General features: G+C 68.7%; 40 protein-coding genes (2 of these 40 running past the window's edge). 25 read left to right on the top strand and 15 right to left on the bottom strand.

Annotation, left to right across the window (positions count from 1 at the left end; genetic code table 11):
- Both C1O66_RS03905 and C1O66_RS03900 read left to right on the top strand, forming a co-directional pair.
- Nucleotides 1-300: the end of an alpha/beta hydrolase gene (locus C1O66_RS03905; RefSeq protein WP_102766694.1), read on the top strand. Its footprint begins 618 nt before the window's first position; 300 of the gene's 918 nt are visible here — the last part of the coding sequence; its start codon lies beyond the left edge, outside the window; its stop codon occupies nt 298-300.
- Between the two features lie 72 nt (nt 301-372).
- Complete coding sequence (locus C1O66_RS03900) at nt 373-1,230, top strand: YbgC/FadM family acyl-CoA thioesterase (protein WP_102766693.1); 858 nt, start codon at nt 373-375, stop codon at nt 1,228-1,230.
- Here the strand turns inward: C1O66_RS03900 and C1O66_RS03895 are convergent.
- Together C1O66_RS03895 and ygfZ are read right to left on the bottom strand one after the other, a co-directional pair.
- Complete coding sequence (locus C1O66_RS03895) at nt 1,217-1,507, bottom strand: DUF4936 family protein (protein WP_165794464.1); 291 nt, start codon at nt 1,505-1,507, stop codon at nt 1,217-1,219. The genes C1O66_RS03900 and C1O66_RS03895 overlap by 14 nt on opposite strands.
- A gap of 8 nt (nt 1,508-1,515) precedes the next feature.
- Nucleotides 1,516-2,451, bottom strand: a complete 936-nt coding sequence (gene ygfZ, locus C1O66_RS03890) for a CAF17-like 4Fe-4S cluster assembly/insertion protein YgfZ (protein ID WP_243392698.1) — start codon at nt 2,449-2,451, stop codon at nt 1,516-1,518.
- Nucleotides 2,452-2,589: 138 nt separating this feature from the next.
- Between ygfZ and mltG the strand changes: the two genes are divergently transcribed.
- The 7 genes from mltG to C1O66_RS03855 all read left to right on the top strand — a co-directional run bounded on the left by mltG (nt 2,590) and on the right by C1O66_RS03855 (nt 7,800).
- Entirely contained in the window at nt 2,590-3,582 is a 993-nt protein-coding gene (gene mltG / locus C1O66_RS03885) for an endolytic transglycosylase MltG (RefSeq protein WP_394341019.1), read from the top strand.
- Between the two features lie 42 nt (nt 3,583-3,624).
- Entirely contained in the window at nt 3,625-4,254 is a 630-nt protein-coding gene (gene tmk / locus C1O66_RS03880; protein WP_102766690.1) for a dTMP kinase, read from the top strand.
- Nucleotides 4,248-5,309, top strand: coding sequence for a DNA polymerase III subunit delta' (gene holB / locus C1O66_RS03875; protein ID WP_102766689.1), 1,062 nt, complete (start codon nt 4,248-4,250; stop codon nt 5,307-5,309). Before tmk ends, holB begins: the two co-directional genes overlap by 7 nt.
- A 39-nt stretch (nt 5,310-5,348) precedes the next feature.
- Nucleotides 5,349-5,783 carry a PilZ domain-containing protein gene (locus C1O66_RS03870; RefSeq protein WP_243392697.1) on the top strand — a complete coding sequence of 145 codons (435 nt, stop codon included), beginning with the start codon at nt 5,349-5,351 and terminating at the stop codon, nt 5,781-5,783.
- A 77-nt stretch (nt 5,784-5,860) separates the two neighbouring features.
- The gene (locus C1O66_RS03865; RefSeq protein WP_102766688.1) at nt 5,861-6,640 is read left to right on the top strand and encodes a TatD family hydrolase; all 780 of its coding nucleotides are present in this window, start codon (nt 5,861-5,863) and stop codon (nt 6,638-6,640) included.
- A gap of 15 nt (nt 6,641-6,655) precedes the next feature.
- Nucleotides 6,656-7,309: an ankyrin repeat domain-containing protein gene (locus C1O66_RS03860; protein WP_243392849.1), complete on the top strand. Its 654-nt coding sequence runs from the start codon at nt 6,656-6,658 to the stop codon at nt 7,307-7,309.
- 251 nt (nt 7,310-7,560) lie between these two features.
- The gene (locus C1O66_RS03855) at nt 7,561-7,800 is read left to right on the top strand and encodes a hypothetical protein (RefSeq protein WP_102766686.1); all 240 of its coding nucleotides are present in this window, start codon (nt 7,561-7,563) and stop codon (nt 7,798-7,800) included.
- Nucleotides 7,801-7,817: 17 nt separating this feature from the next.
- On the opposite strand, the gene C1O66_RS03850 is transcribed toward C1O66_RS03855, so the two are convergent.
- The 11 genes from C1O66_RS03850 to C1O66_RS03800 form a co-directional block, all read right to left on the bottom strand.
- Complete coding sequence (locus tag C1O66_RS03850; RefSeq protein WP_102766685.1) at nt 7,818-8,552, bottom strand: hypothetical protein; 735 nt, start codon at nt 8,550-8,552, stop codon at nt 7,818-7,820.
- Between the two features lie 10 nt (nt 8,553-8,562).
- Complete coding sequence (locus C1O66_RS03845; RefSeq protein ID WP_165794463.1) at nt 8,563-10,302, bottom strand: putative porin; 1,740 nt, start codon at nt 10,300-10,302, stop codon at nt 8,563-8,565.
- A 35-nt stretch (nt 10,303-10,337) separates the two neighbouring features.
- Complete coding sequence (locus tag C1O66_RS03840; RefSeq protein ID WP_165794462.1) at nt 10,338-11,066, bottom strand: TonB C-terminal domain-containing protein; 729 nt, start codon at nt 11,064-11,066, stop codon at nt 10,338-10,340.
- Between the two features lie 19 nt (nt 11,067-11,085).
- Entirely contained in the window at nt 11,086-11,487 is a 402-nt protein-coding gene (locus C1O66_RS03835) for an ExbD/TolR family protein (RefSeq protein ID WP_102766682.1), read from the bottom strand.
- Nucleotides 11,488-11,505: 18 nt separating this feature from the next.
- Nucleotides 11,506-11,916 (bottom strand): ExbD/TolR family protein, encoded by a 411-nt coding sequence (locus C1O66_RS03830; protein WP_102766681.1) that lies wholly within the window; start codon nt 11,914-11,916, stop codon nt 11,506-11,508.
- Nucleotides 11,917-11,940: 24 nt separating this feature from the next.
- A complete protein-coding gene (locus tag C1O66_RS03825; RefSeq protein WP_102766680.1) occupies nt 11,941-13,641 on the bottom strand; it encodes a DUF2341 domain-containing protein in 1,701 nt (566 codons plus the stop codon).
- Between the two features lie 46 nt (nt 13,642-13,687).
- Nucleotides 13,688-26,098 carry a filamentous haemagglutinin family protein gene (locus tag C1O66_RS03820; protein ID WP_102766679.1) on the bottom strand — a complete coding sequence of 4,137 codons (12,411 nt, stop codon included), beginning with the start codon at nt 26,096-26,098 and terminating at the stop codon, nt 13,688-13,690.
- 19 nt (nt 26,099-26,117) lie between these two features.
- On the bottom strand, nt 26,118-27,857 hold the full coding sequence (locus C1O66_RS03815; protein WP_102766678.1) for a ShlB/FhaC/HecB family hemolysin secretion/activation protein: 1,740 nt from the start codon (nt 27,855-27,857) through the stop codon (nt 26,118-26,120).
- A 383-nt stretch (nt 27,858-28,240) separates the two neighbouring features.
- Nucleotides 28,241-29,266: a PEP-CTERM sorting domain-containing protein gene (locus tag C1O66_RS03810; protein ID WP_165794461.1), complete on the bottom strand. Its 1,026-nt coding sequence runs from the start codon at nt 29,264-29,266 to the stop codon at nt 28,241-28,243.
- Between the two features lie 431 nt (nt 29,267-29,697).
- Complete coding sequence (locus C1O66_RS03805; protein ID WP_102766676.1) at nt 29,698-31,149, bottom strand: hypothetical protein; 1,452 nt, start codon at nt 31,147-31,149, stop codon at nt 29,698-29,700.
- 221 nt (nt 31,150-31,370) lie between these two features.
- Complete coding sequence (locus tag C1O66_RS03800; protein WP_207795897.1) at nt 31,371-32,180, bottom strand: PEP-CTERM sorting domain-containing protein; 810 nt, start codon at nt 32,178-32,180, stop codon at nt 31,371-31,373.
- A gap of 471 nt (nt 32,181-32,651) precedes the next feature.
- Between C1O66_RS03800 and C1O66_RS03795 the strand changes: the two genes are divergently transcribed.
- A complete protein-coding gene (locus tag C1O66_RS03795) occupies nt 32,652-34,541 on the top strand; it encodes a S8 family serine peptidase (RefSeq protein WP_165794460.1) in 1,890 nt (629 codons plus the stop codon).
- Between the two features lie 11 nt (nt 34,542-34,552).
- The gene (locus C1O66_RS03790; RefSeq protein WP_102766674.1) at nt 34,553-35,608 is read left to right on the top strand and encodes a cupin-like domain-containing protein; all 1,056 of its coding nucleotides are present in this window, start codon (nt 34,553-34,555) and stop codon (nt 35,606-35,608) included.
- 13 nt (nt 35,609-35,621) lie between these two features.
- On the opposite strand, the gene C1O66_RS03785 is transcribed toward C1O66_RS03790, so the two are convergent.
- Nucleotides 35,622-36,554, bottom strand: a complete 933-nt coding sequence (locus tag C1O66_RS03785; RefSeq protein WP_102766673.1) for a hypothetical protein — start codon at nt 36,552-36,554, stop codon at nt 35,622-35,624.
- 253 nt (nt 36,555-36,807) lie between these two features.
- On the opposite strand from C1O66_RS03785, the gene C1O66_RS03780 reads away from it, so the two are divergent.
- From C1O66_RS03780 to tagF, 10 genes are all read left to right on the top strand, one after another.
- Nucleotides 36,808-38,856, top strand: a complete 2,049-nt coding sequence (locus C1O66_RS03780; RefSeq protein ID WP_165794459.1) for a type VI secretion system Vgr family protein — start codon at nt 36,808-36,810, stop codon at nt 38,854-38,856.
- Nucleotides 38,857-38,863: 7 nt separating this feature from the next.
- On the top strand, nt 38,864-40,654 hold the full coding sequence (locus tag C1O66_RS03775) for a hypothetical protein (protein WP_102766671.1): 1,791 nt from the start codon (nt 38,864-38,866) through the stop codon (nt 40,652-40,654).
- Nucleotides 40,654-41,472: a BTB/POZ domain-containing protein gene (locus C1O66_RS03770; RefSeq protein WP_102766670.1), complete on the top strand. Its 819-nt coding sequence runs from the start codon at nt 40,654-40,656 to the stop codon at nt 41,470-41,472. The genes C1O66_RS03775 and C1O66_RS03770 overlap by 1 nt, the downstream gene beginning before the upstream one ends.
- A 63-nt stretch (nt 41,473-41,535) precedes the next feature.
- Nucleotides 41,536-43,308, top strand: coding sequence for a type VI secretion system-associated FHA domain protein TagH (gene tagH / locus C1O66_RS03765; protein ID WP_102766669.1), 1,773 nt, complete (start codon nt 41,536-41,538; stop codon nt 43,306-43,308).
- On the top strand, nt 43,305-44,063 hold the full coding sequence (locus tag C1O66_RS03760) for a PP2C family protein-serine/threonine phosphatase (RefSeq protein WP_102766668.1): 759 nt from the start codon (nt 43,305-43,307) through the stop codon (nt 44,061-44,063). The genes tagH and C1O66_RS03760 overlap by 4 nt, the downstream gene beginning before the upstream one ends.
- A 24-nt stretch (nt 44,064-44,087) precedes the next feature.
- On the top strand, nt 44,088-44,474 hold the full coding sequence (locus tag C1O66_RS03755; protein ID WP_102766667.1) for a DUF4280 domain-containing protein: 387 nt from the start codon (nt 44,088-44,090) through the stop codon (nt 44,472-44,474).
- Nucleotides 44,475-44,546: 72 nt separating this feature from the next.
- Nucleotides 44,547-45,884: a type VI secretion system baseplate subunit TssK gene (gene tssK / locus C1O66_RS03750; protein ID WP_102766666.1), complete on the top strand. Its 1,338-nt coding sequence runs from the start codon at nt 44,547-44,549 to the stop codon at nt 45,882-45,884.
- A gap of 9 nt (nt 45,885-45,893) precedes the next feature.
- Entirely contained in the window at nt 45,894-47,255 is a 1,362-nt protein-coding gene (locus C1O66_RS03745; protein ID WP_102766665.1) for a DotU family type VI secretion system protein, read from the top strand.
- 91 nt (nt 47,256-47,346) lie between these two features.
- Nucleotides 47,347-50,865 carry a type VI secretion system membrane subunit TssM gene (tssM, locus tag C1O66_RS03740; RefSeq protein ID WP_102766664.1) on the top strand — a complete coding sequence of 1,173 codons (3,519 nt, stop codon included), beginning with the start codon at nt 47,347-47,349 and terminating at the stop codon, nt 50,863-50,865.
- On the top strand, nt 50,862-51,593 hold the full coding sequence (tagF, locus tag C1O66_RS03735) for a type VI secretion system-associated protein TagF (protein ID WP_165794458.1): 732 nt from the start codon (nt 50,862-50,864) through the stop codon (nt 51,591-51,593). Before tssM ends, tagF begins: the two co-directional genes overlap by 4 nt.
- A 57-nt stretch (nt 51,594-51,650) precedes the next feature.
- On the opposite strand, the gene C1O66_RS03730 is transcribed toward tagF, so the two are convergent.
- Nucleotides 51,651-52,424, bottom strand: coding sequence for a hypothetical protein (locus C1O66_RS03730; RefSeq protein WP_102766662.1), 774 nt, complete (start codon nt 52,422-52,424; stop codon nt 51,651-51,653).
- Nucleotides 52,425-53,235: 811 nt separating this feature from the next.
- Between C1O66_RS03730 and C1O66_RS03725 the strand changes: the two genes are divergently transcribed.
- The 4 genes from C1O66_RS03725 to tssC all read left to right on the top strand — a co-directional run.
- Complete coding sequence (locus tag C1O66_RS03725) at nt 53,236-55,242, top strand: serine/threonine-protein kinase (protein ID WP_165794457.1); 2,007 nt, start codon at nt 53,236-53,238, stop codon at nt 55,240-55,242.
- A 39-nt stretch (nt 55,243-55,281) separates the two neighbouring features.
- Nucleotides 55,282-56,325 carry a type VI secretion system protein TssA gene (gene tssA / locus C1O66_RS03720; protein WP_102766660.1) on the top strand — a complete coding sequence of 348 codons (1,044 nt, stop codon included), beginning with the start codon at nt 55,282-55,284 and terminating at the stop codon, nt 56,323-56,325.
- 78 nt (nt 56,326-56,403) lie between these two features.
- Nucleotides 56,404-56,901, top strand: coding sequence for a type VI secretion system contractile sheath small subunit (gene tssB, locus C1O66_RS03715; RefSeq protein WP_102766659.1), 498 nt, complete (start codon nt 56,404-56,406; stop codon nt 56,899-56,901).
- Nucleotides 56,902-56,945: 44 nt separating this feature from the next.
- Nucleotides 56,946-57,671, top strand: the 5' end (the start) of a protein-coding gene (gene tssC / locus C1O66_RS03710; protein WP_102766658.1) for a type VI secretion system contractile sheath large subunit. 765 nt of this gene lie beyond the right edge of the window; only the first 726 of its 1,491 coding nucleotides appear in the window; its start codon is at nt 56,946-56,948; its stop codon lies off the right edge, out of view.

Genomic DNA, 57,671 nt, shown 5'->3' with positions numbered 1-57,671 from the left:
GCCTGGTTCTTCGACCACTACATCGACCACGCGCACAAGCGCGACTGGCGCTTTGCGCCGCTCGAGGCGCCCGACCATAGCGATCTGGCTCCGGCCTGCGTGCTGCTGGCCGAATGCGACCCGCTGGTGGATGAAGGCATTGCCTATGCCGATCTGCTGCGCGCCAACGGCGGTCAGGTGCAGCTGGAGCTCTATCGCGGCGTGACCCATGATTTCATCAAGATGGGGCGTACGATCCCGGAAGCGCTGAACGCGCTGGACGCCTGCGGCCTGGCCCTGCGTGAGGCGCTCCAGTCTTGACGGCGCTCAGCGCCTGCCTCCCCGCCTGCGTCCGCATCGTCAACTGATTCACCACAGCCCCTCGCTCACCTCATGAAATTGCAAGACTTCCGATTCTTCGAGCCGCTGCGCGTGCGCTGGGGCGAGATCGATGCCCAGCAGGTGGTCTTCAACGCCCACTACCAGAACTACTTTGATGTGGCCGTGGGCGGCTACTGGCGCGGCCTGGCCTTGCCTTACATGGAAACCATGGATCAGCTGGGCGGCGATCTGTTCGTGCGCAAGGCCACGCTGGAGTACCTGGGATCGGCCCGTTATGACGACCAGCTCCGCATCGGCGTGCGCTGCGAGCGCATCGGCCACAGCTCGCTGCAAATGCTCTGCGCCGTGTTCCGCGGCACCGAGCTGCTGGTGCATGGCGAGCTGATCTATGTGTTCGCCGATCGCGCCAGCGCCTCACCGCGCGAGGTGCCGGCCGAGCTGCGCAGCCTGATCGAGGGCTTCGAGGCCGGCGAGCCGGTGGTGGAGGTGCGGGTGGGCAGCTGGGCCGAGCTGGGCGCCGAGGCGGGTGCCATCCGCCAGGCCGTGTTTGTCGATGAACAAAAGATCCCGGCCGAGATGGAATGGGACAGCGCCGACGAGAGCTGCGTCCACGCCGTGGCCTTCAACCGCTTCGGCCAGGCCCTGGCCACCGGGCGCCTGCTCGAGCATGTGCCGGGCGTGGCCAAGATCGGCCGCATGGCCGTGCTGCGCAGCATGCGCGGCAGCCGCATCGGCCGCGAGGTGCTGGAGGCCTTGATGCAGGCCGGCCGCCAGCGCGGCGAACGTGAGGCGGTGCTGCATGCCCAGCTCTCGGCCGCGGGCTTCTACACCCGCGCCGGCTTTGTGCAGCGCGGCGCCGCCTTTGAGGAGGCCGGCATCGGCCATGTGGAGATGGTCAGAGCGCTGTGAACAGCTCGCGGTGGCGCAGGCCCTGAACAAAGGGCGCCATCACCACCGCCACCCGCGCTTCCAGCGCGAGCGGGTCGGCAAGCCCCGGGCCGTAAATCTCCATCCAGGTGGGCAGGCTGATGTCGCTGTCCTGGCGCTGCATCACGCGCAGTGCCTCGACCGCCTGACCCTCGGCCGCCAGTTCGGCACGCAGGGCCTGGAACGCCGCCAAGGCCGCGGATGCGTCGGCGGCGCGCAGGCGGTAATAGACGAAGATTTCGGTGGCGGGTATGTGCATGGCCGCGCTCATTCCAACGACTTCAGCTCGTAGGGCAGGGCGCGCGGCTGCAGGCGAGGGCCGTCCGGGCCGCCCAGATGCAGGCTGCCGCTCTCCAGGGCGGCGATCTTGGTTTCAGCCAGGATCAGGCTGCGGCCATCGTCGCGCACGGCGGCCAGGGCCACCAGGCCGGCCGGTTGACCCGGGTCTTCGCTGTGAAAGATCTCCTGGCCGGCTTGCGCCGCGCCCTGCAGCTCGTACAAGAATGTCCGGCGCTTGAGGGTGCCGCGGTACTGGCTGCGCGCCACCACCTCCTGGCCGGGGTAGCAGCCTTTCTTGAAGTTCACCCCGTCGAGCAGCTCGAGGTTGAGCATCTGCGGCACGAACTGCTCCTGCGTGGCCGCCTGCACCCAGGCCAGGCCAGCCTGCACCTCCAGCCAGGCCCAGTCCTGCGCGTTCAAAGTCGGCAGGGCTGGCGCTGCCGCAGCGGCAGGCTGGATGCGCAACCAGCGGCTGTGGCTGGCCACATCTGGCAGGCGGATGCGTGCGCCCTCGCCGTCCTCGCCGTCCTCGCGGCTCAGGGCCCAACGCGCGCCGTCCTGCGGCTGCGCGATCTCGCCCCAGATCGCCCACTCGGCGCTGGCGTCGCTGAGCTTGCATTTGGCGCGCAGCACGAACATGGACAGGCGCTTGAGGATGGCCGGCAGCAGAGCGGCCGGCAGGGCCAGCAACACGTCATGCTCGCCTTCGCGCCAGCCCAGCAGGGTGGCCAGCAAGCGGCCCTTGGCTGAGCAAAAACCGGCCAGACGGGCCTGATCCGGGCCCAGCAGGGCGAAATCCTGGGTCAGCTGGCTGTGCAAAAACTTGGCCGCGTCTTCGCCTTGGGCGCGGATCACGCCCCAGTCGGTCAGGCGCAGCGCTGCAGAAGCGGGCAGGGAGAGGGTGGTTTCGGGCAAGGTCGTCATGCCCCCGATTATCATCAGCGCCCGAATCAGAGCGGCCGGGCAAGGGCATTGATGGCGAGCAGCAAGACAACAAACGCAAAGCGGAACAAGGCCATGGGTGCCAAGGGCAGAGGCCGGCGAGGGCACGGTGCTGGCCTGTTGACCTGGATCGTCGCCCTGTTGCTGCTGACCCTGCTGCTGGCCGGCGGCGCCGCCGCTGCAGCCTGGTGGTGGCTGCAAGCGCCCATGCAGCTGCGCAATCCGACGGTGGAGCTGTCCATCGAGGCCGGCAGCTCACCGCGCGAAGTGGCCCAGGCCTGGGCGCAGGCCGGCGTGGCCGAAGACCCGCGCCTGCTCTACCAATGGTTCCGCTGGTCCGGCCAGGCGCGCCAGATCCGCGCCGGCAGCTATGAAATCCACCAGGGCGCCACGCCGCGCGAGCTGCTGGCCAAGATGGTCCGTGGCGACGAGGTGCTGGAGCAGCTGCGCCTGATCGAGGGCTGGAATTTGCGCCAGCTGCGCGCCGCCCTGGCCCGCGCACCCTCGCTCAAGCAGCAGACCGCCGGCTGGACCGAGGCCGAGCTGATGGCCGCCCTGGGCGCGCCGGGTCAGGCCGCCGAAGGCCGCTTCTTCCCCGACACCTACGCCTACAGCCGCGGCGTCAGTGACCTGACCGTGCTCAAGCGGGCCTATGCCGCCATGCAGCGCCGCCTGGACAGCGCCTGGGCCGGCCGCAGCGAGGGCCTGCCGCTCAAATCGCCGGAAGAAGCCCTGATCCTGGCCTCCATCGTCGAAAAGGAAACCGGCGCGCCGGCCGACCGGCAACTGGTGGCCGCGGACTTCATCAACCGCCTGCGCATCGGCATGCCGCTGCAGACCGACCCCACCGTGATCTACGGCCTGGGTGAGAAATTCGACGGCAATTTGCGCAAGCGCGATCTGCAGACCGACACGCCCTTCAACACCTACACCCGCGGCGGCCTGCCGCCCACGCCCATCGCCATGCCCGGTGTCGCGTCGCTTCAAGCCGCCCTGCATCCGGCACCCAGCCGGGTGCTGTACTTTGTGGCCCGCGGCGACGGCAGCAGCGAATTCAGCGAAGACCTGGCCGCGCATAATCGCGCGGTCAACAAATACCAGCGCGGGCGCTGATCTCCAGGCCGCCCCGAGAGAGAGAAAGAGAAGTTCCCGCCCGTGAGCCCTGTCGCCCCCACCACTGCCCGTTTCATCAGCTTTGAAGGCATCGATGGCGCCGGCAAGTCCACCCATATCGAGGCCCTGGGCGAGCGCCTGCGTCAGCGCGGCGCCGATGTCGTGCACACCCGCGAGCCCGGTGGCACCGAGCTGGCCGAGAGCCTGCGCGAGCTGATCCTGCACCGCAGCATGGACAGCCTGACCGAGGCGCTGCTGGTCTTCGCCGGCCGGCGCGACCACCTGCAGCGCGTCATCGAACCCGCCCTGGCCACCGGCAAGACCGTGCTTTGCGACCGCTTCACCGATGCCAGCTTTGCCTACCAGGGCGGTGGCCGCGGCATGGATCTGGCCGTGCTGGGCACGCTGGAGCACTGGGTGCAAGGCACCCGCCAGCCTGACCTGACCCTGTGGTTCGACCTGGACCCGGCCATTGCTGCGCAGCGCCGTGCTGCCGCGCGCGAGGCCGATCGTTTCGAGCAGCAGGACCTCGAGTTCTTCACCCGCGTGCGCGCCGGCTATGCCGCCCGCGCCGCGAGTGCGCCGCAGCGCTTTGCCCGCATCGACGCCGGCCTCTCGGTTCCTGAGGTGGCCGCACAGATCCATGAGCTGCTGGAGGCGCGGGGATGGTGAGCGAGGTCCTGAATGCCGCTGGCGAGGCCGGCAGCCAGCCGCTGCCCTGGCTGGCCGAGCCGCTGCGCCAGGCCCTGGCCACGGCGCGCTCCCATGCCTTGCTGGTGCAAGGCCCGGCCGGCGTCGGCCAGCTCGATCTGGCCTTGCTGCTGGCCCAGGCCTGGCTGTGTGAGGCGCCGCTGGAGGGCGGCTTTGCCTGCGGCCACTGCGCCAGCTGCAAGCTGCTGCATTCGCACACCCACCCCGACTTCATGCTGCTGCTGCCCGATGCCTTGCGCGAGCAGTTGGGCTGGGGCGGCGAGGCCGAGACCGGCCGCGACGGCGAGCCCAAGGCCAGCAAGACCAAGCCCAGCCGCGAGATCAAGATTGAGGCGGTGCGCCAGATGCTGTCCTTCGCCCAGGGCACCAGTTCGCGCGGCCGCGCCAAGGTGGTGGTGGTCTATCCGGCCGAAGCGCTCAACACCGTGGCCGCCAATGCCTTGCTCAAGACCCTGGAAGAACCCAGTGGCAGCCTGCGCTTTGTGCTGGCCAGCAGCGCGCCGGAAAGCCTGCTGCCCACCATACGCAGTCGCTGCCAGCCTGTGCCCCTGGCCTTGCCGCCGGCCGGGCCCTGCCTGCAATGGCTGAAGACCCAGGGCGTAGAGTCGCCCGAGGTGCTGCTGGCGGCCGCCGGTGGCCGGCCTCAAGAGGCGCGCGATTGGTTCGAGGCCGGCCTGCGCGCCCAGGCCTGGACCCAGCTGCCCCAGCGCCTGGCCCGCGGTGAGGCCGCCGCCCTGGCGGACTGGTCACAGCCGCGTGCCATCGATGCGCTGCAGCGGCTCTGCCACGACCTGCTGCGCAGGGCTCACGGCGCGGCACCGAGCTACTTCCCGGCGGAGTCCCTGCCCAGCCCCAAGCTGGCCGGCCCCTTGCATGAGTGGGAGGCGGTGCTGCGCCGCGCCGCCCGCCATGCCGAGCATCCGCTCAATGCCGGCCTGTTGATGGAATCGCTGTTTGCCCAGGGGCAGCAGGCGCTGCAGGCGGCCTCGCGCAGCGGCGCGGCGCGGCGCGGCTGAGCCCGCAGTCGATAGGCAGGCCTTCGCTACACTCGCGCCATGGACAATTCCTCAGCCAAACCCGCCCTGGGCGGCCTGACCACCTCGCTGGGCGCTGCGGCCGGTGCTGCTGCGCCGGCTGCGGCCAGCGCCGGCCCGCGTCCCAGCGTGATCCAGCTGGTGTTCCGCGAGAAAGGCGCGCTCTATGCGGCCTATATGCCGCAGTTCCTCGACGGCGGCCTGTTCGTGCCGACCACGCGCGAGTACCGCCTCGGTGAGGATGTCTACCTGCTGCTGGCCTTGCCCGAGGACAATCAGCGTTATCCCGTGGCCGGCAAGATCGCCTGGCTGACGCCGGCCAATGCGCCGGGCGGCCGCACGCAGGGCGTCGGTGTGCGTTTTCCTGCCGATGAGAAAAGCCGCCTGATCAAACTGCGCATTGAAGAAATCCTCGGCACCCAGATCTCGTCCGCCAAGCCGACTCAAACCATGTGAGCGGCGGGGCCCGGCCCCGTGTTCGCCTCGCGTGCTGCATTCCCGCTGTACTCCTTGCCGCACTCCTTGTTTCCTCCATGTTCATCGATTCCCACTGCCACCTGAGCTTTCCTGAGCTGAACGCCCGCCTGCCCGAGATCCTCGGTGAGATGGCGGTGGCCCAGGTGGAGCAGGCCATCTGCATCTGCACCACCATGGAAGAGTTCCCCAAGGTGGCGGCGCTGGCGGCCGAGCATCAGGTGCTCTGGGCCACGGTGGGCGTGCACCCGGACAACGAAGACGTGCACGAGCCCAGCGTTGACGAGTTGGTGGCCGGCGCCCAGGCCCCCAAGGTGGTGGCCATTGGCGAAACCGGGCTGGACTACTACCGCCTGAACGGCCGCAGCATCGAGCAGGACATGGAGTGGCAGCGCGAGCGCTTCCGCACCCACATACGCGCCGCCCGCCAGGTGCGCAAGCCTCTGGTGATCCACACCCGCAGCAGCGCGGCCGACACCTTGCGTGTGCTGGACGAGGAGGGCGGTGAACAGGCCGGCGGCGTGTTTCACTGCTTCACCGAAAGCCTCGAGGTGGCGCAAGCCGCCGTGGAGCGCGGTTACTACATCTCCTTCTCGGGCATCCTGAGTTTCAAGAACGCGCAGGACCTGCGCGATATGGCCAAGGTCCTGCCGATCGAGCGCCTGCTGATCGAGACCGACAGCCCTTATCTCGCCCCCGTGCCCTACCGCGGCCGAACCAACAGCCCCGCCTATGTGCCTCATGTGGCGGCCGCGCTGGCGGCGGTCAAAGGCATGAGCATCCCCGAGCTGGCGGCCCAGACCTCGGCCAACACGCGCCGCTTGTTCGGCCTGGTCTGAGCGAGCGTGCTGCAGATGGTCAAGCGCTGGGCTGGCTGGGTGCTGCTGCTGGCCGCACTGCATTCGCTTGCCAAGGCCGCCCCAATCGATGACCTGGTCCTGGCCGCCGAACTCGACAACGGCCGCGAGATCATGACCCTGCTGGTGCGCGGTGTGGACCCCAATGCCAGCGACGGCCGCGGCCGCAATGCTCTCGAAGTGGCCTTGCGCGAGGGCTCCAGCCGCGCCTTGGACAGCTTGCTGAGCCACCCCGGCACCGATGTCAACCGTGCCAATGCCGCCGGCGAAACGCCGCTGATGCTGGCCGCCATCAAGGGCCGGCTCGATTGGGTCAAGAAGCTGGTGGCCCGCGGTGCCCAGATCAACAAAGAGGGCTGGACGCCGCTGCACTACGCCTGCAGCGGCCCGGACAAGGGCGTGGCCCTGTGGCTGCTGAGCCAGGGTGCCCTGCTGGACGCCCGTTCGCCGAACGGCAGTACGCCGTTGATGATGGCCTCGCGCTACGGCGCCATGGACCTGGCCGAGGCCTTGCTGGCCGCCGGTGCTGACCCCAGCTTGCGCAATGCCCAGGAGCTCTCGGCCCTGGAGTTTGCGCGTGCGGCCGAGCGCAGCAAGCTCGTCGCCGCCTTGCAAAAGGCGATCCAGGGCATCGCGCCCAAAGCCCCTTGATGACGCCGGCTGGCGTGTTTTTCTGCTGTTTTTCAGGCCGCTGGGACGCGGTGTTCGCAGCAAGCACCTAGGAATTTGTCTGACAAGGACTTTGGGGCGCAGCCGACTGTGAGGCCGAGGCTCGGGCTTCTACAGTGGCATCCATGCTGAGACGCGAACGAAGCCCCTGAGGGGCCCGCAGCGACTCCCAACGCCACAAACCCACGGACACCCCAGCGCTTCGCGCGTCCGAACCGAGACGGAGCCCCATCATGATCAACGCCAAGCACCTGAACCTCAGCAGCCCCTTCGCCATGCTGATCGACCCCGAGCGCGTGGTCCGTGCCATGGAACATTCCGAACGCCTGAATCGCCTGCACAGCCGCGTCTACCGCCCGCTGGACAAGCCCCTGATCGCCAAGAGCGCGGTCGCCTCGGCCGACTTTGACCGCCAGATCGAAGAGGCCGCCGACGAAAGCGACGACGGCCTGGACGTGGTCGGCAGCTGCTGAATCGGCCCCAGCCCGGCTCAGGGCTGTGGTGCAGCGCTGGGTGCCGCCGCGGCAGGAGAACCCGCCGGACGGCCGCTCAGCAGCTCCAAGCGCGCCAGCTCGGCGCGAAACTTCTCCGCCTCATCTTCCGCCCGCACCGCCTGCAAGCCCAGCACCGGATCGCCCAGCAGGGCTGAATCGATGCGAGATCGGCCCAGGAATCGGCGCACCAGCTCATGCCCCAACTCCTGCAGCTGGCGGTTCTTGAGCTCGGCCTCACTCAAGGCTCGGCTGCGCCCCTCCAGCAAAGCCACCAGGCCGAGATTGGCCTGCTCGCGCTCGCTCGCCAGCCGGCGTGCATCCATCAGCTGGGTTTGCAATGCCTGAGCGCGTTCTTGCTCGGCGCCGTGCTCGCCACGGGCCTGGGCCAGGCCCTGGCGCAATTGGTTCAGCTCCTCCTGAGCCGCGTTCAGCGCCTGCTCCCTGGCGCGCAACTTGGCGGCATGAGCGCCGATCTGCCCGCGCAGGGCCGCTGATTCCTTGCTGGCCTCGCCGGCGGCAGCCTCGGCCTTGGCCTTTTCGGCCTGCAGGCTGCTTTGCTGTTCCTGCGCGGCGCGCAGTGCGGATTGCGCGCGGCGCAAGGCCTCGCGTTCCTTGCTGGTCTTGCTGTCCTGCGCTTGTGCACCAGGGCTGAAGATCAGCAGGCCGGACAGGGCGGCCGCAACCAGCCGCGCAACCGGGGCCGGCTTGAATGGGTGATTCGGTGTGCGCATGATCGGGCGGTCAGAAGCGGGCGTTGAGGTCGAGCTGGAACACATCGATGCGCAGCGGCGCACTGCTCAGATTGCCGCTCAGTGAGGCGGCATCACCGGGCACGGCCAGGTAGCGCACGCCATCGTCGAGATTGCGGGTGCTGGTCCAGCGTGCATTCATCCAGAAGCGCGTGTCCAGGGCATAGCTGCCACCCAGCGACCAGCCCTTGTAATTGGTGCCGCCGAGGTGCCAGGTGGTGTCGGTGAAGCCATCGACCCAGGCATCGCGCTCGACAAAACGGAAGGCGGCAAAGGCCTGCCAGTCGCCCCGTCGGGCCAGGGCCGCACGGCCGATCTGGGCTTTGGCCTGCAGGGCCTGGGTCTTGGCCAGCAAGGTGTTGGGCTTGTCGCGCGAGTCGCTGAGGCTGACGCCGGCGCGGGCCTGGATGTCAGACAGGCTGAAGCCGGTGTTCTTGATCCAGTCCATGCTCAGGGCCAGGCGGGTGGAAGCAAAGTTCTCCAGCGTCAGGCCTGCTGTGACATTGATGGGGCGGAACTTGGAGGCCAGGCCCCAGGTTGGCGCGGCCACGCTGGTCGGGTCGTTCAGATTGATCAGCGTGTTGCCCTTGAGGCGCACCGAGCTCGGGTACTGTGAGCTGAAGTAGGCACCCGTGCCGGCGCGCGGGCCGCTGGGCGGCGGGCTGCTTTCGCGCTGGCCTTCGATGTGGCGGAACTCGTAGGCCGCCAGGCCCAGCTTGAGCTGGGCACCGCCGCCGAGCGAAATGTCGCCGCCAATCTGGCCGCCGAACAGCCATTTGTCGCGCGTGCTGCCCGCGAACTCTTCCAGCGGGAAGGCGCCCAGGCTGGCAAAGACCGAGCGCTGCGGCGCGAAGCTGTGCTTGAGCTGGGCGGCCACGCCGTCGAAGGCCATGTCCTCGGGCCAACTCAGGTCGCTGCTGTAAAAGGGGTTGGGCATGCGGCCGAAGTCGGCGGCCAGCTTGTTTTGGAACCACTCGGGCTGCCAGCGCAGCCAGGCGCGGTCCAGGCCCAGGGCATAACGGTTGAACTGATTGCCCAGGGTCTGCGAGGTCGAGGTGGGGCCACTGCTGCTGCCGCCGCTGCTCAGGCGCAGGCCGGTCTGCACCTGGTCGCTGAGCTTGGCGTCGACTTCCAATCGGGCGCGCAGGGTCATGCGCTGGCGGTCCAGCGTGGTGTTGCTCAGGTCCGGCGCCCAGGCCGGCGAGCTGGTCTGGGCTCGGAAGATCTCGGCGGGCACATTGCTGTCGGCCATGTACTCCTTCTGAGCGCGGGCGCGCACATCGCCGCCGACGCGCACGCGGCCCAGCCACTCGGGCAGGGCGTCGGGCTCGCCCCAGCGCTCCTTGCGGGCCTGGGCCAGCACCTCGGTCTTGATCTCCTCGCGCATCTGCAGCCGGGTGCTCTCGGGCACATAGGGGATGCGCAGGACCTTGGCCGCCTCGGGTGCTGCGGCGGCCGTGGCCACGGGTGCTGTGTGGGCTGCCTGGGCGCCGGCCTGCTCGGCCTGGCGCTTGATCGCATCGGCACGTTCGCGGGTCAGCAGGCCTTGGCTGACCAAGGCGTCGATCAGGGCCAGGGTGGTGGCCCGCAGCTGGGCCAGCTGCTGGGCTTCAGATGAAGCCAGCGCAGGTGCCGCCGTCTGGGCCTGTGCCGCAGGCAGGGCCAGCAAGGCGGCCAGCAGGCTGGCGCTCAAGCCCGCGGGGCCAGAGAAACGAAGTGAGGAGGAAGGCATGGTGGGGCTGCTGATAGACATCTGGGGTTGGAAGCTCAGGCGAGCGGTCGCACGCTGAGCTTGAATCGCATCGGTTGGGCCAGCGCGGTGGCCGGCGGCGGCGGCAGCTTGAACTGGCGCGAGGTTTCGTCGAGGGCGCTGCGCAGGGCCAGATCGCCCGCGCTGTCGCCGCTGGGTTGCAGCTCGAAGCGCTGGATGGCGCCGTCCTGGGCCAGCCAGATCGAGAAGGTGGCGGTCAGCTGTTCGGCCTCGGACTTGAGCCGGCGCTCGATCTCGTCGCGCAGCAGCTGGCGGGCCGTATTGGCGTAGAAGCGCTCCTGCGCCCGATCGGACTGGGTACCGCCCGCACCCGCCGCTGGGGCGCCGGTGCTGGGCGCGCCGCCGGCATAGTCCTTGCTGACCGCGCCGGCACCAAAGGCGCTCGGGCCGTCGCCCGCAGCACCTTCCATCTTCAGCGGCTCGTTGGCGGCCTTGGGCGCCTCAGCCTGCTTGAGCGGCTCTTCGCGGGGCGCCTGCTTGCTTTCATCCTTGGGGGGCTCGGGCTTCTTCTCGTCCTTGGGCGGTGGCGGGGGCGGCGGCGGGGTGTTGGGCAGGATGGAGATCTTGGCCACCTGGCGCTGCGGCTTGTGGTCGTCGCTCTTCAGCGTCTTGACCACCACCAGCGTTCCGCCCACGAGGGCGATCAAGCCGGCGGCAATCAGGCCGCGAATCAGCCAGGCCCGGCCGGGCTTGTCATCGAGATGGTCTTCGGCGAGTCCGCTCATGGCTGGGTTCCCTTCTTCCTCAGTTACCGATGCGGGCCGTGACCAGGCCCATATTGACCTGCAGCTTGTTGCACAGGTCCACCACGGCGACCACATGCGCATACTGCGAACGCGCATCGCCCTTGATCGCCACCGACATCTGCGCGTCGCGCGCCTTGGCCTGCAGCAGGCCTTGCTCCAGCTCGTCTTCACTGACGCTGGCGCCGTTCATCAGGAGCCGGCCCTCGGGCGTGATCTGCACGATCACCAGCTCGTGCTTCTCGACGCTGGGCTTGTTGCTGGGCTTGGGCATGCTGATGTTCAGGCCTTGCACCGAGGCGGTGGTCATCAGGATGAACACCACCAGCAGCACATAGGCCAGGTCCAGCATGGGCGTGACGTTGATGGTGTCGTAGGGTTTGACTTCGTTCTGGACTTGCATTTCGAGCCCTCCAGGCCTTCAGCCTGCACTGCGTTTGGTGACGAGGCCGATCTCGGTGATGTCCAGCTTCTTGGCAATCTCCAGCACCTCCATCACCCGCTCGTACTGCGCTGCGGCGTCGGCCTTGAGCACCACCGGCAAGGCCGGATTGGCGCTCTTGTACTGGGCCAGGCTGCTGCTGAGCTGCTCCATGCTGACCGGGAAGGCATCCAGGTAGACGGCGCCATCGGCGGTGATGGTGATGGCGCGCGTTTGCGGCTTGGCCAGATTGTTGGCCGCCTGGGTTTGCGGCGAGTTGACCCGCACGCCCTGTACCGAGGCGGTGGTCAGGATGATGAAGGTGACCAGCAGCACATAGGCCAGATCCAGCATCGGCGTGATGTTGATGTCGTCGTAGGGCTGGTTGTCGTTCTTGACGTCGGCGGCCATGGCTCAGTCTCCTGACCTCAGATTTCAGCGGGCACCGTAGAGTTCGGCCGCGCGGGTGATGAACTCGTCGATGAAGATCTGCATGTCCGAACTGGTGTTCTTGATGCGCGAGGCCAGGTAGTTGTAGGAAAACAGGGAGGGGATGGCCACGCCCAGGCCCGCCACCGTGGCCAGCAAGGCCGAGGCGATGCCGGGAGCGATGGCGTTCACATTGACGTCGCCGGCCTGCGCAATCGCGGCGAAGGTGATCATCACGCCCACCACGGTGCCCAGCAGGCCCAGGAAGGGGCCGCCCGAGATGGCGATGGTCAGCATCACCATGCCGCCGTTCAGGCGCGCGTTTTCGCGCACATAGTCGGCATCCACCGAGGCCTTGACTGCGTCCATGGACGCGCCGCTCAGCGGCGCCGCACCGTCCTGCCCGGCTTTGCGCTTGGCCAGCTCACGCACGCCGGCCTGGTAGAGGCGGAACAAGGGCGATTCGGCATGCGCGCCGCCTTGCTCCAGATGCAGCAGGTTGTCGGTGGCGTCGCGGAAACGCTTGAGGAAGGCGCGATTCGCCTGATCGATGCGGCCCATCAGGAGGCCCTTGGCCACCGAGATCCAGATCGCGATCAGCAGCATCAGGCCGCAGATCACGATCACGACCCAGGCGTCGGCGGTCAGGTTCTTGATCAGGATGCCCATATAGCCGTGGCTCTCGCCCTCGGCTGCTGCGGCGTCTTCGCGCTGGGCACTGAGCAGCTTGCCTTGGGCACCTTGCGCGCCGGCACTGATGGCCAGCCAGGCATTGCTGCGCGCGCTGGCCGAGATTTGCAGCTCATCGGCCAGGCCGCGGGCGCCGTCGCCCAGGCTCAGCGTGCTGCCCAGGCTGGGCAGGGCGGAGGCCGCGGCATCCGCGACCACCGCACCATCCAGCAGCAGGGCTGCCTTGCCCGCGCCCACGCGCAGGCCCAGCTGGGTCCAGCGGCCCACCGTCAGCTCGCCACCGCGCAGCTCGCTGCCGCCTACCGAGGCGCGCAGCTGGCCGGCCTGCACCGCGATCTGCAGCCCGCCCCATTGCAGCAGCTTGGCCGAGGCCACATCGTCCAGCTTGACCCAGACGCTCAGGCTCAGCTGCGCGGCATCCAGCAGCGGCTTGTCGGCCACCGGCAGCTGCACGGCACGGCCCTCGAGCTTGAGGCTGGCAGCCAGCAGGCCGTTGGGCTCCACCACCACGAGTCCAGCCTCGCGGCCCGGGCTGCCCAGGTGATCGGCGCCGGGCTTGGTGATGTCGCTGAAATGAAAGGCCGACACCAGGGCAGCATCAAATCCGCCCGCGGGGCTGGCTTCGCCCGCGGCGACCTTGCTGTTGCCGGCGTAGACGTAGAACTGGTTCTTGTCGCTGCCCGGCAGCACGCTGGGCAGCTGCACCCAGAGCACGGCCAGCTCGTTGACGCTGTCAAAGCGCTCGAGGCTGAACTTCAGCGGCGTCTTGTCGTCGGCGGCCAGCACACGCAGGTCCGAGCCGTCTTCCTTGGCCGAGGCAAAGTCGAAGTTGCCCGAGTGCAGGCGCACGGCCACAGGCACTGCCGAGGCGGCCTCCTGCGTGGCCAGGCCCTGGTCCGTGGTGTTGAGGGTGATGCGGGTGCGCTGCGTCCACTCGGCATTCCACCAGGCCTCGGAGGTGGCCGGCAGGGCCGCGCTCAGGGCCAGCAGCAGGGCGGGGATCAGATGGGTTTTCATGCGTTCGGTCCGAAGTGTCATAACTCTCAAAAGGATCAGGCCTCGGTCACTGACCGCCAAAGCCCAGGAACTCCAGCAGCAGATTGCGGCGGCGACGACGTTTCTTCTTGCCGTCCTCCTCGCTCTCGCTGCTTGCGGCGCCGGCGCTGGTGGCGTTGAGCGTGGTGTTGGGCGGCGCACTGATGGTGGCGGGCGGGGCCTCCACCTTGCCGCCGCCCGAGGTCTTGCCGCCGACCTGGATGTCCACCGCATTGACCACCCGCTCGGCGGCAATGAAGGCATTGCCCTTGGAGCGAATGCCGGCCTCGCCGGCATTGATCTCGCCGGCCGGTGCGAACAAGTCGAGGTCGCTGCCTGCGCTCAGCACCGCGATGCCGGAGCCGTTGAAGGAGCCCGAGGTGTCAAAGATCAGCTGCCCCTCGTTGTCCAGGCGCAGCACTGGCGAGGGCGCGCCCGTCACCGTCTTGGCGCCACGGCCCGCGTCGATATTGCCGCGTGAAGACCAGAGCAGCAGATCGCCTTGCGCCAGGGTGAAGACCCGCGACTGGTTGACCGCAAAGTCATCCCGCACCGCGGCCGACACGCTGCCGCCGCTGACGGTGACGATGCCCAGCTCATTGGGCTTCTTGCCTGAACCCGAACTGGCCAGCTCACCGGCATTGATGCCGCCGCCGGGCGCCATCAGGGTGATGTCGGCCTGCTGGTTGGTCTTGATCTGGCTGGTCGGCATGCGCAGCTCGCCGACCGGGCGGGTGCTCAGGCCATCGACCGGGAACAAGGTGTTCACCGCCAGATAGGCTGGCGCATAAGCCGCCCAACGTGCATCACCCTCGGCCAGCGCAGCCTCGCGGCCCGCGACGCGCAACTCCTGCACCAGCTGGCGGTTCAGCCAGGGGATCTGGCGCGCCAGCGGCAAGGCCTCGAAGGCAGCCACGGCCTGGCTGTCGCTGAGGCCACGCGCCGCGTCACCGCTGACCTCGCGGACATAGGCCGCCAAAGCCTTCAGCGCGGCCTGGCCCAGGGCATCGCGGCCGGCCAGCTGCTGCAGCAGTTGCTGGCGCGCCTGCGGGGTCTGGCGGCCCAGCTGGGCCGTCAGCAGGGCTTGCACGGCAGCAGCCTTCTGGCTGTCGCCCAGGGTGGCGAAGACGGCCAGGGCTTGTTCGCGGCTGAGCTCGCTCCAGGCCGGTTCGGTCTTGTTCGGCGAACTCTGGAGTAAGTCCTGCACCGTCTTGTCCTGCAAGGGTTTGCCCAGCAGAGTGCTGGCACGCAAGCCCTGTTCGCTGGCATCGGCGCGGGCCGGCAAGCCCCGCACATAGTCGGCCAGCGCGGCATCAAACTGGGCCTCGCCCATCAGGCGGCGCAAGCCATCGAGCTGGGCCGGGGGTGCCAGCTGCTCGAAGCCTGGCAGCGGCCCACCCAGGGCGCTGTAGAGCTGGCCCAGACGGCCTTGCCAGGCGCGGCTGCCGAACAAGGCAAAGCCCTGATCCACGGCCTGCTGGTAGTCGCGGCCATCGGCTCGCAATCCGGTCACCACGGTGATGTCCGCCCCCAGGCTGGGCAGCAGATTGCCGTTGCGCAAAGCGCCCAGCGAGAGCAGACCGGCCTTGTTGCCCAGGTCCACATCGCGCCCGGCCAGCAGCAGCAGATCGCCCGGTCCGGCAATCTCCACCGCCACATTGCGCATGTCGCGGCCGGCTTGCAGCACGGTGAACTCGTGGATGCGCAGCGGCTGGGTCGGGCCCGCGCTCAGCTGCACATCCTGATGCTGCAGCTTGAAGACATTGCCTGAGCCGGCAATCAGGTCGCGACCGGCTTTCAGGTCCAGTGCTCGTGCCGAGAGGATCTCGCCCTCGACCTTGATGTCGCCGCCGGCGGCCACACGCACCGGGCTGCGGTCGCTGTTGTCCAGTCGCGCCACCTCGCTGCTGGGCGCAGCCTCCACGCCCAGATCGGCATAACGCGCCAGCGGCATGGCCACCTGGGCATTGGCCAGCGCGTCACCCAGCTGGCGACGGCTGTAAAGGCCGGTTTCCAAAGCCTGACGCTGGGCGCCCACCTTCAGCGCGGCCAGGTTCACATCGCCGGCGGCCAGAACCTCGGTGCGCGCGGGGGCGCCGCCGGTTTCGGGCATCTGCACGATGTCGTGGGTGATGCTGACATCCCCGCGTGGCGCACGGATCTGCAGCTGCGCGGGCACGACGCTGTTGACCAGATCGGGCGCGTTGGACATGCCGCCATCGAGCACACCGTCGTTGCGCAGCGTCACCGAGCCCGACTGGCTTTGCAGCAGGGCCGAAGCGCCGGCATGGACGCCGCCCAGCACCGCATCCAAGGCCAACTCATTGTCCTTGGTGCTCAGCGCATAGCCGGCGCTGCGCAGGGCGCCCAGATCGAGCGCGCCTGCAGCTTCGGCTCGCACGGCCGTGGCGCCGTAGAGCAGTTGCAGTCCGAGATCGACCGTGGTGGCCGAGCTCGGTGCCGCCGTGTCACGACGCACATCACCGCCAGCTTGCACGCGCAGCTGTGGCCCGGCTGCGAAAAGGCGGCCAGCCACCACATCGCGGCCGGCTTGCAGGAACACGCTGCCGCCCAGCACTTGCATGGCCTGGCTGCCGGCCGAGTTGGCGTCGCTGGCCCGCCAGCCACTGCTGGCAGCCGAGGCATGAACCTGCTGCGCGTCGCGGCCGGCCAGCAGGCGCACATCGCCGCCGCCGAAGCTGGCAATGCCTTGACCGAAGCGGTCATAACGTGACCACCAGGCGGTGGCCGAAGCGCCGTCCACGCCGGAGCGCCACCACCACTGGCTGACATCGTCCTGCTCGCGGGCCAGGAGCGCGCCCTTGAGGTCTCGTCCAGCGCGCAGTTGGACCTGGCCGCCTTGGCGCAGGAAGGGGCTGAGCCCGTTGCGCTGCAGATTGCTGCTCAGACTGTCGAGGTCCATGCCCAGCTCGGCGCCTTGGGGGATGGGGTCCGGCACCGGCGCGGGCTTGGGCGCCGGTGTTGGAGTCGGTCCCGGAGTGGGCGTCGGCGCGGGTGCAGGTGCAGGTGCTGGCGTAGGCGACGGGGTCGGTGCAGGAGTTGGGGCCGGCGTCGGCACCTCACCCGGTGTCAGCGGAGGTTTGGGCGGTAGCTTGCCATTGGTGGTGCCAGAGCCGTTGCCGGCTGAAGGCTCCAGCTGCGGCTGCGGCGTGTCTTCGCTGACTTCGCTGCGTTTCCTTCGAACGCGGCTCTCTTCCGGTTCTTCCACGCCCGCTGCGGCGTGGGTGTGCAGTGCCGAGCGCGATGCAGGCAGCGCCACACTCTGGCCGCCGGGAGGGCTGACGGGTGGCGCCGGCGGCAAGCTGCCGCCGGTGGTCTCGTTGCCGTTGCCGGTCGAGGGCGTGTCGGGCACCGGCGTCGGAGCCGGAGCCGGAGCCGGAGCCGGAGCCGGAGCAGGTGCCGGAGCCGGTGCCGGAGCAGGTGCGGGCGTGGGTGTAGGCGCAGGCGCAGGCGCAGGCGCAGGCGCAGGCGCAGGTGCAGGTGTCGGTGCTGGCTGTACGGGTGGCGCTGGCGGCAGGGTGTTGCCGGTCGTTTCGTTGCCATTGCCTGCCGAGGGGGTGTCGGGGACCGGAGTAGGTGCGGGCGCTGGAGCTGGAGCTGGAGCTGGAGCTGGAGCTGGAGCTGGAGCTGGAGCTGGAGCCGGTGCAGGTGCAGGTGCAGGTGCAGGTGCAGGTGCAGGTGCAGGCGCTGGAGCCGGGCTGGGCGCCGGTGTCACCGGCGGTGGCGGCGGCAAGGTGTTGCCGGTGCTGCCGTTACCGTTGCCTTCCGAGGGCTGAGGTGGCCGAGGCGGAAGCGGTGGGGCCGGAGGCAGCTTGCCGTCCGTGGTTTGGTTGCCGTTGCCTGCGCTGGGCTGGCTAGGGATGGGTGTCGGGGCGGGCGCCGGTGCCGGTGCCGGTGATGGCGTGGGACCTGGCTCCGGCGATGGCGCCGGGGCGGGCGAGGGTGCCGGTGCCGGAGATGGCGCAGGCGCAGGAACGGGAGCAGGCGCCGGGCTTGGTGCAGGCGCAGGCGCAGGCGCAGGCGCAGGCGCAGGTGCGGGTGCGGGAGCCGGCGAGGGTGTCGGCGCTGGCGCCGGGCTGGGTGCAGGAGTAGGCGCAGGTGCTGGTGGGCTGGGCGGCAGGTTCAGGTCTTCCTGTTGCAAGCTCAGCACCGGCTGGCCGGTGGTGTAGACCTTGGCGCCGGTGTTGAGCAGGACCACATCCCCCGAGGAGGCCAGCTGCAACGAGCCCGTGGTGCTGCGCAACGGCACGCTGGGCGTTTCGCCGCCCGTGCTCGCCCAGCCAATCTGCAGCTTGATCTCCTCCTGGGCGAGGCCATTGCCGGTGCCGCCTGCGGTGGGCGTGCGCGTGGCCATCACATCGGCCGAGCTCAGATCGGCACCGGCCACCACGCGCAGGTCACCGGCCATGCCGCTGACCGCCAGCCATTGGTCCAGCGGCTCGCTGGCCTGGTTGGTCGGCGACTGGAAACCGGCGCTCAAGCCGCGCTCCAAGTAGAGGCTGCCGGCAGCGCGCAAGGTGATGGAGGTCTCGGCCGCATGCGGCATGGCGGCGCGATCGGCCGCCACCAGCAGGGGCAGGTTCCAGTCCACGCTCAGGCGCATATCGCCGGTCGATTGCAGCTCGGCACCGGCGCGGACGCGCAGGCGTTGCTGCAGCTCGGGCTGCTGCGCCGTCAGGCGGCGTGTCACGGCCTCGGCATGGGCTTCCAGATAGTCGCGGCTCTCGGCATCGATCAAGGCGGTGCCGAACTTGCCGGGAATGGGTGCGGGCGTTGGCACCGGAGCTGGAGCTGGAACCGGTGCCGGTGCCGGTGCCGGTGCCGGGCTCGGCGAAGGTGCGGGAGCCGGGCTTGGGGCGGGTGTCGGTGAAGGCACAGGCACTGGGGCGGGCAACACCGGGTCGCCCGGCTTGAGCGGCGGACGTGGGGGCAGTTGACCCAGGGTGCTGCCATTGCCATTGCCGGTCGAGGGCGTGCTGCCCTCGTCGGTGCGATTCATGTTGAGGGCCAGCGGTGCGGGCGGCAGGCCTGCAGCCTGCGCGATCCGGCCCGGGTTCCTGCTCAGGCCTTCGGCTTCGGCCTCGGGCTCCTCGGGGGCCGGTGTGGGCGCTGGTGTGGGGGTAGGGCGGGGCGGAGTGCCCGGCGTGGGCGCCGGCTGCATGGCGCTGCCCAGGCCGATGGTGCCCGCTTGGCCATAGACCTTGACCGCCTCGACATCGATGCTGTAGACGCCCTCGATGCGGCCGGCGAGCGCACCGATCTTCACGTCACGACCTTCGGGCGCTTTCTCGCTGCTCGTGTCCTCGCGACCCGCGCGCAGCAGCAGCTGGCCACCATGCACGCGATCGCTGCCGCGCAGATCCAGCAGCGAGCCGGCCTGCACATCGATCTGGCCTGCGCTGCTGTGCAGCTCGATGCGGCCACCCTGGCCACGTGGTGCCTGCACCTGCAGCTGGGCGCCCGCGGCAATGTTCAAGTCCTGTCCGGCCGCCAGCACGATCTGGCCGCCTTTGCCTTGCGCGGCGCTGTTGCTGGCGCGCAAGCTGCCGGCGATGTCCAGGCGCCCCGCGTCGCTGACGATGCGGATCTCATCCGCCGCCAGTTGCACGTCGGCCCCCAGGCTTTGGTTGCCGCTGCGATTGCGCAGGCTGAGGCTGCCCCTGAAGTTGTTGTCCCCCAAGCCCTTGGCCAGGTCCGCCAGCTTCACCGGCTGGCCGCTGTCGATCTCGAGCTGGCCGCCTCGGGCGCCGGCTTTGGACTCTCCGCTCAGCTTGCCCGCCAGGATCACCTCGCCCGCAGGCGCGCTCAGCTGCAGCGTGCCCGCATCGCTGGCGCCTGCGCCCGACACATTCAATGTGGCACCCGCCTCCAGCACCAGGTTTTTCTGGCCGCTGCTTGCCACCAGCTTGCCCCCGGGCAGGTCCACTGCGCTGCCGTGCAGGTTCAAGGTTTGGCCCGCCACGAGGGTGTCCGAGCCGGTCTTGAACTCCAGGCCGTCGCGGGCCGCCAGGTTCAGCTGAGCACCGCGCATCTCGATACGGCTGGCTTGTGCAATCGTCTGGGCGGCAATGCTGAGCTGACCTCCCGGTTCCAGCAGGGCCAGGGCCGCTTCACTGACCTCGCTGCCCCTTGCCTTGCTGAAGACAAAGCCGTCCCGCACCTGCCAGCTGCTGCGGGCATTGCCGCTTTGGCCCAGCAGCGGGGCCGTGGCGTTCAGGGCGCCGCTGAAGAAAGCCTCGCTGCCGCCCTGCACCAGCAGGGCCTGGCCGGCCTCCCAGTCCGTCTTGATGGCATCGATGCGCTGGCTGCCAGCTTCGCGCGTCAGGGTCTTGGTGGCACTCAGCAGCAGGCTGCCGGCCGGGAGCGCCGCGCCCTCAAGAGCGGGCTTGACGGTCTGGCCGCTGGTCTGCGTCAGCACGATGTGCTGGGCCAGGGCGCTGCCGGTCCCGTTCTGCGGGGCGCGCAACAGGGGGGCGTCCAGGGTCAGCTGTTCCCAGCTGGGTTGCCCCAGGCTGGCGCCCGCGGTCCAGTCGATGCTGCTGTAGCTGCGCAGGGTCAGGCTGTGGATGCTTTTATGCGCGCTCAGCTGCTGCAGCAGGTCTGCATCCAGGCTCAGACTGCCGCTCGGCACGCTCGCCGCGCCGATCAGCACCTGTCGGGCACCCAGATCCAGGGCCTGGCCCGAGAGCGTCAGCCCGCCGCCCAGGCGGCTGTCGCCGCTGCTGTCCAGGCTGATGCTGCCGCGCCCAGCGGCAGCTTGGAGTTGGACCCGATTGCCGAGTTCGAGCGTGGCCACAGGCAGTGGAGGCGCTTGGTCATCGGTCTTGGGCAGATCCTGGCGCTGCAGGCCTGCATCGGCTTGTGCGCTCACCCGCACGGCGGCGCCGCCGCCCTTGAGCTTCCAATCGCTGCCGGCGGACAGGCTTGTTGTCGTGGCGGGCGCCTCGGCCTTCAGATGGCTGCCGTCCTCCAGTCGCAGCGTTTCGCTGGCGCTCAAGAGCAGGTCCTGGCTGCTCAGCGTGCTGCCGGCCTTGACCGTCAGCTCGCGGGCCACGGCTTGCAGGCTGTCGCTGCTGTTGCCCAACGGCACGGCACCGATGACGAGCTGCTCGGCCTGGATGCCTTCCAGTGTCTTCGTGTCGAGTCTCAGGGTCGTGCTCGGCACGCCCGCATCGGCCGTGCCACCAATCTGGATGCGCTCGCTGGCGATGAAGACCTGGGCGCCGCGGCCAGGGGTGGCCTCCTTCGCGCCATCAGGCTTCATGCTGCCCACGGCGCTGCGCAGGCTGGCCTGCATCTGCAGCTGCTGCGCGTTCAGCACCAGGGCCGCGGCATCGCGATTGCCGGCCGGCAGGGCTTCACCGGCCTTGCTGGCCTTCTCGGCAAAGTGACTGTCGATATCACGCAGGCGGATCTCGCTGCGCTTGCGTGCCTGCTCGGCGCTCAGCAAGAGCCAGCCCGAGGGCAGGGTGCTTTGGAAGGCGGTGCCGGCGTCGCGCAGGCGCGCACCGATCCACTGGCTGCCATCGGCCTGCGGGATCACGGCGCCCAGGTTCAGCGGCGTGCCGCTGAGCGGCCGCACCAGGTAGGCGCCGGCCAGCATGGCATAACGCGCCGGCAACAGGGTGTAGCGCCCGGCGGGCACGGCCGCGCCGTCGCCGATTTCGAGCTGGCGGCCCAGGGCCGGCGTCACTGCCGCCAGGCTGGGGTCCCAGAGCGCCTGCAACTGTCGCGAGGGCAGCAGGGCAAAGGCCCCATCGCTGCCCGTGAACACATCGCTGGAGCCGCCCGGGCCGGGCACAAACTGCCAGCCGCTGAGCTGGCCACCGCCGCTCAGGTCCAGCAGGGCTTTTTCTTCCAGGCTCAGGGACGGGGCCTTGAGCAGCAGCTGTTTGGCCAGGGGCTTGTCCAGCAGCAGTTGGCTGTTGGCGCTCTGGCTCCAGGCGCTGGCATCGGCCTTGCCGAAGAGCAGTTGCTGGCCAGCGCCGCTGACCGATGTTTCGCTGCCTGCCTGCAGGCTCAGGCGCTCGCTGGCCTGCAGCTCGATGCGGCCAAAGGGCGCGCGCACGACGCCGCCTTGCTCGATCTCGCGGGCCTTGATGAAGAGCTGGCCGCCAGCGCTGGCCGGCTGGTCGGCCGGCGTCTTGCTGCTTCGGGCAATGCTGAGGCGGTGGCTGCCCACATCGAGGGTGAAGGGCGTGTCGGTGGCCGGGTAGATCTGGGCGGCGCCCAGGCTCAGATCGGCCGGGCTCAGCAGGGCGCCGGCCACGCGGTCTCCGGTGGCACTGGCCTCGGTGCTGCGGCTTTGCAAGCGCAGATCCTGGCCGGCGTTCAGGGCCAGGCTGCCCAAGCCCTGGGTCACCAGGCGGTCCGACAGCACCAGGTTCTCGCTCGCGGTCAAGGCCAGGGCGCCGCTGCCGGCGCTCGCCTGCAGCAGGGGCGCCGGCGTGCCATTGGACTGGGTGGGGCGATCCTTGTTGGCGAAGTTGGCCCAGATCAGTTCGGTGGCGGCCAGCTCGGCGCGGGCGCCCGCGTCCAGGCGCAGGCTGGGGCTGTCGAGCTGCAGCTGACGGGCCAGATTCAGCGTCACGCCGTTTTCGATGCGCAGGCCATCCTGCGCGCCGAGGCTCAGGTCGGCCAGGCCGGCCGCCTGCAGCTGGGTCGCCGAGATGCGGGCATTGCTGGCTGCGATGGGGGCGGCGCTGTTGCCGCCCAGATCGGCGGGCTTGGACAGCAGCTCGGCTTGCATGCCGCCGCTGGCCTCGCCGCGCTGCACGCTCAGGCTCAGCTCGCGCAGCGGCGGCAAGCTGCCGCTGTTGCTCCGGCCTGCGGTGAGGTTGATGCTGGCGCGGCCGCCGGCTTGGGATGCATCGCCACCCTGGGCGCGCAGATCGCCCTCCAGGATCAGTGCACCGCTGCCGCTGACATTGAGGCTGCCGCCGCTGCTGGCCAGGGTCTGGCGCTGTGTGCGGTTGCCGCCGCTCTCGCGCAGGCTGACATCGAGCTCGCCCTGGGCGCCGCCGATGTCGATGCGGCTGCCCTGGCTCCAGACCAGGCTGCTGGCAAAGCTGCCGCTGGCGTTGAGGTTGACCGTACCGCCGGCCAGCAGCTGGCCGCGCAGCAGTCCGTCATCGCTGGGCGTCAGCAGACGCGTGCCAGCCACATCGATCACGCTGTTCGCGCCCAGCCACAGGTACTGGGCCGTGCTGTCGTCACTGGCCGCCACACGCAGGGCCACCGTGCCGCCCGGGGCCTGCACGCGGCCGTCGAACTGCAGATGCGCCGCGGCATTGAGCGAGAAGCTGGCCGTGGGCCGCAGCTCGATGACCGCACCTTCGCCCACCTTGAGGCTGCCCAGGATGGGCGCGTTGGCGTTGAGGCTGAGATTGACGACCTGGGGCAGGGCGTTGCTGGCCGAAGCGGCCTGCATCTGCGTGGCCACCACCGAGCCGCTCCGGGCCAGGCGAGCCGTGGCCATCGGGGCCCAGCTTTGTGCGACCGGGGCGATGCGGCTGCCCGCCGCCACGTCGAGCGTGGCATGGCCGTTCAGCCAGAAGCTGGCAAAACCGCCCTGGCTGAAGAACTCGGTGCCCAGGCGCAGATCGGCGGCGGCTGCGTTACTGGGATTCGCGCCGATCTGGATCGTCTGCGTCGTCAGGTTCAGCGCGCCGCCGCGCTGGGCCGAGTAGGCACGCAGCTCGGTGCTGGCGTCCAGCTGCAGGCGCACGGTGTTGAGCGCCTTCTTGGCATCGTCGGCATTGCTGTCCTGGCCGAGGCTGATGCTGCCGGCTGCGCTGCTGCGCACCGCGCCGCCGGCATCGACCCAGGCGCCTCCCGAGACATCGATCACTGCGCCCGCGCCGGTCTTGACCGCACGCTGGCTGGCCAGCATGACTGAGCCGCCGGCCGTGCCGGCGCCCGAGCCCACGCCGTCGAGCAAGGCATTGGTCCAGGTGCCCGAGGCATCCAGGCGCACGCCCGCGCCCAGCTGCACCTCGCCGCCGTCCAGGCTGCGCGCCAGCAGGCTGCCGCCCGGCAGGCGCAGATCGCTGCCCAGGACGACCGAGCCCTTCTCGGAGTTCAGCTCCAGCTGGCCCAGGGTGGGCAGGCTCAGGCGCGCCTCGCTCGGCAGCTCCAGGCTTTGCACGCTGCTGATCTGCACCCGGCCGAAGCCGCCGGCCTCGATCTGGGCCAGAGAGAACTGGGCGCCTGCCTCGCCGGCCTTGCGGCCCAGCACCAGGCGTTCCAGCACGGCGCCGGCATAGGCGTCGGCCGCGAAGTCGCGGCCATGGCGGGCGGCGCCCAGGCTCAGGCGGGCCAGGTCCGCGCGGGCGTCCTGGCCGTTGAGCTGGCGGCGCCCCTGGGCCACCTGGCCGCGCAGCTCGCCCTGCAGGCTCAGCTGTGGCGCCACGATCTGCAGGCTGCCGCCGGCGCGGCCTTCCACATAGCCGGCCTCCAGGCGCTCGCTGCCTTGCAGGCCAAAGCCGACGCGGGCGCCATTGCGCTTCCAGGCGCTGCGGTTGACGAAGGCGCTGCTGATGCCTTCGAACACCACATCCTTGGGCGCGTTGTTGAGGGTGTAGACCTGGCCGTCGGTCGCGGTCAGCAGGCTGGGCCGCACCTTGGCCTCGCCCACCTGCACCTGGCCGCCGCTGACATCGAGCTGTGCTCCCGCGGCGACATCGACCGTGCCGCCCGAGAGTATGGACAGGCTGCCGCCCTTGGCCAGGCGCTCGCTGGCCGTGCGCTGCAGGCCCAGGCGGTAGCTGGACAGATCGCCCAGGATGTCCGAGCTGGCGCGGATGTCCAGCGTCACCTTGTTGCGGAACAACAGGCCGTCTTTTTGCAGCGGCGCGTCGCGCAGGTCATTGCTGCCCAGCAGCTCGGTGGTGACGAAGTAGCGGTCCACGCCGACCTGGGTGTCGGTGGTGCCGGCGAGATCGATCACCGCGCCTGCGCCGATGCTCAGGCTGCCGCCCTCGGGCTTGAACACATGTTCGCCGCCCGGGCTGCCGTCGTAATTGGGCGTCAGGCTGGCGCGCACAAAGGCTTGCGCGCCCGGGGCCACGACCTGGGCGCCGGGCTGCAGGCTGATGGCCGCGCCGGCCAGGTTCAGGCGCGAGGCGGTGAAGCCGGCGTTGTCGTCCGAACTCAGCGGCTTGCCGTCGGCCCCGGTGTTGTCGGGCTTGATCTCGGTGCGGCTGTCGCCGCCCAGGATCAGGCTGCCGCCCGTACGGGCGCGCTTGTACTGCGCGTCCGAGGGTGTGGTGTTGGTGGAGGCCCCGGCCGCATTGCCTTGCGCGAGCAAGAAGATCGAGCCGTTCTGCGCCACGCTGGTGGTGGCCGACACGCGGCCCAGCTGGTTCACCGCCATGCCCACCAGGGTGGTGTTGCCGCGCGGCGTTTCGATCACGCCGGGCTGGGCATTGGCGGCACCCGTGCCGGCCGCACGCCCCGCGTTGGTGACCGTGCCATCGCCCGCATCCTTGCCGAGATCGGCCTGGCCCACCTCGACCAGCAGGCCGCGCAGGGCCGGCACATCGGGGTTGGACTCCGAGGCGTAGAGCGTCTGGCTCAGACGCTCTTTCGCGGTGGAGGGCAGGCCCAGATAGACCTCGGCCCCGGCGCCCAGCACCACCTGGCCGCCGGGTGCGCTGATCGTGCCGGCGTTCTCCACCTTTTTGGCGAACAGGAAGATGCGGCCGCCCTCGGCGCTGCGCAGTTCGGCGCCCGGCGCCACGCTCACATAGCTGTCGGCGAACAGGGCTGCGCCCGCGCGGCCGCCTTCGGCCGCAGCGTCGTAGCGGAAGGCCGGGTCGCCGCCGAGGATGTTGTTGGCAAAGCCGTTTTTGTAATCCTCGTCACGCGGCTTGAGCGAGGTGGCGATCAAGCTGCCCACGTCCACCCGAGCAGTGGCGCTGAACAGGATGCCGTTGCGGTTGTAGAGCAGGATCTCGCCGCCGTTGGTGGCCTTGAGGCTGCCGAAGATCTGGCTGGGGTTGGCGCCGCCGATGCGGTTCAGGGCGCTGGCATTGCGCTGCGCCATGTCGAAGGTGACCGAGCTCTGCGCGCCGATGTCAAAACTCAGCCAGTCGTAGATGGCGCGCTGGCTGTCCTGCTTGATCACCATGTCCGCGCCGCCGCGAGCATTGGGCACGCCCTGCGGCAGACCGCTCTGGCCGCTGCCGAACACACGCCAGCCCGGGGCCGGCTGGGGCAGGGCGTTGACCTTGGGCGCCGCCTGCGTCTGGGCCTGAGCCTGCCAGGGCATCACCGTGGCCAGGGCCGCCACCAGGGGGTGCAGCAGGGCATGGCCCCAGTGCGGCACCGGCGGAGCGGCAGGAGCCAGCGGGCCCGCCTGCGGCAGCGGCGGGGGTGTCAGGCGAGAGGCAAGCGAGGAGGCAGGACGACGCGACATGGCAGCAGGGGCACGAGGCTCAGAATTTCACGGCCATGCGTGCATGCACGCGCTGGCGAGGGGTGTCGGTGAAGGCGATCGCCTTGTGGGCGCGGGCCGCGATCAGCTCGATGCTGAAACCGGCCCGGCTGCCGAAGCGGATGCCCCAGCCGCTGCCCAGCAGGGGCTGGCGGCGGTTCTGTCCAGGGTCGGGGTTCAGGGTTTGCAGACGGCCGGCGTCGACAAAGCCCATGAGGCTCAGCTCGGCCACATCGTCCAGCGGCGCACCTGGGTGCTGGCGGCGCAGCCAGTCGGCCAGGTTGGCGCTGCGCAGCTCCAGCGAAGCCAGCAGGCCGTGGTCGCCCACCGCCGCGCCTTCCTGGTAGCCGCGCACCGATTCGGCCCCGCCCAGCGAGAACTGTTCGGCGCTGCTCAGCTGCTGCGAGGCCAGCTGGCCCGAGAGCCGCGCCAGCGCGCTGCCCCAACGCCCCTGCTCGGTGTGACGCAGGTCCACGCGCAGGGCTGCAAAGCCGCCATCGGCGCCCTTGCGCTTGCAGCGGAACTGGTCGTCGACACCAATGCTGCCATCCTCCAGCTCGCAGCCCGCAATGCGCCGTGCCATCAGCGGCCGCAGGCCGAAGCCCAGGCTCGCGTTGAGCTGGGTCTGGCGCTCGGCCGAGAACCAATTGCCGGTGTAGGCCACTTGCAGCGGCAGGTAGCGCAAGGGCTTGGCCAGGCGCAGCTCGCCCAGGCTGATCTGCTCTTGCACATCGCGGTAGTCCGCGCCCAGGGCCAGGTTGTGCAGGCTGCCTTCGGCTCCGGGCAGGTTGATCGCGTAGCGCAGGCCCAAGGTGTCGCCCTTGCCCAGCACCTTGGTGCCGCCCAGGGCGTCGATATTGCTGTTCGAGTGAACCGCGTAGAAGCCCAGGTTGTCGCCGCCCTCGAGCGGGATGCCATAGTTCAGCACGAAGACGCTGGTCTGCGCGCTGTGGTTGGGCGCGGTGGTCAGGGTCAGGCCCAGGTTGTGGCCGCGTTGCCAGAGGTTGTCGTAACGAAGCTGGCCGGTCACGCGCAGCGGGTCGGTGTTGGCCGTGCCGGCATTGCTGGCTTCCAGCGAGCCGCTCAGCGGCAGGCGGTCTTTCACCTGCAGTTCCGCCTCCACCGTGCCGGGCAGGCGGCCTGGCCGCAGCACCGGCTGCACGCGCCGGTCTTCGCTGTTGTTGACCGTGGCCAGCTGGGCCTGCATCTCGTTGAAATTGGGCACCTGGCCCGGTGTCAGCGCGGCCACGCGGCTGCGGATCACGCCCTGGTCAAAGTAGCGCGCGCCGGTCACCGCCAGGCGCTCGACCCGGCCCTCGATCACCTGCAGGCGGATCACCCCGCCATCGACCCGCTGCTCGGGCAGGTCCACGAAGACGGTCAGAAAGCCGGCGCTCTGGTAGGCCTTCTCCAGCGCCGCACGCGCCGCCTCGGCATCGGCCAGGGCCCGCTGCGGGCCCATGAAGGGCAGCAAGGCCTGCTCGATCACCAGCGCACCCAGCACCGTGTTGCCCTCGACCTCGAACTCCAGGATGTCAAAGCGCGGCGCCTGCTCCGCGCTGGCCGCCGGGGCCGGCTCGGGCGTGGCGCGCGGCGCGTCCTGGGCCCAGCCCGGCGCAGCGCTCAGCAAGGCCAGCACGGCCGTGCTCAGCGCCGGCGCGAGACGGCCACGCGCGGGCGGCAGCACGGAGCGCGGCAGGGCGCAAGAAATCCGGCAGGTCGGCAAGGGCAAGAACGACATGAATCCCAGCCCGGCTAGAGGCTGACTCCCTGGATGGATAGACGAATGAATGAACGAACGAAAAGGAGAAGAAGCAGCGAGGAGCAGCGAGGAGCAAAACCTGGACGTCAGCGCGAGCGGCAAGCGAGCAAGCAAGCAAGAAACCAAGCAAACAAGCACTCCTGCGCTGCTGGTGGGCTGCAAACGCCCGAGCTCAGCGCCAGTCACCTGGCCCGCGTGGAGGCAGTGTCCCGAGCCGTGGTGAATCCGCGATGAAGCGCCGTGGTCCGAACGGCAGGGGTACTGGCTCGAAGCGAGGTGGCAGGCGAAGGCGCAGGCTCAGCCCGCGAGCCGCTGGGGCTCGCGGGGACGCCTGCGGCGCAGCTGCGTGCTCGCCGAACAGATCAGGCTTGCGAGGCGCCGCTGCTGCTGCTTGTGTTGCTGAGGCCGTTGCTGAGGACGTTGCTGTTGCTGCTGCGGCGGCGCGCATGGGCCGCCAGGCCCAGCAGGCCCAGAGCCATCAGGCCCCAGCTCTGCGGCTCGGGCACGGCCGTCACGGCCTGCTGTGCAGCCAGGCTGCCGTTGAGGAAGAGCGCCGCTGCATCGGGCGCATTGGCCACATCGTCGCCGGCCAGGGCCAGGATCTGGCGAGCAAAGCCGCTCTGCGCGCTGTAGTCGGTGAAGGAGAGCCGGCTGCGGCCGAAATCGGTGCTCACCAGGCTGCGCGGGTTGGAGCCCGCCAGGGTGTAGCTGAGCACGTACTTGCTGGAATTGGGGTCCTTGATCAAGCCCCAGTAGCCGTCACCGCTGAGGTTGTCGAATTCGTCGTAGACAAGGGGGAGGTACCCTTCGGTCTCGCCCTCCTCGGTGACTACGGGCGTGAGTTTGTAGAACCAAGACGAAGTGCCCAGAGGGTTGCCCATGCACAGTGTGGCAACCATGACGCAATCGCCCGGGGCCAGGTTGTTGCCCCTTGCAAAGAAGCTGGTGCTCTTCCCTGCATAGGTCAACACATTGCCCGCTGCATTGCTGGCCAGGGCACTGCCGTTCTCCTCCGTTCGCAGATTGCTGATGAGGATTTGCGCTTGGCCGGCGGACTCCACGTTGATCAGGTATTTGAAGATGTCATCTTTTGAAATCAGCGTGTCTGTCAAGGTCTCACTCATCGCCTTGAAGTTCTTTTGTTGTGTGGCCAGGTCCCCGCTGTTGTTCAGGGTGACATAGTCGTTTCTTTCCTTACCTTCACTATTGCCGACGTTGCTCGCAGCAACGATCCAGCGGACGCTGGCCAGGTCTGCACTGCCGAGAAAGGTCTTCAGGGCTTCATCCGTGTCGGGGTCCAGATATTTGAACAAAGAGGCCCCCATGTCTTGCTGCGCCGTGATCCAGAACTCCTTTGCATTGATGCCGAGATCCTTGATATAGGTCATCTCCGCTTTTTTCTGATCCAGCAGCAGCAGCACAAGCTCTGCATCTTGCCCGCGGGTTTTGAGAGCAGCTTGCGCCGGTGTGAGAACCGAGGCGCACAAAGCAAGACCCAGCAGAGGGCGCAGGGAAACACGAGATGTAGGAGCGGTCAACATGGAAGCAATCCTCAATGGCGAGATGCCGGGCAGGCGCCCGATGCGCGGCAGTGTGCGCAAGTGATGTGAAAGCCTGATGCCAGCGCGGAGGGCTGGAAATGGCCCGTTCGGATCAGCGGGTGTGGCGTGCCCGTCTGCCAAGACCCTCAGCCGGCTTGCTCCGCGCAACGGCTGCTGCAAGAGACCATGAAAAACGGGGCCGGACATCCGGCCCCGTTGCGTGGGTATGAGCTGCCGCCGGGCTCATCGCCTGGCGGCTGGACCTCATCAGGGAACGATCAGCGGGCGAACTTCAGCACCGAGCAGCTGTCGCCGGCCGTGCGGCCAACGCGCGAGGCGAAGGGCTTGTCGGCGGCCGGCAGGGCCGGGTACTGGGCGGGAGCCCAGGTCGAGGACGGGGCCATCACGCCTTGCTGGGTGTCGGCATCGGCCTTGGCCAGCGAAGCGGGCTTCGGTGCGCCGTTTCGGATGGCGGCGATGAAGGCGATCTTGTCGGCGTTCAGGTTGGGATTGGTGGTGTTGTACTGCAGGGTGGACTCGTAGACGAAGTCGTAGTCACCGAAGATGGCGCCGCGGCCGGTGCTGGCGTCATAACGCAGAGGCTGAGCGCCGTCGAGCTTGACATAGCGGTACTTCTTGTCGCCACCATTGGCCAGGGGGTTGTTCTCGCGGCCCAGCACGCCGATGGCGTAGGCGCCGGCGATGTTTTCCACAGTGGTACCGATGCAGGTCTCGACATTGCCGGTGCCGGCGCCTTCATTGACCACATAGGTGCCGCCGGTGGCGGTGTGCACCGGGGCAGCGGCGCTGGACTGGCGCAGAGCGTTGGCCGACGAGATGCCGCAGGGGTTCTGGGCGAAGTAGGCATTGGAGGCGGCTTGCGTGCCCGAGTTGGGCTGGCGGCGGCAGATGTTCACGGTCTTGGTGTGCACCGAGGCGTCCACGGCCGGGCTGATGACCAGGCCCCAGCCGCGCTGGCTGGTGTTGGTGGCGCTCAGGCTACCGGTCAGGGCGGCGCGCACCCAGGTGGTGGGCAGGCTGGGGCGGTTGGCGTCGCTGTCGTCCTGGTTCAGACCCTGGGTGGCTTGCAGGGCGCGATAGGCGCGCAGGTTCACGGCCACGCCGAAGATGCCTTGCACAAAAGGCTTGACGTCCAGATTGCTCAGGTCCGCCGGAGTCTGCGCGCCGCTGGTCGGGTCGCCGGGGGTGTTGTCGGCCAGATTGATGGTGGCGTTCAGGAGGCCGGGTTCGACGTCGGAGATGCCGGCGTCAGACACGCGGTTGCTGGTGGTGCCGCAGGTGTAGTTGGGCACCTGGATGTCGGTGAAGTTGGGGGTGGCGGTGACCACGCAGGAGGCGTCCACATTCATGTGGGCGATGGGCGTGTTCAGGGCGATGGGGGCCACGCCTTGGCCGGAGCCGCCTTGGTCGCGCTTGACCACCAGCACCGGGGTGCCAGCGGCATAGTTGCCCACGGCCACACCGAGGTTGCAGCTGTAAGCGCGGTGGTTGTTGCCGGCGGCGTTGTTGAAGAACACGTGCATGGTGCTCGTGTTGCAGATTTCCTGGACGTAGGCACCCAGGGACAGGCGCAGGGCCGAGGCGCCCGAGAAGGTGATTTCCTTCAGGGTGCCGGCAGTGCGCGCGTCAGCGATTTGGGCAGGGGTCAGGGCGTGGGCGCTGGACACAGCGGCCAGGCCGGCGGCGATGGCAAGGAGACGGAGCTTCATGATGTGGGGAGCTTTCGTGGCGAGAAGAAAGGGAAGACGAGAAGGAGAAAAAAATGGAATCCGGGAGGGAAGGGATCGACCCGAAGGTCGATCCGATCAGCAATCGATGAGGGAAGGCGGCGCCGGGTGCTACACCCTGCTGTTGAGGCCGGCTGCGTCTTGGCACGCAGCCAGCTCAGGGAAACGCCCCGGTTGGGGCGATCGGTGTGCGCCCGCTGCAATCAGACTTCGCGGCGGCGGCGTGCCATGAAAGCCACAGCCACCAGGCCGGCCAGCATCAGGGCATAGGTTTCGGGTTCCGGCACGGCGGAAACATTGGTCACGGCGATGGTCTGGCCGTCGAAGCTGACCTTGACGTTCTCGAAGGCTTGGGCGCTGACGAAGATCTGTTGGTCTTCCGGGTCGGTCGGGTTGACATGGACCAGGGCGGAATCGACACCGACCTTGTTGCCAATCTTGGTGAAAGCGCTGCCCCAGTTGAAGAAGCGGTCACCGGCATAACCCACGGTACCCACAGCGTTGTAGCTGGAGCCGTTGAGTTGGGTGCGGTGGGTGCCCGTGCCATTCGCACCCAAGACCGGGAGAGTCGTGCCGGAGAAGCTGGCGTCGAAGCTGTCAGCGGTCAGGCTGTTGCTGATGGTGGTGGCGCTGACGCCGGTGCCGACCGTGGTCAGCACATGCTTGGTGGTCAGATCGAAACCGCCGCTGCCTTCGTAGACGTACAGCGACCAGCGGATGCCGTTGACGCTGTTGGAAGCGCCGTTGAACAGGTCAGGGCGGGTGGACACGAACTCGGACCAGCCGGCGGTGCCGACCACGCTTTGGCTCAGCAGGGTGCCCGGGGTGCCGGCGCTGGCCAGGCTCAGCATTTGCTGGAAGGTGACGCCGGTGTCCAGCACATAGGAGCCATTGTTGTCGCCGACAACCAGGAACAGCTCGGACCCAACGGACACGGCCTTGATGCCAGCCAGGGCGGGGGCGCTGGCAACAGCGGCCAGGGCTGCGACGGCAGCGATGAGTTTCAGCTTCATGGGTGAGTACTCCAATACAGAGGGTTTGAAGAAAGGGCAAGTGAAGGCCAGTGGCCCGGATGAAACACGGAGGGATGAGTACAGCCCTCGTCCGAGGCCCGGCGTGGATGCACCGGCCACGGGCAGCGGGCGCGACACCTGGACATCACCGATGGAGTGAGAGCCGCCCTTGCAAGGGCGCTCGGACTCGGCGGTGGCACTGGGTGCCCGGGGCTTCCCGAAGCAAAGACAAAGAACAGGTGTCGTCCTGCGACAGGGCGGACTGTGGCAGCGAGAAGTGACGCTCGTATGCGTGCAAATTCGAGGTTTGCGCGCCGAACGGACTAGGCCTGTGGCGTGGTTGCGACGCTTTGCGGGGCTTCCAGCGCGACTTGGCGCTTCACCGACAGGGGCCGATGACGGCATCGCGGGCTCGCCCGAGGCTGCGCCTTTGTCACGGGCGCTTCATGCGAACGGCCTATGGTGCGCGCCATGAGTACGCCACATCCTTCCGCCTTCATGTTCACGCGCTTGCTGCGCAAGACACCCGCCAGCCTGGGCCTGGCCACCGCCGTGGGTCTGGGCGCTTGGGCCCTGGCCGCTCAGATCCTGCAGCCCAAACCGGCACGGGTCAGCACAACCGCGGCCGGCACCGAGCTGATCGTCAAGCTGGCCGATGCCGGCCGCGACCGCGCCCAGCAAGAAGCGCAGCTGCGCCATCTGCTGGCCGAGCACGGTCTGCCGCTGCGCGCGCAGCAGCCCCTGGGTTCGGGCTGGTGGCGTTTGCAGGCCAAGGCTGCAGCCCCGGCGGCAGCGAGCCAGCGTGAGCAATGGCTGCAGGCCCTGCGCGCCGATGCCCGCATCGGCCACGCCATGCCGGACATGCGCGAACAGCGCGCGGCCGTGCCCAACGACCCCATGTTCCGCAACAGCAGCGATCCCAAGAACAGCCAGTGGTGGCTGGACGAGCAGGCCGCCGACAGCAACCCGGCGGCCGCTGGCTTCACCAAGGCCTGGGATCTGAGCAAGGGCTCGGCTTCAGTGGTGGTGGCGGTGCTGGACTCCGGCATCACCTCGCATGGCGATCTCAACACCAATGTGCTGAAGGGCCACAACTTCGTCAGCAAGCCCGAGTACGCCAACAACGGCGTGGGCCGTAGCGAAGGCGCGGCCGACCCCGGCGACGCCCTGAGCAAGGCCGAGCATGATGCCAACCTGGCCCTGTGGGACGGCTGCCTGGTCAACGAGAGCAGCAGCTGGCACGGCACCCTGGTGGCCGCCCAGCTGGCGGCCGTGACCAACAACGGCGGCGGCGTGGCCGGCATGAACTGGAACGGCCGCGTGCTGCCGGTGCGCGTGTCGGGCAAATGCGGTGCTTCGGTCGGCGATATGGTGGACGGCATGCGCTGGGCCGCCGGCCTGCCCGTGGCCGGTGCAACAGCCAATGCCAACCCGGCGAAGATCGTGGTGATCGGTTTCTCTGGCGTGACCTCCTGCGACATCAACGACGCCAATGCCGATGTGGCCGCGGCCGCGCGCCTCTACCGCGACGCCATCGAGGAGCTGCGCAAGCTCGGCGTCATGGTGGTGGCCGCCGCCGGCAACTACCGCGGCGCGGTGGGTCGCCCGGCCAATTGCGCCGGCGTCTTCGGCGTGGCCGCGGCCAACCGCCAGGGCTTCAAGGCCATCTACTCCAACTTCGGCAAGGAAGTGCAGCTGCTGGCCCCAGGCGGCGACGCGGACAGCGGACGTACCTGTGACGCCGAGCTGGCCGACAGCGGCCTGGTCTCGGCCAGCAACAAGGGCAAGACAGCACCCAGCGAAGCTGGCTACGCGGCCGTCAGCGGCACCAGCTTTGCCGCGCCCCAGGTGGCCGGCGCGGCCGCGCTGATGTGGTCGCTCAACCCGGGCTTGAGCCTCAATCAGATCGAATCCGGCCTCAAGCTGAGCGCGCGGCCCCATGTGACGGCCTACGCCCTGGGCTACTGCAGCAGCAGCAATTCCAGCCGCTGCACCTGCACCACCGAGACCTGTGGCAGCGGCTTGCTGGATGCGGCCGAGGCGGTGAAATACGCCCAGGCGCCGGGCAGCTACACGCCGCCGGTGCGCAGTGCCCAGACCCTGCAAAGCACGGCCTTGAGTCGCTGTGGCCAGGCCCAGGGCAGCACGCCCATCCCCGTGCCTGCTCCGGCACCGGCCCCTGCTCCGGCACCGGCCCCCACGCCGGCTCCAGCACCCAGCCCCACGCCCGCCCCCGCGCCCAGCTCGGGCGGCGGCGGCGGCGCGGCCTCGCCCTGGTGGCTGGCAGGCCTGGCCCTGGCGGCGGTGGCGCTGCGTGCACCGCGCCGGCGTGAAGGCAACAAGCCCGCGGCGGAGCACTGAGACGCGCCGCCATGCAGCAGCTACCCTCGCTCTCGCCGCCGCGCCCGCTGAACCCGGCCCCGCCGGTGCTGCCGCCTGAATGGCTGCAATGGGTGGCCGATTGCTTGATGTGGGAGGGCGAGCCGGCCTCGATGCGTGCGGTGATGCAGTCGGCCGGCCTGAACCCCGCCGCCTGCGAGGCCGCCATCGCCAGTGTGCTGGCCAGCCCGGCTTTCATCGCCGCGCAAAAGCACAAGCAGATGCAGCGCAAGCTGGAATCCCTGATGGCCAGCCACCAGAAGCTGCTGGACAGCGCGCCGGCTTACCGCGAGATCGAGCGGCGCCGCGGTGTGAGCCGCGAAGAGTTGCTGGAGCGCTATGTGCTGGGCTGCCGCCCGGTGGTGCTGGAGGATGTTGCCGCAGACTGGCCGGCGCTGCAGCGCTGGTCGCCGGCCGACTTTGCCACGCGCTTCGGGCATCTCGAGGTGGATGTGCAGGTGGGCCGATCGCGCGACCCTTTGTTCGAGCAGAACAAGGGGGCGCTGCGCCAGCGCATGCGGGTGAGCGAGTTTGTGGATCTGGTGCAGAGCGCCGGTGACAGCAACGACCACTACCTGACGGCCAACGACGAGATGCTGCGCCGGCCCGAGTTCCTGCCCTTGCTGGCCGATATCGGCAGCATGCCACCCTTGTGCGACCCCAGCCTGCTGCCGGGTGCCGCGTCTTTCTGGTTCGGGCCCGGCGGCACGCACACGCCGCTGCATCACGACACCTTGATGCTCTTCCACACCCAGGTCGTGGGCCGCAAGCGCTGGCGCTTCATCTCGCCCTGGCAGACGCCGCTGCTCTACAACCGCATGGGCGTCTACAGCCCCATCGATCTGGACCGGCCCGACTTCGAGCGCTACCCCTTGTTCCGCCAGGCCACGGTGCTGGAGACCGTGCTGACGCCTGGCGACACGCTCTTCCTGCCCCTGGGCTGGTGGCACCAGGTCAGCGCGCTGGAGCTGAGCATGTCCTTCTCCTTCACCAATCTGGACATCCCCAACCAGTTCAGCTACGCCAACCCCAGCATCGGCAACTGGTGAGTGGATCTCGCCTTCAGCGCCGCTGCTCGCTCCAATGCTGAGTGGCGGCCAGGAACACCGGGTCGCGCTGCAACACGGCCAGCGCCGAACGTGCGCTCACCGGGGCCAGGCCTTGCTCGAGCAGGGACTCCAGCACCGCCTCGGCTGACGCGCCGCGCAGCAGCTGCCCCGCCATGGCCTGCAGCTGCGGGTCGCTCAACACGGGCTGCCGGCGCTGATGAACCAGGCCGGGATCCACATCAAACAGATCGCGCAGCAGCACGGCATCGAGCTGGCCTTGAGCCTGCAAGAGCAGCGAGGGCGCATGGTTGGCCTGGGCATGACGGTGGATGCGGCAGCCGGGCAGGCTGGCGAATCGCTCGGCATGAAAAAGATCGAGGTTCGCCGGGCCCTGTTCGGGGAAGTCCGGCTGCTCGCCGTAATGCAGGCGCAGGTCCAGAGGCCGGGCCGAGGCGGCGGCCAGAGTGACCAGATCGCTGCGCTCGGGGCGGATGCCCTCGGCCTGCAAGCGCTCCATCACCGACAGCCAGCGCGGGTCGGCCTGCGCGCGCGCCACCGCGGGGTCCATGGTGGACAGAGCGCCAAAGGCGACGATGCGATCGGCGCCCAGGGCCAGGCCGTAGAGAATGGCACCGTAACCGCCCATCGATTGGCCCAGGGTCAGCACCCGCGTCGGCGCCAGCGCGCGCACCTGGCTGGCGAGTGCGTCCAGCGTGCGCAGCAGATTGGAGCCCAGGCCGGGCAGGCCGTGCAGATACCACGACAGGCTGCGGTCGCGCAGATGGATGCGATGAAAGCTCTGACCGAGCAGGAACTCGAGTTTGCGCAGCCGCCCCACGAAATCAAACGCCACCGGCGCATTCCACTGCGCAAAGCCGAAGGTGATGATCAGAGGCGCGGGGCCTTCGGCGGCTTCGATCAGGACATCGGGTTCCGAAACAGTCATCGCGGCGGCGGCCAGGCCGGCTGAAATTGGGAGATGCCCGCATTCTGGCCAAGCTTGATGACAGCCCGGTCGGCGAGGCCGATTGTGCGCAGGCGGCAAGGGCTGCGCGGCAATTTTCTGCGGGCTTAATCACGAAATTTCAGGCGCCTGGCGACCGTATAGTCTCGGCACGAGGCGTGTCGAGCGGGGTCGCCTGCTCGCCAGGAACGCCCCAGGTATTCGAGGACCTATGCCAGCATCGACCGGGTTTCTGATGGGGATGAACAGCGCGGCTGGCGCCCATCTGCGCTTTCGCGCCATGACGGCGTCCGAGGCGCTGTCCACGCCGTTTGAGTTCCAGGTTTCCGCCATCTCCTCGGAGGCCACCCTGTCGGCCGACGATCTGCTGGGCACGGCGGCGGCGGTCTCGCTGCGCCTGGATGCGTCCAACACCCGCTGGTTCCATGGCCTGGTCAGCGCCTTTTCCTTCCAGGGCATGGAAGGGCGTAACTTCGTCTACCAGCTGACGCTGCGCCCGGGCCTGTGGCTGCTGACGCGGTCCAGCGACCTGCGCATCTTCCAGGACTTGAGCGTGCCCGAGATCCTGGAGCAGGTGTTCGCCGACTACAGCGGCAGCGTGGTGCAGGAGCTGAGCGGCAGCTATGCCAAGCGGGCGTTCTGCGTGCAGTACCGCGAAAGCGACTTCAATTTCGTCTCGCGCCTGATGGAAGAAGAGGGCATCTTCTACTTCTTCCGCCACAGCGAATCGCGCCACGAGCTGGTGATTGCCGACAGCAGCAGCGCCCACGTGGCCATGGCGGGCTTTGAGACCATTCCCTTCCTGGCCGAGGGCAATGCCCTGACCCAGCAGAGCGCCATCCACAGCTGGCAGATGCGCAGCGAGGTGCAGACCGGCAAGGTCGTGCTGCGCGACTACAACTATCTGACGCCCGACACCGACCTGAGCAGCTCGCCGGCCACGGCCAGCCGCAGCCATGCCGAGGCCGGCCACGAGGTCTACGACTACCCCGGTGGCTACGAAGCCAAGGCCGCTGGCGATGCGCGCGCGCTGGTCCAGCTCGATGAAGCACAGGCGCAGTTCGGCCGCTTTCATGGCAAGGGCGACTCGCCGGGCCTGTGCGCCGGGGGGCGGTTCAAGCTGAGCAAGCATCCGCGCAGCGACCAGAACGCCGAGTACCTGGTGCTGTCCACCCGCATCGAGATGAAGCGCGGCGGCTATGAGTCCGGCGTGGGGGCGGGCAGCTTGGGCTCGGCCTTTGGCCTGCAGTGCGAGTTTGAGTTGCAGCGCTTTGACCAGGCCTTCCGGCCGCGCCGCCTGAGCCGCAAGCCCAGCGTCGCCGGGCCGCAGACCGCGGTGGTGGTCGGCGATGCCGACCCGGGCGACATCGTCACCGATGAACATGGTCGCGTGAAGATCCAGTTCCACTGGGACCGCATCGGCACCAAGACTGCCGCCAGCAGCTGCTGGGTGCGTGTGGCCAGCCCCTCGGCCGGCAATGGCTTTGGCATGGTTTCCCTGCCGCGCCTGGGCCAGGAAGTGGTGGTCGATTTTCTGGAAGGCGATCCGGACCGCCCGCTGATCACCGGCCGGGTCTACAACGCCCAGCAGAAGCCGCCCTACGAGTTGCCGGCCCATGCCACGGTCAGCACCCTGAAGAGTCGCAGCAAGCTGGGCGGTGCGGCCGAGTTCAACGAGCTGCGCTTCGAAGACAAGAAGGGCGAGGAGTATGTGCTGCTCCATGCCCAAAAAGACCGCCTGGACTTTGTCGAGGAAACCTACAAGAGCGAGATTGGCAAGGACGAGCACCGCAGCCTGAAGGGCAACCGCCACGACAAGGTCGAGGGCGAAATGCATCTGAGCGTGCTCAAAGACCTGAAGCAGGCGGTCGACGGCAAGCTTGACCTGACCGTGGGCAAGGACCTGGTGTTCAAGAGCGGGGGGGTGTTCAGCCTCAAGACCGACAAGGACATCACGGCCAAATCGGGCGCGGCCATCTCGATGGAATCGAGCGCTGACCTGCACCTCAAGATCGGCGCCAATATCGGCGCCGAGGCCAGCCAGAACCTGCATCTCAAGGCGGGCATGAATGTGGTCATTGAGGCGGGCACGCAGATCACCATCAAGGCGGGCAGCTCGTCCATCGTGTTGGGGCCGGACGGCGTGTCCATCACTGGCACGATGGTGAAGCTCAACTCGGGCGGCTCGCCGGGCAGCGGCAGCGGCGCCAGCCCGGTGTCACCGCTGGATCCGGAGGCGCCGCAAGCACCCGAGGCGCCGGAAGATCCCTTGACCCACCGCTGAGGCCTCCATGCAGGCACAGCTTTCCTCAGAAGCCCAGGGCACGGTGGCGTGGCACGATTTTGTGCCCCGCCTGGCCGCGCATCTGGCCGCGCAGTGGCCGGCCATGGAAGCCTTGCTGGCCGAGCGTTACCACACCTTTGTCCAGCTGGCGGTGGAACAGGCCCGCAAGCTGGGCTTGCGCCAGCCCGCCAGCGTGGGGCGTTACGTCAACCTCTGCTTTGTCTGGGGGCCCAGCTTCCAGGAGCGCCCCGAGTACGCCTGGGCCGCGCAGCATCTGAGCGATGCCAGCGAGCGGCCGGCGTTGGCGGAATGGGCCAGCCTGCATCAGCTGCTGCAGCGCTCGCTCACCGAGTTGCGGGGCATGGCCGGCGCCAAGGTCGATGCCGCCAGCCTGCGTGCGGCCGACGCACGCTTGCTGGATGCCATCGAGGCCTGGGCGGCTGAGCCGCGCGCCGGCCTGGCCCGGGTCGCCGCCGCGCCGCCCCTGCCGCGCGTCGCCTGTGATCTGGAGGCCGTGGAGCTGCGTGTCCTGCCTGCCGGAGTCGCCGAGGGCGGCGAGCGCCCGGCGCCTGTGGCCCAGGATTACCACTGGCAGGCCGGCGGCTGGCAGCGACTGCCGCGGCTGGAGCTGGCGCCCCTGCGCATCGACAGCCAGCACCCGCTGCCGGCCCTGATCAGCGTTCTGGCCCCGGTGGCGGGTCAGGGCGAGCCCTGCCGGCTGCAGCTGCGCGCCCGCAGCCATGCCAGCTGCAACGGCGATCACCATCCGGCCCTGATCGTCACCGGCCCGCAAGACCGCCAACGCTGGCAAGGCCACGAAACCCGGGCCCTGAATTGGCCCATGGTCGCCCGCGCGCCCAGCAGCCAGGCCAGCGGGCCGGGCTGTCTGGTGGCGGAAGAGAGCTCGCCCGAGTATTACAAGCTGGAGCTGCAGGTCTGCGGCCTGCGTGACCAGGGCGAGGCCCTGGGTTCACTGCATGGCCTGATCCAGGCCTGGCCAGCGGCGCAGTGGTGGGTCGAGATTCAGCGTCCGCGCCTGGCCATGGACCAGCGCGAGCTCATCACGCACAGCCACCAGGCCCAGCGGCAGTCGCTCAGCCGTTGCCGTGTCGAGCGGGACGGCGAAGCGCAGGACGCCCAGGCTCTGCAGGCACAGCTGGACCAAGGCCTGGACGCCGCCTGCGCCCAAGCCCTGTGCCGCCTGGCCGAAGCCTGGGCCCAGGTGCCCGCGCTGCAGCAGCCCAAGCTGGAGGGCAGCCTGGGCTTGCTGCGCGGCTCGGCCGCGTTCAGCTGGGGCTGGCGCCTGGGCGCCGAGGGCCTGGCGGCATCGGCCTGGATGGGCCTGCAGGCCCAGCTGCAGCTTGAGGCCTGTCTGGCCGATCTGGAGTTCAGTGCCGAGCTGCAGCTGGGAGACGCCCGCAGCCGGCTGAGCCTGCGCTGCGCCGGCCGCGCCGAGTTGCGGGCGCAACTCAATCGCAGCCATGCCGGCGAGCCTCTGCCGGCGCTGATGGCGCAAACCGTCAGCCGCTGGCGCCTGCCGCTCAGCCTGAGCCTGGACCCACTGGCCTCGGAGACCGGCGCGCTCTTGCAGCCGGTGTCGGCGCCTCAGGCCGCCCTGCTTGGCGAGCTGGGCTTGCGGCCCAACAGCAAGGTGGGCAGCGGCTGGGAGTGGTATGCCAAGCTGCAGCTGGAGGCGGTGTCGCTGGAGCTGCTGACCCAGGACCCGCTGATGGGGCCCTGCCAGCAAACCTTGCAGCTGCTGCCCGCCTTGCCACTGCTGGACTGGAGCATGGCCTGATGGAACGCCTGCTCGTCCTCCGACTGGAAGCGCTGGGCTGCAGCGCCGAAGCCTGGTTCAACGGGGTGCCGCTGGGCCGTGTGGACGGCCAGCAAAGCACGGTGCTGAATCTGCCGGTGCATGAGTACGCGCTGGCCGGTGCCAATCAGCTGGAGCTGGTCATCAACCCTGCGCCGGTCCTGGCGGAGGGCAGCGAGGCCGAGGCGGAGCCGGCCTTGTCCGATGGCCACCTGGGCGCACGCCTGTGTCTGCTGCTGCCGCGCATGGGTGCGCTGGCCCACCCCAGCCATGCACGCACCCTGGCGGCCCTGGACTGGGCACCGGCGGAAGCCGAGGTCTACCGCTCGCCCACACGCTTGCAACAGCGCTTAGAGCTGCCGATCAGCTTCCCGCGCTGGCGGTGGCTGGATGCGCCGGTTCAGAGCCTCAATCCGAGTGTGAGAGCCGGTCTGGTCGACCATGTCATGGGCTTGGCCCTGGGCCTGGCCAAGGGTGATGCCGAGCCGCTGATTCGCGCGTCGCGACTGCGTCTGGAGGAACTGGCCCAGGCCTACCAGCGCGAGCTGGGCAGCGAAGTGGCACGGCTGCGCGCCCAGGTCCAGAGTCAACATGCCGCTCAGGCGTTGAAGCCCGTGCTGCCCAGCCTCGGCAATCTCAAGCTCAGAGCGGTGGCCGGGGGGCGGCTGCTGGAATGCCTGGGGGCCGATGGCCTACCGTTTCTTCGCAGCCCCGGCCGCACGGCCTCGGGCGCTGCTTGCATGCTGCATTGGCCGCTTCGCGTCTCGGCCATCGAGGGAGAGTTTTATGTCTTGCGCTGATCACCACACACAGACGCCTGGCCGCTTGCTGACGCCCACCGGCCGCGAGATGGAGGTCCGGGCATGATCCGCCTGACCGTGCTCAGTTTCAACGGCGAGCCCATGCAGGGCTTGAGCGCCAGCTTTGACGAGCTGGGCGGCAGCATCGGCCGGGCCGAGGGCAACCAGTTGGTGTTGCCCGACCCGGAGCGCAGCATTTCGCGCCAGCATGCCCGCATCAGTTTCCGCGCCGGGCGTTATGTGGTGGCCGACAACGGCAGCAATCCGGTGCTCTACAACGGCCAGACCTTGGCGCCGCAAGCGGAGCAGCTGCTCCAGGCGGGCGATCAACTGCAGATCGGTGGCTACCTCTTGAGCGTGAGCGAGGAGCACAAGGCCGCGGCCAGCGCGGACCCCTTTGCCGATCTGTTCGGCGACATCAGCGGCGGCCTGGCGGCGCCGGGCGTGACCGCCCCAGCCGCTGCCGCTTCGCCGCCCATCTCGCCCTTGCCGGCATCGCGGCCCCCGGTGGCGGCGCCGGCCGCCCACGGCGGCGCAGGCGCAGCCATGATCCCCGAGGACTGGGACCCGTTTGCCGACCTGAGCCCGTCCAAGGCCGGCGCGGCCTCAACGAGCGCGGCCCCCTCATTCCCCGCAGCGGCTGCCGGATCGGCCGGCCTGGCTGGTTTGCTGGGCGGTGGCAGCGAGAGCTCGCTGGACGCCTTGTTCGGCCTGGGCGGGGTGGGCGCAGCCGGGGCCAGTGCGGGTACGGGTGCCGGCGCTGCCGATCCCTTTGCCCATTTGCTGGCGCCCGCGCCGTCGAGCATCGACCCGCTGCTCCAGCCCGGTGGCGCAGCGCCCGCCCGGTCCGGGCCCAGCCTGGCCGACCATGGCTCCGAACTCAATGCCGCCATGCCGCGTGTGCGCGCCGAGGCGGCCAAGCCGGTTCCTACTCCCGCTGCCAGCCCTGCAGCCAGCCCCGCGGCGCCGGCCCTGCCGCCCGGCGCGGTGTTCTCCTGGGACGAGATCAAGGACCCGATGCCCACCACGGTGCCCGGTTTTCTGGCGCGCGGGCCGGGCGATCGCCAGGAGCGGGTGCAGGGCGCGCCGGTGCCAGATCCCTTGGCCACGCCGTGGCCGTCCACCCTCGATCGTTCGCCTGCGGCGCCAGCACTGGCTGCCGCTCCAGCTGGAGTGCCGCGTGCGGGCCCCAATCCTGCGTCCACGGCCACGGCAAGCCCCACTGCTGCAGCCGGGGAGGGCGCCTTGCTGGCCGCCTTGCTGGAAGGTCTGGCCACGCCGGGCCTGCGCCTTGAGGCCCTGACGCCAGACCTGATGCGCCTGATCGGCAGCCTCTTGCGCGAATCGACCCGTGGCGCCGTGGAACTGCTGGTTGCGCGTGCAGCGCTCAAGCGCGAGATGCGGGCCGAGATGACCATGATCGTGGCCAAGGAGAACAACCCGCTCAAGTTTTCGCCCTCGGCCGAGGTGGCCATGCAGTACCTGCTGTCGCCGGCGCTGCCGGGCTTCATGCCGGCCCAGCCGGCCATGCGCGATGCCTTCAACGATCTGCGCGCCCACCAGCTGGCGGTGATGGCCGGCATGCGCTCGGCCCTGGACAGCGTGCTGCTGCGCTTCGACCCGGTGCGGCTGGAGGCGGACCTGACCCAACGCTCGGCCCTGAGCGCGCTGCTGCCCTCGCTGCGCAAGGCGCGGCTCTGGGACACCTTCGAGGAGCTGTTCAGCCAGCTCTCGAGTGAGGCGCAGGACGATTTCGAGGACCTGTTTGGCCAGGCCTTTCTCGATGCCTACGAAGAACAGCTGGACCGCCTGGCCGCGGAGCGTGAGCGCCCATGATGCCGCTGCATGTCGAAATTGCCCTCTTGTCGGACCGAGGCGGGCGCAACTACAACGAGGACGCCTGCGGGCACTGGCAGTCCGAGCGCCAGCTCTGCTGCGTGCTGGCCGATGGCGCGGGCGGGCATGGCGGCGGCGATGTGGCCTCCAAGCTGGTGGTGCAGGGCGTGGTCAGCCATTTCGCGCGCCAACCGTCTCAGAACGGCGCCGCCCTTGGCGAGCTGCTGCGCTCGACCAACCAGCAGCTGCGCGCCGAGCGCGAGCCCGGCACCGAACGCGAGGACATGCACAGCACGGCGGTGAGCCTGGTGCTGGACCTGGCCAGTGGCCAGGTGCACTGGGCCCATGTCGGTGATTCACGCCTGTACTGGTTCCGCGCCGCGCGCCTGCTGCAGCGCACCCAGGATCACAGCCTGGTGCAGACCTTGGTGGATGCCGGTCTGCTCGACGAGGCGCAGATGAACAGCCACCCCAAGCGCAGCGAGCTGCGCTCGGCCATGGGCCTGCCCGATGAGGACCTCGAGGTCAGCTGTGGCGATGGCATGCAAGCGGCTCAGCCCGGCGATGTGTTCCTGCTGTGCACCGATGGGCTGTGGGAGTATCTGGACGCCGAGGTCCTCGAACGCAGCCTGGCCGCAGCGCCCTCGCAGCAGGCCTGGCTGGACACCCTGGCCGCCGAGGTGCGCCGGCGCACCGCGCACAAGAACAGCCATGACAACTTCACCGCACTGACCGTCTGGGTCGGCGCGGCCTGAACCTGCGACCAAGGAGCAGCCACCATGCCCATGCACGTGTGTACCGGCGCCCAGATGATGTGCTCCATGGGCGTGGCGCCCGCGGTGTTCAACGCCACGCCGAAGACGGTGATGACCAACAACATGATGGCCGGCAACATCATGGACCACGTCCCCATGCTCAACATCCCGGCCTTCGGCATGTGCCAGAGCATAGGCAATCCGTCGGTGGCCTCGGCCACCGCGGCGGCCCTGGGCGCGCTGACGCCCATGCCTTGCATCCCCAACACGACGGCGCCCTGGACCCCGGGTGCGCCGACGGTGCTGGTGCTGCAACAACCTGGGCTCGACAACACTTGCAAGCTGATGTGCAACTACGGCGGCGTCATCAGCTTTGTCAGCCCGGGCCAGACCAACGAGATGATTCCCTGAGTCCCTTCGGCTGAGGGGCCGACCGCCCGCAGCCCGGACCGAGACCGCCCCATTTTCAGGAACGAGAAATCTATGACATGGCATAACAAGGTGATGTGGACGGAGGGCATGTTCCTCCAGCCACAGCATTTCCAGCAGCAGGACCGCTACGTGGCCCGCCAGATCGACGGCCGCATCCAGGCCGCCTTGCCCTGGGCCTGGGGCTTCAGCCGCTTGCAGATCGATGAAGCGGCCTTGCTGCAGGGGCGGGTGGCCCTGCCCAGCGCGCGGGGCATCTTGCCGGACGGCCTGGTGTTTGACATCCCCGGCGATGATCCGGCTCCCCTGGCCTACGAGGTACCGGCCGATGTGCGCGACCAGGTCCTGGTGCTGGCCCTGCCGCTGTCGCGCCCGGGTGTGGCCGAGAGCGATGTGGAAGCGGCCGATGGCGCCATGCCGCCACGCTTTCGGGCCCTCGATCTCGATGCCGCCGACATCCACGCGGCCAGCCTGCGCGAGGCGCCGCTGCAGATCGGCCGCCTGAACCTGCGCCTGATGCTGGAGCGCGATGCGGGAGAGGGCTATGCGGTGCTGGGCCTGACACGCATCATCGAGCGCCGCGCCGATGGCCGCGTGGTGCTGGACAGCCAGTACGTCGCGCCCATGCTGCATGCGCCGGCCCATGCCGTGCTGGACAGCCATCTGCGCGAGGTGCAGGGCATGCTGCACCAGCGCGGTGAGGCATTGGCCGCCCGCCTGGCCCAGCCGGGCCGGGCCGGCGTCGGTGAGATCGCTGACTTTTTGCTGCTGCAGACCGTCAACCGCCAGCAAACCGTGTTCACCCACTTGCAGCGCCTGCCGGTGCTGCACCCCGAGCGCCTGTATGCCCAGTGCTTGGAGCTGGCCGGCGATCTGTCGACCTTCCGCGAGCAACGCCGGCCTCTGGCCTATCCGGCCTACCGGCACGAGGACCTGGCCAGCTGTTTTCGCGCGGTGATGACGGACCTGCGCCAGTCCCTGTCCATGGTGCTGGAGCAGACCGCCATCCCGATCGAGCTGCAAGACCGCAAGTTCGGCATTCGCGTCGCCCTGATCCCCGATCTGGAGTTGCAGCGCACGGCCAGCTTCGTGCTGGCCGTCAATGCGCAGATGCCAGGCGAGGCCTTGCGTTCGCGCTTCCCGGCCCAGATCAAGATCGGCCCGGCCGAGCGCATCCGTGACCTGGTCAATCTGCAGCTGCCCGGTGTGATGCTGCGGCCCATGCCGGTGGCACCGCGCCAGATCCCCTACAACGCGGGCTACACCTATTTCGAGCTGGAAACCCGGGGCAACGAGCTCTGGAAACAGCTCGAGACTTCGGGCGGCCTGGCCATTCACATTGCCGGCGACTTCCCGGGGCTGAGCCTGGAGTTCTGGGCCATCCGGAGTTGAGGACCTGTCATGAGCGAGAACGAGAACGACCCCTTTGCCGCGTTCGAGTCCGAGCGCACCATCATCAAGCCCAGTGCCGGGCGTGCCCGTGCCGGCGCATCGGCCGCGCCGGCGGGTGCGGATCGAGCCGCTGAGGCTGGCAGTTCGCCCCCCCTGGCGGCCGCCGCGCGCGCCGACGGCCCGGCTTCGACGCCGCTGCCCGAGCTGGGCGCCCAGGCCAGCCTGAATCCACTGGTTCATGCGGCCGCGCCCTTGCTGTCGGCGGCGCCACGCTTGCGCGCCATGCCGCGCCATCCCAACCCGCAAGCGCTGCGGGCCAGTCTGGTGGAGGCGATTCGCCAGTTCGAGCTCAGCGCCCAGCAACAGCAGCTGCCCAATGAGCAGCTGGTGGCCGGGCGCTATGTGCTGTGCACGCTGCTGGATGAATCCGCGTCGAGCACCCCCTGGGGCAGCGCCGGTGCCTGGGCTTCGCAAAGCCTGCTGGTGCAGTTCCACAACGAGAGCTGGGGCGGCGAGAAGGTCTTCCAGCTGCTGGCGCGTTTGATGGAAAGCCCGGCTCAGCACCGCAATCTGCTGGAGCTGATGTACCTGACCCTGTCCCTGGGTTTCGAAGGCCGCTACAAGGTGCTGGACAACGGCCGTGCCCAGCTGGACGCCATTCGCGAACGCCTGGCCCAGGTGCTGCGCCAGCTGAGCGGGCCGGTGGAGCCGACGCTGTCGCCGCATTGGCAAGGCGTGCCGCAGGCGCCGGCGCGGCTGCGTGATGGCATCTCGCCCTGGCTGGTGGCGGCGCTGAGTGCTTTTGGCCTGCTGCTGATCTTGCTGCTCCTGCGCCTGACCCTGGGCGCACAAACCGATGCGTCCTTCATGGCGCTGCAAGCGCTTCATGCCAAGGCTGAGGCCAAGCCCGCGGCCGCGATTGCGCCCGTGGCCGTGCCGCCGCGCCTGGCCCAGCTGCTGCGCAGCGACATCGAGGCCGGTGCGGTGCAGGTGCGCGACGAGGCCGATCGATCGGTGGTGACCGTCTTGGGTGACACCATGTTCGAGCCCGGCAGCGCCGATGTGGCCGCCCGGGCCACGCCTTTGTTCGGCCGCATTGCCGCGGCCCTGCAGCAGGTGCAGGGGCGCGTGGCCGTGGTGGGCCACTCCGACAACCAGGCCATCCGCTCGCTGCGTTTCCCCTCGAACTGGCATTTGTCGCTGGCGCGGGCGCAAAGCGTGCGTCAGCTGCTGGCCCAGACGGTCGAAGCCAGCCGCCTCGGCGCCGAAGGCCGTGCCGACAGCGAACCGGTGGCCGACAACGCCAGCGCCGAAGGCCGCGCGCGCAACCGCCGGGTCGACATCGTGCTGACGGTGGCGGCGCAGCCCTGAAGCGCCCAGGCCCCGACATGACCCGCCCGCGAACTTCCAAGAATTGCATCGCCGATCCTGCCCCGCGCCGGATGCGGCAAGAAAGTTACCCATGAAGCGATTTCTGCAATGGCTCCTGAGCCCCGCCGTGATGGGCACGCTGGCCCTCTTGCTGCTGTCGGCCGTGATCTGGTGGCTGGGCCCCTTGATCGCCATCGCCGGCGCCACGCCGCTGGGCGGCTGGCTGCCGCGTGCCGGCCTGCTGCTGCTGATCTGGCTGTGCTGGGGCGCGCGCCTGCTCTGGAAGGCCCACCAGCGCCGCAAGACCAATGCCGCCTTGCTGGCCGGCCTGGGCGCCGGCCCCTCGGCCGCTGACAAGGAAGCGCAGCTGCTGGCCCAGCGCTTTGCCGAGGCAGGCCAACGGCTGAGGGCCGCATCCAAGCGCAGCTGGTGGTCGGGCGAGCAGTATTTGTACGAGCTGCCCTGGTATGTGTTCGTCGGCGCGCCGGGCTCGGGCAAGACCACGGCCTTGATGAATGCCGGCTTGCAGTTCCTTTTGCGCGAAGGCAAGGAGGGCCAGAGCGCGGCCGTCAAAGGGGTGGGCGGCACGCGCAACTGCGAGTGGTGGTTCACCCAGGACGCCGTCTTGATCGACACCGCCGGCCGCTATGCCACGCAGGAGAGCGACCGGGAGGTGGACGCCAGCGCCTGGGACAACTTCCTCTCGCTGCTCAAGAAGACCCGCCCGCGCCAGCCCATCAACGGCGTGTTGCTGACGGTCAATGTGCAGGACCTGCTGCAGCAGGGTGCGGTCGAGCGCAAGCAGCACGCGGCCCAGCTGCGCGCGCGTCTGCAGGAGCTGCACAGCAAGCTCGGCGTGCGCGCCCCCGTCTATGTGCTGGTGACCAAGGCCGACCTGATCGGCGGATTCAACGAGAGCTTCGAGGGCCTGGGCAAGGAAGAGCGCGACCAGGTCTGGGGCTTCACCTTTGCGCATGAGGAAATGCCGTCCGGCGATCCGCTGGCCGATTTCGCTCGCTTCTACGGCGAGCTGCAGCAGCGCCTGGTGGCCCAGCTGCTGGGTCGGCTGGAGGCCGAGCGCGATCTGAGCCGCCGCCAGGCCATGCTGGCATTCCCGCAGGAGTTTGCGAGCCTGCAGCCGCTGCTGGCCGAGTTCCTGAACCAGGTGCTGGCCGGCGGTGGGCAGCTGGAGCAAACGCCGCGGCTGCGCGGGGTCTATTTCACCAGCGGCACGCAAGAGGGCTCGCCGATTGCGCGTGTCATGGGCGCGCTCGGCCGCTCGTTTGGTTTCGACGCGCGCGCTGCCGCGCCGGCTGGCGCCAAGGGCAAGAGCTTTTTCCTGAACCGTTTGCTGCGCGATGTGGTGTTCGCCGAACGCGGGCTCGGCGCAGTCAGCCAGGCAGCCACAGCCCGGCGCCGTTTGCTGCGCGGCGTGGCTTTCGCCGCCATCGGCTTGTTCAGCGTGAGCCTGCTGCTCGGGTGGGCGATCAGCCGATCGCGCAATCTGGACCATGCCGAGCTGGTGCAATCGCGTCTGCCGGCGCTGCAAGCGGCGGTGGATGCGCTGCCGGCCGCCAACAATGCCGATGTCAGCGCCTTGCCCGAGGTGCTGGCCCAGGTGCGCGATGCGGCGCACAGCGAGGCCTTCGACCTGAAGAACCCACCGCTGCTGCAAGGCCTGGGCCTGTACCAGGGCGACAAGCTCGACGCCGGCGCGCAGCAGGCCTATGGCCGCTTGCTCGAACAGCAGCTGATGCCGCGCCTGGCACGCCGTCTGGAGGAGCGCTTGCGCACCGCCTCGCGTGACAACCTGGAGCAGGCCTACGAGGCGCTCAAGAACTACCTGATGCTCTACCAAGCCGAGCAGCTGGACGCTGCCAGTCTCAAGGCCTGGATCGGTGTGGACTGGGACCAGAACTACGGCCGCATGGACCCGGCCCAGCGCCAGCTGCTGGATGCCCATCTCGAGGCCTTGCTCTCGCGCGGCCCCGTGCGGCCATCGGTGGCCATGGACGAGAGCCTGGTCGCCGGCGTGCGCGAGATGCTGGCGGCCTATCCGCTGGAGTACCGCGTCTACAGCCGCATCAAGCGCCAGTACCGCGCCGGCGATGTGCCGGAGTTCACCGTGGCCGCTGCGGCTGGCCCCAATGCCGCGCAGGTCTTTGTGCGCGCCAGCGGCGAGCCGCTGACCAAGGGCATCTCGGGCCTGTACACCAAGCAAGGCTACGAGAAGCTGGTGAAGTCGCAGGTGCAGAAATCCGCCCTGCGCCTGGCGCAGGAAGAGCCCTGGGTGCTGGGCATCAAGAGCGACCCGGCGCGACTCAAGGACCTGGCCGTGGGCACGCAACTCAGCGACAAGGTGCGCCGCCTCTACTTCGAGGACTACATCAAGACCTGGGACCGTTTCCTGGCCGATGTGCGCCTGGTCAAGCTGGCCGGGCTGGAGCGCAGCATTGCCGTGGCGCGCATCCTGTCGGCCGTCGATTCGCCCCTGGCCGCCTATTTGCGTGGCGTCAGCGCCGAGACCCGCCTGGTGCCGCCCGCTGGTGGCGGCAATGCGCTGGACAAGCTGGCCAATCAGGCCAAGAGCGATGCGGCCGCCCTGGCCGGCGCCGCGCCTGCCGACGCCGCCGGCGGGGCAGGGCCGCTGGAGCGCATGGTGGACGACCATTTCGCGGGCATCCATCGCCAGATCAGCGGCCAGCCCGCGCCCATCGATGACACGCTCAAGATGTTCAACGAGCTCTACACCCAGCTGAGCGCGGTCGACGCGGCGCAAAAGAGCAAGTCGCCGCCTCCGCCGGGCGGCGGAGCGGAGCGCATCAAGACCATGGCCGGGCAGCAGCCCGAGCCCATCCGCTCCATGCTGGAGCAGCTGGCCGATGCCGGCGCCAACCAGAGCCGCGGGGCCGAGATCCAAGGCCTGTCGGCCGAGCTCAAACCCATCTCCGAGTTCTGCGCCCGCGCCATCAATGGGCGCTACCCCTTCGCCAGCGGATCGCGGGCCGATGTGCTGCCGGAGGACTTCGGTCAGTTCTTCGGCGCGGCCGGTCTGATGGACGAGTTCTTCCAGCGCCGCCTGGCCACCCTGGTCGACACCACGACCCCCAGCTGGAGCTACAAGCCCTTGGGAGACGGCAGCAAGCCGGTGGCCGCCGCAGCCCTGGCCGAGTTCCAGCGCGCCAGCCGCATCCGCGAGGTGTTCTTCCGCAGCGGTGGCAAGCAAGCGGGCCTGAAGATCGAGCTGCGCCTGTCCGAGATCGACCCGGCCCTGAAAGAGCTGGTGATCGACAACGACGGCCAGATCCACAAGCTCAGCGCCGGGGGTGCCTCCATCACCTTGAACTGGCCCAGCAGCCGCGTGGCAGCGCAGATCAAGCTGAGCAGCGGCGCCCCGGGCGCGGCCGCGCCCATGTTGTTTGAAGGGCCCTGGGGCTTGTTCCGTCTGTTCGATCGCTTCGGCATCGAGCCCTCCAACGTGCCCGAGCGCTTCAGCGTGCCGGTGGTGATCGATGGGCGCAAAGCCAAGCTCGATGTCATTGCCGCCAGCGTCTTCAACCCCTTCCAGCTGCGGGAAATCAAGCAATTCCGTTGCCCGGCGGCGCTGTGAATCGGCGTGACACCCTGCCGGGCTGGTATGGCAAGCTGCCGGCCCTGGGTGACTTTGCCTCTCGTCGCATGGGGCCCGACCTGCTGGCCTGGTGGGACGCCTGGCTGGCCGAGGGCCTGCTGGATTTGCAAACGCAGCATCGCCTGCGGGGCAGCAACTGGCTGGAGGCCTACCTGGTCAGTCCCAGCTGGCAGTTTCTGCTGAGCCCGGCCTGCCTGCCGGGCGAGCTGGGGCATCAGGCCTGGATGGGCTGCCTCATGCCCTCGGTGGATCGGGTCGGTCGCTACTTTCCTTTTCTGGTCCTGCAGTCCTTGCCGGCCTTGCCGCGAAGCCTGGCCGCGTGGCGGGCGGTGCAGGCTCGTCTGCAGGCGCTGGACGCCTGCGCGGCCGACGCCCTGGAGCAGGACTGGGTGGTCGAGCAGGTCGAGGCCGAGCTGGAGGCCGCCCTGCGAAGCTCGGCCTGGCCCGATGCCTTGTGGAGCGATCCAGGCGATGCGCCTGCGGCCGCGGCCTCGCCGGGGCAATGGCTGGATGTCGCAGCCACGCCCGACCTGGCTTCAAGCGATCCGGTGCTGGACGCAGGCCTGCGGCTTTGGGCTCAAAGCCTGGCGTCATCCAGCCAGGCCCCGCGCTCCTACTGGCGCGCGCAGCCGGCCGGGCAGGCCGCGCGCTGGCGCGTGTGCGCCGGCATGCCCCAGCGCGCATCGGCGCTGCTTGGTGGTGAATGAGCCGAGCGGGCGGGGCAGCCGCTGAGGCCGGCCTGCTCGCGCCCCTCGTCGATCTCCTCAGGGCTGCTGACGAAAGCGTTCGCGCAGCGCTTGCAGCTGCGCCTCCGTCACGCCCAGGCTGCTGGCGTTGAAAGCACGCTGATCGGGCGTGTGCATCAGCAGGGCCTGGGTTTCGTTGACCATCAAGGCCTCGTTGCCCGGGTCGTAGTCCATGCTGGAGAGCAGGCTGCGGAAGCGGGCACGCTCAGCTTCGTTCAGGCCCTGTTGCCAGAACGCCCAGCAGCGGCGCTGGTAATCCGGGTTGGTGAAAAACTCGCCATGGCTGAGCTCATGCCGCAGGGTCGACTCACGGCGCAAGGCATCGACCTGCTCATCGCTGGGGGTGGCCGGGTCGTCCTGCTGCACGGCCGTGAAGCTGACCAGGGCCTGCGGGCTCGCCGTTGACGGGGCTGCAGCCGTGGCCGTCAGCAAGCCCTGCGCCTGCAGCAAGCTCTGCAGCTTGAGCTCCTGGGCATTGAGCTTCAGGCCCTGCACTTGGGCCTGGGCAAAAAAGCGCTGCAACTGCTCGGCGCTGTAGTCATGGCCGAAGTAGAAGGTCGCCACCGAATCGCCCGAACGGGCCAGCAGCCGCTGCATCTCGGCATCGCCCAAGACCGCGCCGCCAGCGCTGTGCTTCTTCTCGATGAAGGCCGCGGCGCGATTCAAGGCCAGGCCCTGCTCCAGCAGGCTGGGGAACTCCAGGATCAGGATCGCGGGCTTGTCGCGCAAGCGGGCGAGCTGCCATGCCGTACCCCGGCCATCGTGGGCCAGGATGTCCGCCAGGCTCAGCACTGGAACCGGCTCCTGCCTTGATGCTGTGGCGAGGGCCGGTGCCGCTGCCGAGGCTGCGCGGGCAGCTGGGGATGCAGGCTCCGCCGCCGCTGTTTCTTGGGGCGCGCCAGCCCCTGCGAGTGAGGCCCAGCGCTGATAGGCCAGGCCAGCGCTGATCGCCAGGATCAGACCCGCTGCGCCCCACATCAGCGCCTGACGCCGCGCACCGGCCCGGGGCAGCGCTGCGGGATGAACGGCTGCATCGGAAGCCCGGCCGCGCAGTGAAGGTGGGGGCGGTGAGGGTGTGGGAGTTACGGGTGAGGTCGTTGCAGTGGCGCTGAACGGCTGGGGTCGCTCAGCCTCTTCGGCCCTGGGACGCCGACGTCTGGGGCCGAGCCGCCGACGCGCGGGCGTGGCGGCCCCGGACTGCGAGGCTTCCGCCTCGGTCGATTTGAACGCTCTCAATCGCGAGCCGCCATCGCGTTCAATCGGCACAGGCAGGCTCCGCCCCTGGCAGAGGGCTTGGGTTCAGGGCATCCGGCCTGGGGCCGATGGCGCGGGCATCACACACGTTCGCTTCTTCGCTCGAAAGACCTGGATGGGTGGCTATGGCTTGCGCAATGGCGCCGCTCGGGCCTGGCCCTCGGGTGCCCGGACGGCGCAGCGTCGCCATGCGCCCCACACCATAGTCGGCCGCGCAGGGCGCGAACAGCGGCCATTCGCGTGCTTATTCACGACTGGGGTCTGGAGGCCCATGAGCGTCACTTTCGTCAATCAGAATTCACGACACACGCAAATGCGGGGAACAAGAGCAGGGGTCAGCCAGCACGCCATGAGCAGTGATAACTCCGATGACGATCGCACGGTCATCCGGCCTTTGAAGTCGCCACCCGCCGGCCCGGCGCCGACGTCTGGACTGGCCGATATGGCGACCTTGATCTCGCCCCAGGCCCCGGTGAGTGCTGCGGACTTGGCCGCGCGTGCACAGGCTCCGGCGCTGGCGCCGACCTCTCCATCTGCCTCCCCATCAGCCGCCAGCTCGCGGGCCCCCTCGGCATCGAGTGCGGGCGACAGCGGCAACGCCTTGCCCTTGGGCACCTACCTCGGGGAGTTCGAGCTGACCGGGGTGTTGGGGGAAGGGGGCTTTGGCATCGTCTACCTGGCCTGGGACCATTCCCTCGAGCGGCGCGTGGCCCTCAAGGAGTACATGCCCGCAGCCTTGTCGGCGCGCCTGGGCAACACCCAGGTTCAGGTCAAGTCCGAGCGCCACCGCGACACCTTCGAGGCGGGCCTCAAGAGCTTTGTGAACGAAGCCAAGCTGCTGGCTTCGTTCGACCATCCCTCCCTGGTCAAGGTCTACCGCTTCTGGGAAGCAAATGGCACGGCCTACATGGTCATGCCCTTCTACGAGGGCATCACGCTCAAGGACAAGCTGCGCGAGCTGGGCGAACCGCCCAGCGAAGCCTGGCTCATGGGCCTGCTCGCGCCCCTGACCGAGGCGCTGGCCGTGATCCACACGCAGAACTGCTTTCACCGCGACATCGCGCCTGACAACGTCATCCTGGTCGGTGAGCGTCAGAAGCCGCTGCTGCTCGATTTCGGCGCGGCACGCCGGGTCATCGGCGACATGACGCAGGCCCTGACCGTGATTCTCAAGCCCGGCTATGCCCCGGTGGAGCAGTACGCCGAGGCGCCCAATATGAAGCAGGGCCCCTGGACCGACGTCTATGCCCTGGCGGCATCGATGCATTTCGCCATCATGGGCCGCACGCCGCCCACCTCGGTCAGCCGCTTGATGAGCGACAGCTATGTGCCGCTGGAACAGGCAGCCGCTGGCCGCTACAGCCCGCAGTTCTTGCAGGCCCTGGACCGGGCCTTGCGCGTGCGGCCGGAGGACCGGACCGCGTCAATCGCCGCGCTGCGCCAGGACCTGGGCCTGCGCGCACTGAGCGGCCATGAGTCGGACCCTGACTCAGCGCCATCGGCACTGGACGATGGAACATCTGTTTCCGCTTCGGGCGCCGCGCGCGCCAAGGCCGCGCCCGTGAGCACGGCCGCCACAGCTGGCGCCGTACATGCGCCAGGCCTAACGGCTGCGGCGGACACAGGCGCCGGGGCTGGGCGCAAGCGTTGGTTGGCCCTGGGTGCAGCTTTGGGACTGGCGGGGCTGGGTCTCACGGCCTGGCTGGGCGGGCAGGGTGGGCCGGGCGCTGCACCCAAAGACAGCACTGCCGCGCTGTCGAGCGGTGCCTCGGCCGCCAGCGCGCCACCGAGCCTCACAGCTGCGCCGCCGAGCGAGGGCGCAGAAACCGCGTTGCCGCGCTTCGATCCCGCGCAAGCCTTTGAGGATGCGCTGCAGCGGCAAAGCCCGGGCTTTGCGGTGGAGGTTCGCCTGGCGCGCGAGCAGTTTGTGATCGGCAAGGATCGTCTGTCTTTCCGGATCAAGTCGGCTCGTGACGGGCATGTCCAGGTGCTGCTGCTGGGCCAGGATGGCTCCTTGCTGCAGTTCCTGCCGAATGCGCAGATTCCCCAACTCAAGGTCAAGGCGGGTCAGGAGTTGGAGCTGCCGCCCAAGTCCTGGCCGGTCGATGCGGCAGAGCCGCCGGGCCGCCAGGAGTTCCTGGTCATCGTCAGCGCCCAGCCGCGCGACTACAGCGCCCTGAGCAGCGAGCGCGAGGACGTGTTCTTGAAGCTGCCCACGGGCGAGCGGGCTTCGAGCCTGATGCGCGGTCTGGCTGCGGGCAGCCCGCCGTTTCTCCTGGGCCGCAGCGTGGGCTGCACGGTTCAGGCTTGCGATGACTACGGGGCCGCGCGCTTCCATGCCGATGTGGTGCGCTGAGGTGAGGAGATGGCCAATGCTTGAAACAAGGTGGGTGAAATGAGTGAGATCGAACAAGCGCGCGAGAAGATCGCGCTGTGGTCTGCGCCCTTGGCGGACGACAGTGCGCCTTGCGGCCCTGACCTCGAATACGACAACGACTTTCTGACTTTGAGCCGGGCAGCGGCCGGCAAACCGGAGTCGCAGTTCGGTCCGGCCGAGCCGCCCGCCTGGCGCGAGGTGATGGAGCTGTCGGAGGCGCTGCTGGAGCGCAGCCGCGACTTGCGCATTGCCATCCTCTGGATGCGCTCGCTGGTGCATCTGCAGGGCTATGCGAGCCTGGCCCCGGGGCTGGAATTGCTGCGCAGCATGATCGAAGCGCTGTGGGACCATGTGCACCCCTTGCCCGACCCTGACGATGGCGACCCCTATGCCCGCGTCAACGCCCTGACCTTGCTGCGCGAAGTCGAGGGCCTGATCGGAGACCTGCGCGAAGCGCGTCTGATCGAAGACCGCAGCATCGGCCTGGTGACGGGCCGACATGTGGAGGTGGCGCTGGGCTTGTCGCCGGCGCGCGAAGGTGAGGATGTGCTGAGCACCGCCGCCTTGAGCCAGATGGCCGCCGCCGCGGAGGCCAAGCGGCCCGGGCTGCGCGCCGCCTGCGAGGCCGCGCAGGAACAGCTGAAAGCGCTGCGCACTCTGCTGCTGGACAAGCTGGGGCACGAGCTCGCGCCCGATCTGCGCCCGCTGCAAAGCCTGGTGCAGGGAGTCTTCGGTACTTTTCCCGCAGAAGTGCACGATCCGGCAGGAGCGTCAGATACTTCCGACGATGGCGAGCAGTCCATGTCTTCAGGCGTTAGGACGCAGGAGCGGGGACTGTCCGGCAGTGTCAACTCGCGCGAGGATGCGCTGAAGGCCATCGCCATGGTTTGCGAGTATCTGGAGCGTGTCGAGCCCTCGAATCCCGCCCCCTTGTTTTTGCGTCGAGGCAGTGAATTGATCAACCAAAACTTCCTCCAGCTGGTGAAGATGTTGGCCCCCGATGCCTTGGCCGGCGTCGCTGGTTTGGTGGGCATTGACCCCTACAACACCGAAAACTCGTGATCCCCCCATTCGCGGCAAGCCTGAGACCCTGAAGCCGCGAATGTCTTGAATTTCTTCTACGTCGCACAGGAGCCTGGAATGAGTAGCAGCCAAAAGTTCATCGCCCGCAATCGCGCACCGCGGGTGCAGATCGAATATGACGTCGAGGTCTATGGCGCCGAGAAGAAGGTGCAGCTGCCCTTCGTCATGGGTGTGCTGGCAGATCTGTCGGGCAACCCGGCCGAGCCTCTGGCCCCGGTGGCCGATCGCAAGTTCCTGGAAGTCGATGTCGACAACTTCGATGCCCGCATGAAAGCCATGAAACCGCGCGTGGCGATTCAGGTGCCCAACACCCTGACCGGCGAAGGCAATCTGAGCGTGGACATCACGTTTGACAGCATGGATGACTTCTCGCCCGACGCGGTGGCCCGCAAGGTCGATTCGCTGAGCAAGCTGCTCGAAGCCCGCCAGCAACTGCAGAACCTGGTCACCTATATGGACGGCAAGGGCGGTGCCGAAGAGCTGATCGGCAAGCTGATGGCCGACCCGGCCCTGCTGGGCTCTCTGGCCGCCACCGCCAAGCCCAGCGACGCCTGAAGCACACGGCCACGACATCAAAGACACGAGTAGGAGAGAACGATATGGCAGAAACCCAAGCCTCCGCCGCGCTGGCTGGCGTCAGCTTCGAAGGCAGCGACCTGGCCTCCTTGCTGCAGAAGGAATTCAAGCCCAAGTCCGATGATGCCAAGGGCGCCGTCGAGCAGGCCGTGCAGACCCTGGCCCAGCAGGCCCTGGCCCAGACGCAGCTGATCGGCAGCGATGTGGTGTCCTCGATCGAGGCCATGATTGCCGCCATCGACAAGAAGCTGTCCGATCAGATCAATCTGATCCTGCACCACCAGGAGTTCCAGAAGCTTGAGGGTGCCTGGCGTGGTCTGCACTACATGGTGAACAACACCGAGACCGACGAGTCGCTGAAGATCCGCGTGATGAATGTGTCCAAGGCCGAGCTCGGCAAGACGCTCAAGCGCTACAAGGGCACCAACTGGGACCAGAGCCCGATCTTCAAGAAGATCTACTCCGAAGAGTTCAGCCAGTTTGGTGGCGAGCCCTTCGGCTGCCTGGTGGGCGACTACCACTTTGACCAAAGCGCGCCCGATGTGGAGTTGCTGTCGGAAATGGCCAAGATCGCCGCTGCGGCCCATGCGCCCTTCATCACCGGAGGTTCGCCCACGCTGCTGCAAATGGACTCCTGGCAGGAGCTCGCCAACCCGCGCGACCTGACCAAGATCTTCTCCACGCCCGACTACGCCGCCTGGCGCTCGCTGCGTGAATCGGAAGACTCCAAGTACATCGGCCTGGCCATG

Origin of the sequence: Paucibacter aquatile (assembly GCF_002885975.1) — a bacterium.
Taxonomy (GTDB): domain Bacteria; phylum Pseudomonadota; class Gammaproteobacteria; order Burkholderiales; family Burkholderiaceae_C; genus Paucibacter_A; species Paucibacter_A aquatilis.
Note: the sequence above shows the minus strand (reverse complement) of the source record. Positions and strands in the feature narration are given on the sequence as shown.

Coding starts and splice junctions, on each gene's coding strand:
- C1O66_RS03900 (WP_102766693.1), top strand. CDS start 373: ATGAAATTGCAAGACTTCCGATTCTTCGAGCCGCTGCGCGTGCGCTGG.
- C1O66_RS03895 (WP_165794464.1), bottom strand. CDS start 1,507: ATGCACATACCCGCCACCGAAATCTTCGTCTATTACCGCCTGCGCGCC.
- ygfZ (WP_243392698.1), bottom strand. CDS start 2,451: ATGACGACCTTGCCCGAAACCACCCTCTCCCTGCCCGCTTCTGCAGCG.
- holB (WP_102766689.1), top strand. CDS start 4,248: ATGGTGAGCGAGGTCCTGAATGCCGCTGGCGAGGCCGGCAGCCAGCCG.
- C1O66_RS03870 (WP_243392697.1), top strand. CDS start 5,349: ATGGACAATTCCTCAGCCAAACCCGCCCTGGGCGGCCTGACCACCTCG.
- C1O66_RS03865 (WP_102766688.1), top strand. CDS start 5,861: ATGTTCATCGATTCCCACTGCCACCTGAGCTTTCCTGAGCTGAACGCC.
- C1O66_RS03860 (WP_243392849.1), top strand. CDS start 6,656: ATGGTCAAGCGCTGGGCTGGCTGGGTGCTGCTGCTGGCCGCACTGCAT.
- C1O66_RS03855 (WP_102766686.1), top strand. CDS start 7,561: ATGATCAACGCCAAGCACCTGAACCTCAGCAGCCCCTTCGCCATGCTG.
- C1O66_RS03850 (WP_102766685.1), bottom strand. CDS start 8,552: ATGCGCACACCGAATCACCCATTCAAGCCGGCCCCGGTTGCGCGGCTG.
- C1O66_RS03845 (WP_165794463.1), bottom strand. CDS start 10,302: ATGCCTTCCTCCTCACTTCGTTTCTCTGGCCCCGCGGGCTTGAGCGCC.
- C1O66_RS03840 (WP_165794462.1), bottom strand. CDS start 11,066: ATGAGCGGACTCGCCGAAGACCATCTCGATGACAAGCCCGGCCGGGCC.
- C1O66_RS03835 (WP_102766682.1), bottom strand. CDS start 11,487: ATGCAAGTCCAGAACGAAGTCAAACCCTACGACACCATCAACGTCACG.
- C1O66_RS03830 (WP_102766681.1), bottom strand. CDS start 11,916: ATGGCCGCCGACGTCAAGAACGACAACCAGCCCTACGACGACATCAAC.
- C1O66_RS03825 (WP_102766680.1), bottom strand. CDS start 13,641: ATGAAAACCCATCTGATCCCCGCCCTGCTGCTGGCCCTGAGCGCGGCC.
- C1O66_RS03820 (WP_102766679.1), bottom strand. CDS start 26,098: ATGTCGCGTCGTCCTGCCTCCTCGCTTGCCTCTCGCCTGACACCCCCG.
- C1O66_RS03815 (WP_102766678.1), bottom strand. CDS start 27,857: ATGTCGTTCTTGCCCTTGCCGACCTGCCGGATTTCTTGCGCCCTGCCG.
- C1O66_RS03810 (WP_165794461.1), bottom strand. CDS start 29,266: ATGACCTATATCAAGGATCTCGGCATCAATGCAAAGGAGTTCTGGATC.
- C1O66_RS03805 (WP_102766676.1), bottom strand. CDS start 31,149: ATGAAGCTCCGTCTCCTTGCCATCGCCGCCGGCCTGGCCGCTGTGTCC.
- C1O66_RS03800 (WP_207795897.1), bottom strand. CDS start 32,180: ATGAAGCTGAAACTCATCGCTGCCGTCGCAGCCCTGGCCGCTGTTGCC.
- C1O66_RS03795 (WP_165794460.1), top strand. CDS start 32,652: ATGAGTACGCCACATCCTTCCGCCTTCATGTTCACGCGCTTGCTGCGC.
- C1O66_RS03790 (WP_102766674.1), top strand. CDS start 34,553: ATGCAGCAGCTACCCTCGCTCTCGCCGCCGCGCCCGCTGAACCCGGCC.
- C1O66_RS03785 (WP_102766673.1), bottom strand. CDS start 36,554: ATGACTGTTTCGGAACCCGATGTCCTGATCGAAGCCGCCGAAGGCCCC.
- C1O66_RS03780 (WP_165794459.1), top strand. CDS start 36,808: ATGGGGATGAACAGCGCGGCTGGCGCCCATCTGCGCTTTCGCGCCATG.
- C1O66_RS03775 (WP_102766671.1), top strand. CDS start 38,864: ATGCAGGCACAGCTTTCCTCAGAAGCCCAGGGCACGGTGGCGTGGCAC.
- C1O66_RS03770 (WP_102766670.1), top strand. CDS start 40,654: ATGGAACGCCTGCTCGTCCTCCGACTGGAAGCGCTGGGCTGCAGCGCC.
- tagH (WP_102766669.1), top strand. CDS start 41,536: ATGATCCGCCTGACCGTGCTCAGTTTCAACGGCGAGCCCATGCAGGGC.
- C1O66_RS03760 (WP_102766668.1), top strand. CDS start 43,305: ATGATGCCGCTGCATGTCGAAATTGCCCTCTTGTCGGACCGAGGCGGG.
- C1O66_RS03755 (WP_102766667.1), top strand. CDS start 44,088: ATGCCCATGCACGTGTGTACCGGCGCCCAGATGATGTGCTCCATGGGC.
- tssK (WP_102766666.1), top strand. CDS start 44,547: ATGACATGGCATAACAAGGTGATGTGGACGGAGGGCATGTTCCTCCAG.
- C1O66_RS03745 (WP_102766665.1), top strand. CDS start 45,894: ATGAGCGAGAACGAGAACGACCCCTTTGCCGCGTTCGAGTCCGAGCGC.
- tssM (WP_102766664.1), top strand. CDS start 47,347: ATGAAGCGATTTCTGCAATGGCTCCTGAGCCCCGCCGTGATGGGCACG.
- C1O66_RS03725 (WP_165794457.1), top strand. CDS start 53,236: ATGAGCAGTGATAACTCCGATGACGATCGCACGGTCATCCGGCCTTTG.
- tssA (WP_102766660.1), top strand. CDS start 55,282: ATGAGTGAGATCGAACAAGCGCGCGAGAAGATCGCGCTGTGGTCTGCG.
- tssB (WP_102766659.1), top strand. CDS start 56,404: ATGAGTAGCAGCCAAAAGTTCATCGCCCGCAATCGCGCACCGCGGGTG.